The 49,498-nt window shown below is 70.1% G+C and carries 34 protein-coding genes and 1 pseudogene; 12 read left to right on the plus strand and 23 right to left on the minus strand.

Annotated elements, in window-relative coordinates:
• A partial coding sequence (gene ltrA, locus ACIBI9_RS63930; RefSeq protein ID WP_397238265.1) for a group II intron reverse transcriptase/maturase occupies nucleotides 1-1,418 on the plus strand: 1,418 nt, incomplete at its 5' end.
• 292 nt (nucleotides 1,419-1,710) lie between these two features.
• Here ltrA and ACIBI9_RS63935 read toward each other — a convergent pair.
• Nucleotides 1,711-1,857 carry a hypothetical protein gene (locus ACIBI9_RS63935; RefSeq protein ID WP_397238267.1) on the minus strand — a complete coding sequence of 49 codons (147 nt, stop codon included), beginning with the start codon at nucleotides 1,855-1,857 and terminating at the stop codon, nucleotides 1,711-1,713.
• Between the two features lie 475 nt (nucleotides 1,858-2,332).
• Here ACIBI9_RS63935 and ACIBI9_RS63940 point away from each other — a divergent pair, with 475 nt between their 5' ends.
• Entirely contained in the window at nucleotides 2,333-2,842 is a 510-nt protein-coding gene (locus ACIBI9_RS63940; protein WP_397238269.1) for a recombinase family protein, read from the plus strand.
• Here ACIBI9_RS63940 and fxsT read toward each other — a convergent pair.
• Both fxsT and ACIBI9_RS63950 read right to left on the minus strand, forming a co-directional pair.
• Nucleotides 2,791-4,995 (minus strand): FxSxx-COOH system tetratricopeptide repeat protein, encoded by a 2,205-nt coding sequence (fxsT, locus tag ACIBI9_RS63945; RefSeq protein WP_397238271.1) that lies wholly within the window; start codon nucleotides 4,993-4,995, stop codon nucleotides 2,791-2,793. The genes ACIBI9_RS63940 and fxsT overlap by 52 nt on opposite strands.
• Nucleotides 4,985-5,119 (minus strand): hypothetical protein, encoded by a 135-nt coding sequence (locus ACIBI9_RS63950; protein ID WP_397238273.1) that lies wholly within the window; start codon nucleotides 5,117-5,119, stop codon nucleotides 4,985-4,987. The genes fxsT and ACIBI9_RS63950 overlap by 11 nt, the downstream gene beginning before the upstream one ends.
• A gap of 1,263 nt (nucleotides 5,120-6,382) precedes the next feature.
• On the opposite strand from ACIBI9_RS63950, the gene ACIBI9_RS63955 reads away from it, so the two are divergent.
• The 5 genes from ACIBI9_RS63955 (at nucleotide 6,383) to ACIBI9_RS63975 (ending at nucleotide 9,151) form a co-directional block, all read left to right on the plus strand.
• Nucleotides 6,383-6,664 carry a hypothetical protein gene (locus ACIBI9_RS63955; RefSeq protein ID WP_397238275.1) on the plus strand — a complete coding sequence of 94 codons (282 nt, stop codon included), beginning with the start codon at nucleotides 6,383-6,385 and terminating at the stop codon, nucleotides 6,662-6,664.
• Between the two features lie 94 nt (nucleotides 6,665-6,758).
• The gene (locus tag ACIBI9_RS63960) at nucleotides 6,759-7,343 is read left to right on the plus strand and encodes an LGFP repeat-containing protein (RefSeq protein ID WP_397238277.1); all 585 of its coding nucleotides are present in this window, start codon (nucleotides 6,759-6,761) and stop codon (nucleotides 7,341-7,343) included.
• Between the two features lie 63 nt (nucleotides 7,344-7,406).
• Nucleotides 7,407-8,084 carry a LuxR C-terminal-related transcriptional regulator gene (locus ACIBI9_RS63965; protein ID WP_397238279.1) on the plus strand — a complete coding sequence of 226 codons (678 nt, stop codon included), beginning with the start codon at nucleotides 7,407-7,409 and terminating at the stop codon, nucleotides 8,082-8,084.
• Entirely contained in the window at nucleotides 8,059-8,742 is a 684-nt protein-coding gene (locus ACIBI9_RS63970; protein ID WP_397238281.1) for a response regulator, read from the plus strand. Before ACIBI9_RS63965 ends, ACIBI9_RS63970 begins: the two co-directional genes overlap by 26 nt.
• 52 nt (nucleotides 8,743-8,794) lie before the next feature.
• Nucleotides 8,795-9,151 carry a response regulator transcription factor gene (locus ACIBI9_RS63975; protein WP_364856166.1) on the plus strand — a complete coding sequence of 119 codons (357 nt, stop codon included), beginning with the start codon at nucleotides 8,795-8,797 and terminating at the stop codon, nucleotides 9,149-9,151.
• Between the two features lie 17 nt (nucleotides 9,152-9,168).
• Here the strand turns inward: ACIBI9_RS63975 and ACIBI9_RS63980 are convergent, their stop codons facing one another.
• From ACIBI9_RS63980 to ACIBI9_RS64005, 6 genes are read right to left on the minus strand one after another with little or no spacing between them, the layout of a single operon-like run.
• On the minus strand, nucleotides 9,169-10,620 hold the full coding sequence (locus ACIBI9_RS63980; protein ID WP_397238283.1) for a phytoene desaturase family protein: 1,452 nt from the start codon (nucleotides 10,618-10,620) through the stop codon (nucleotides 9,169-9,171).
• Complete coding sequence (locus ACIBI9_RS63985) at nucleotides 10,613-12,658, minus strand: histidine kinase (protein WP_397238285.1); 2,046 nt, start codon at nucleotides 12,656-12,658, stop codon at nucleotides 10,613-10,615. The genes ACIBI9_RS63980 and ACIBI9_RS63985 overlap by 8 nt, the downstream gene beginning before the upstream one ends.
• Nucleotides 12,659-12,661: 3 nt before the next feature.
• A complete protein-coding gene (locus ACIBI9_RS63990; RefSeq protein ID WP_397238287.1) occupies nucleotides 12,662-15,088 on the minus strand; it encodes an ABC transporter permease in 2,427 nt (808 codons plus the stop codon).
• Between the two features lie 4 nt (nucleotides 15,089-15,092).
• Nucleotides 15,093-17,453 carry an ABC transporter permease gene (locus tag ACIBI9_RS63995; RefSeq protein ID WP_397238289.1) on the minus strand — a complete coding sequence of 787 codons (2,361 nt, stop codon included), beginning with the start codon at nucleotides 17,451-17,453 and terminating at the stop codon, nucleotides 15,093-15,095.
• Nucleotides 17,450-18,160 (minus strand): ABC transporter ATP-binding protein, encoded by a 711-nt coding sequence (locus ACIBI9_RS64000; protein ID WP_397238291.1) that lies wholly within the window; start codon nucleotides 18,158-18,160, stop codon nucleotides 17,450-17,452. The genes ACIBI9_RS63995 and ACIBI9_RS64000 overlap by 4 nt, the downstream gene beginning before the upstream one ends.
• Nucleotide 18,161: 1 nt before the next feature.
• Nucleotides 18,162-19,463: an adenylate/guanylate cyclase domain-containing protein gene (locus ACIBI9_RS64005; protein WP_397238293.1), complete on the minus strand. Its 1,302-nt coding sequence runs from the start codon at nucleotides 19,461-19,463 to the stop codon at nucleotides 18,162-18,164.
• 132 nt (nucleotides 19,464-19,595) lie between these two features.
• On the opposite strand from ACIBI9_RS64005, the gene ACIBI9_RS64010 reads away from it, so the two are divergent.
• Complete coding sequence (locus ACIBI9_RS64010; RefSeq protein ID WP_397238295.1) at nucleotides 19,596-20,600, plus strand: cyclic nucleotide-binding domain-containing protein; 1,005 nt, start codon at nucleotides 19,596-19,598, stop codon at nucleotides 20,598-20,600.
• Entirely contained in the window at nucleotides 20,597-21,379 is a 783-nt protein-coding gene (locus tag ACIBI9_RS64015; RefSeq protein WP_397238297.1) for an MBL fold metallo-hydrolase, read from the plus strand. The genes ACIBI9_RS64010 and ACIBI9_RS64015 overlap by 4 nt, the downstream gene beginning before the upstream one ends.
• Nucleotides 21,380-21,645: 266 nt before the next feature.
• Here ACIBI9_RS64015 and ACIBI9_RS64020 read toward each other — a convergent pair whose 3' ends face one another.
• From ACIBI9_RS64020 to ACIBI9_RS64055, 8 genes are all read right to left on the minus strand, one after another.
• Nucleotides 21,646-23,757, minus strand: coding sequence for a hypothetical protein (locus ACIBI9_RS64020; protein ID WP_397238299.1), 2,112 nt, complete (start codon nucleotides 23,755-23,757; stop codon nucleotides 21,646-21,648).
• Entirely contained in the window at nucleotides 23,754-26,882 is a 3,129-nt protein-coding gene (locus tag ACIBI9_RS64025) for an FtsX-like permease family protein (protein ID WP_397238301.1), read from the minus strand. Before ACIBI9_RS64025 ends, ACIBI9_RS64020 begins: the two co-directional genes overlap by 4 nt.
• A 58-nt stretch (nucleotides 26,883-26,940) precedes the next feature.
• Complete coding sequence (locus tag ACIBI9_RS64030) at nucleotides 26,941-27,657, minus strand: ABC transporter ATP-binding protein (protein ID WP_397238303.1); 717 nt, start codon at nucleotides 27,655-27,657, stop codon at nucleotides 26,941-26,943.
• Between the two features lie 20 nt (nucleotides 27,658-27,677).
• Nucleotides 27,678-28,610, minus strand: coding sequence for an ABC transporter ATP-binding protein (locus ACIBI9_RS64035; protein WP_397238305.1), 933 nt, complete (start codon nucleotides 28,608-28,610; stop codon nucleotides 27,678-27,680).
• A gap of 91 nt (nucleotides 28,611-28,701) precedes the next feature.
• Nucleotides 28,702-29,007, minus strand: a complete 306-nt coding sequence (locus ACIBI9_RS64040) for a transposase (protein WP_397238327.1) — start codon at nucleotides 29,005-29,007, stop codon at nucleotides 28,702-28,704.
• 54 nt (nucleotides 29,008-29,061) lie between these two features.
• Nucleotides 29,062-30,498 (minus strand): RICIN domain-containing protein, encoded by a 1,437-nt coding sequence (locus ACIBI9_RS64045; protein ID WP_397238307.1) that lies wholly within the window; start codon nucleotides 30,496-30,498, stop codon nucleotides 29,062-29,064.
• Nucleotides 30,499-30,737: 239 nt separating this feature from the next.
• Nucleotides 30,738-32,186, minus strand: a complete 1,449-nt coding sequence (locus tag ACIBI9_RS64050; protein ID WP_397238309.1) for a glycoside hydrolase family 43 protein — start codon at nucleotides 32,184-32,186, stop codon at nucleotides 30,738-30,740.
• A 24-nt stretch (nucleotides 32,187-32,210) separates the two neighbouring features.
• Nucleotides 32,211-32,378, minus strand: a complete 168-nt coding sequence (locus tag ACIBI9_RS64055) for an RICIN domain-containing protein (protein ID WP_397238329.1) — start codon at nucleotides 32,376-32,378, stop codon at nucleotides 32,211-32,213.
• A gap of 739 nt (nucleotides 32,379-33,117) precedes the next feature.
• Here ACIBI9_RS64055 and ACIBI9_RS64060 point away from each other — a divergent pair.
• Complete coding sequence (locus tag ACIBI9_RS64060; protein WP_397238311.1) at nucleotides 33,118-33,513, plus strand: hypothetical protein; 396 nt, start codon at nucleotides 33,118-33,120, stop codon at nucleotides 33,511-33,513.
• 97 nt (nucleotides 33,514-33,610) lie between these two features.
• Here ACIBI9_RS64060 and ACIBI9_RS64065 read toward each other — a convergent pair whose 3' ends face one another.
• Complete coding sequence (locus tag ACIBI9_RS64065) at nucleotides 33,611-34,429, minus strand: GNAT family N-acetyltransferase (RefSeq protein WP_397238313.1); 819 nt, start codon at nucleotides 34,427-34,429, stop codon at nucleotides 33,611-33,613.
• A 238-nt stretch (nucleotides 34,430-34,667) separates the two neighbouring features.
• Nucleotides 34,668-35,714: an aldo/keto reductase gene (locus tag ACIBI9_RS64070; protein ID WP_397238315.1), complete on the minus strand. Its 1,047-nt coding sequence runs from the start codon at nucleotides 35,712-35,714 to the stop codon at nucleotides 34,668-34,670.
• 104 nt (nucleotides 35,715-35,818) lie between these two features.
• Here ACIBI9_RS64070 and ACIBI9_RS64075 point away from each other — a divergent pair.
• Nucleotides 35,819-35,998 (plus strand): annotated as a pseudogene (locus ACIBI9_RS64075) (CHAT domain-containing protein); the annotation flags it as partial.
• Nucleotides 35,999-36,516: 518 nt separating this feature from the next.
• On the opposite strand, the gene ACIBI9_RS64080 reads toward ACIBI9_RS64075, so the two are convergent.
• The 3 genes from ACIBI9_RS64080 to ACIBI9_RS64090 form a co-directional block, all read right to left on the minus strand.
• On the minus strand, nucleotides 36,517-36,690 hold the full coding sequence (locus tag ACIBI9_RS64080; RefSeq protein WP_397238317.1) for a hypothetical protein: 174 nt from the start codon (nucleotides 36,688-36,690) through the stop codon (nucleotides 36,517-36,519).
• 288 nt (nucleotides 36,691-36,978) lie between these two features.
• Nucleotides 36,979-37,287 (minus strand): integrase core domain-containing protein, encoded by a 309-nt coding sequence (locus tag ACIBI9_RS64085; protein ID WP_397238319.1) that lies wholly within the window; start codon nucleotides 37,285-37,287, stop codon nucleotides 36,979-36,981.
• Nucleotides 37,288-38,270: 983 nt separating this feature from the next.
• Nucleotides 38,271-39,263 (minus strand): tyrosine-type recombinase/integrase, encoded by a 993-nt coding sequence (locus tag ACIBI9_RS64090; RefSeq protein ID WP_397238321.1) that lies wholly within the window; start codon nucleotides 39,261-39,263, stop codon nucleotides 38,271-38,273.
• Nucleotides 39,264-39,627: 364 nt separating this feature from the next.
• Between ACIBI9_RS64090 and ACIBI9_RS64095 the strand changes: the two genes are divergently transcribed.
• Nucleotides 39,628-45,660, plus strand: coding sequence for an RHS repeat-associated core domain-containing protein (locus tag ACIBI9_RS64095; RefSeq protein ID WP_397238323.1), 6,033 nt, complete (start codon nucleotides 39,628-39,630; stop codon nucleotides 45,658-45,660).
• A 400-nt stretch (nucleotides 45,661-46,060) separates the two neighbouring features.
• Here ACIBI9_RS64095 and ACIBI9_RS64100 read toward each other — a convergent pair whose 3' ends face one another.
• On the minus strand, nucleotides 46,061-49,144 hold the full coding sequence (locus ACIBI9_RS64100) for a Tn3 family transposase (protein ID WP_397238325.1): 3,084 nt from the start codon (nucleotides 49,142-49,144) through the stop codon (nucleotides 46,061-46,063).
• Nucleotides 49,145-49,498: the final 354 nt, after the last annotated feature.

Consider the following 49,498-nt stretch of genomic DNA (forward strand, 5'->3'; position numbering starts at 1 on the left):
TGGCGGTACGGAGGATGCAGATCAAGTTGCACCGGTGGGCGGTCGAAGCCCCTAACCGCCGCTTCGGTGACCTGTTCAACCTCGTCTATGACCCGGCGTTCTTGATGCACGCGTGGGAGCGCGTGTCCTCCAACGCCGGAGGACGAACTCCGGGAAGCGACCGGGTCACAACGTCCCAGGTCGAGACCCGGATCGGGGTCGAGGCGTTCCTGGCGCAGATTCGCACCTGGCTGAAGTCGGGCGAGTACGAGCCTGCCGAGGTGCGGCAGGTGATGATTCCCAAAGCGGGCGGCAAGCTGCGCAAGCTGGGCATCCCCACCATCGCCGACCGAGTGGTCCAGGCCAGCCTCAAGGCGGTGCTGGAGCCCATCTTCGAGGCGGACTTTCGGCCGTCCTCGTATGGGTTTCGCCCTAACCGGCGAGCGCACGACGCCGTCGCCGAGATTCACCATGTGTCCTCGGGCTCCAACAAGTACCACTGGATCCTGGAGGCCGACATCCACGCCTGTTTCGATGAGATCGATCACACGGCGTTGATGACCCGGCTGCGGGCAAGGATCTCCGACAAGCGCGTGAATACGCTGGTGAAGGCGTTCCTGAAGTCCGGGGTCATGACGACCATCGGAGATTGGGAAGCGACACCGGCCGGAACACCCCAGGGCGGCGTCCTGTCCCCGCTGCTGGCCAACATCGCCTTATCCGCGCTGGACGAGCACTTCGACCAGCAATGGCAACAGGAGATGCGGACCGACAAGCGGCGGGCCCGGCGCAGAAGGAACGGCCTGGGCAACTGGCGGCTCATCCGATACGCCGACGACTTCGTGGTGGTCGTATCGGGCGAACGCCACCATGCCGAGGCTCTGCGCCAGGAGGTAACAGGCCTGCTCGCCCCGCTGGGGTTGCGGCTGTCACCAGCCAAGACCCGCGTCGTCCATATCGATGAGGGCTTCGACTTCCTCGGCTTCCACATCAGAAGGCAGCGCAAACGAGGAACGCAGAAGTACTACGTCTACACCAAACCGTCCAAGAGAGCGATCCAAGCGATCAAGGACAAGGTGAAAGACCGAACACGCAGGGCCTACCAGGACATGCGCCGGGATGAGCTGTTGATCAGCTTGAACCGGATGCTGCGCGGATGGGCGAACTACTTCCGGCACGGAGTGTCCAAGGCGATCTTCGGCGCGATCGATAACCACGCGTGGCATCGCATCGTCGGCTGGATCTTCCACAAGCACTCCCGGGTCAGCTGGCAACAGCTACGCCGCCGGTTCTGCCTACCCGGTACCTGGAAACTGGCCTGCAACGGCGTCGAGTTCACCGGCGCGTCCAGCGTCAAAGTGAGCCGCTACCGCTATCGCGGAGCCAAGATTCCGACGCCGTGGACACCGCGACCGGCAACCGCCGTTGCTGGCGGTTGACCCCGGGCAAGACACGTGGAGAGCCCGGTGCATGGAGACGTGCACGTCGGGTTCGGCGGGCGGGTCGGGGAAACGGGCTGATCGCAAGGTCAGCACCGCGCTCCGACCCGACCCAACCACGCCCCAAACCGGGTTGATCTTGTGTCGTGACCTGCCCCGTTGATGCTGGACGGTCATGGCGCGCGCCCCGATTGTGACGTGCCACAGTTGATGTCGCTGTTTCTGTCGCGCTCCTGGCGAATCGATCAACGACTCGCCGCCAGGACGTCAACTGGTCACCTCACACGTACGCCTACACGCGAGCCAGAACCTTCACGCCCTTGCCGATGACGTAGAGCCGGTTGCCCAGCGATGCGGCGGCGAGTGCGGTGTTGGTGGTGCCGCCTCCCTGGACTTCGGGCCAGCCGTCGAACGGGTGGCCGTCAGCGGCGGAGTTCACCGTAGACGTGGTTGTCCCCCATTTGTTCCTCCCCAGTTTGGTTCTTAGTAGGGGGTGGGAGCGGTGGTGTTGCCGCTAGGCGGACCAGGCCAGTGCGTTGCGAATGTTGGGCAGGCGCCAGGAGCAGTGCGGTATGGGATGCCTCGGATTTCGCCCAGTGACAAGCGGAGAGAATTCGATCTCGCCAGGGTCTGCGGCAACTCGCCGGCCCTGGCCTCGGCGGCCTCGGCTTGCTGCCGGGCACTGCGCTCAGCGGCCTGGGCGACAGTGAGCTGAGCACGCGCGTCGCCGAGCTGGTCACGGACGGCGGCGAGGTCCGCATGATCGTCAGCAGCGTGGTCAGGGTGTCGCGCACCAGGTCGGCGTGGCCTTCGTCGGCCAGGCCGGGCAAGGCGGTGTCCATACGCTCTGCCTTACCGCCAGGGCCGCTGGGCCGGCGCGCCATGCCTTCCTCACCGCAGGCGACACCCTCGTCGTGCCCTCCCTGGACCGCTACGGCCGCTCTCTGGCCGACCTCATCACCATGGTCGGCGAGCTGCGCAAGCGCGAGATCGGCTTCACCTCGCTGCACGAGAACCTCGACACCACCACTCCGGGCGGGCGTCTGATCTTCCATGTCTTCGCCGCGTTGGCCGAGTTCATCCGCGAGCTCATCGTCGCCGGCACCCGCGACGGCCTGGCCGCCGTCAAAGCGCGCGGCCGCACCGAGGACCGCCCCACCGTCGTCGCCCCCGAGCTGCTGCGCGCCGCCCGCGACATGCTGCCCAACCCCGACAACTCGATCACCTCGATCGCCAACCTGCTCAACACGTCAGCCCAGGCACGCTCTACAACCACCTCCCTGACCTACGGCAGCTCCGCGAACACGGCCGACGCGAACTCACCGGCGAGCAGCAGCCGCCGACGTAGGATCCTCCACACCCGTGCCACGGCCTACTCACACGCCGCCGCCAGGTTGGCCTGCACAACCTTCGTCACCGGATGATCTGGACCCAGCACCCGCTCGCAGTCGGCCAGCGTCTGTTCGTACAGGGGGATGGCCCGGCCCAGATCCCCCGCCAACCCGTAGGCGTAGGCGAGGTGGTTAAGGGAGTCCAGAGTGTCGGGGTGGTCGGCGCCCAGCACCCGCTCGCGGTCGGCCAGCGTCTGTTCGTACAGGGGGATGGCCCGGCCCAGATCTCCCGCCGCCTGATAGGCGCCCGCGAGGTTGCTGCGGGATTTCAGGGCGGAGGGGTGGTCGGCGCCCAGCACCCGCTCCCGATCGGCCAGCGTCGCCTCCAACAGCGGGACAGCCCGGCCCAGATCCCCCGCCAATGCGTAGGCGGCGCCGAGGTTGCTGCGGAAGGTCAGGGTGGCAGGATGGTCGGCGCCCAGCACCTGCTCGCAGGCGGTCAGTGTCGCCTCGTACAGGGGGATGGCCCGGCCCAGATCCCCCGCCGCCTGATAGGCGTAGGCGAGGTTGCTGCGGGATTTCAAGGTGGAGGGGTGGTCGACACCCAGCACCCGCTCACAGTCGGTCAGTGTCGCCTCGTACAGGGGGATGGCCCGGCCCAGATCCCCCGCCGCCTGATAGGTGGCGGCGAGGTTGTTGCGGGAGGACAGAGTGTCGGGGTGGTCGGCGCCCAGCACCCGCTCGCGGTCGGCCAGCGTGGCCTCGTACACGGGGATGGCCCGGCCCAGATCCCCCGCCGCGTAGTGGACGGCGGCGAGGTTGTTGCGGGAGGTCAGGGTGTCGGGGTGGTCGGCGCCCAGCACCCGCTCATACACCGTGCGCGCGCGTTCTAAGGATGCGATCGCACGGGCGATGGCCCCCTGATCGTTGAGGAAAAGGCCGGTCAGGTTGAGCAGGCGGGCGATGGTGGCGGTGTCTGCATCTGGGGTTGTGTGACTGACCAGGGCCTCGACGTGCGGCAGCAGGGCCCGCCAAGTCGGCCACCCAGCCGGATCCTCCCACGATACGGGCACGGCATCGTCAAGCAGGCTGGTGGCGTGACCACGGGCGGTGTCGATGTCGGCAGCGCGGCGATGGGGATCGTCCGGGTCGGCAGTACGGGCAACGGCCTGGACCAGCCGATGCACCGTGACCGTCTGGCCGTCGAAGGTGATCATGTTGTAGGCGGCCAGCTCACCCAGCGCGTGCTGCACCTGCGGCGGGCCGACTGCCAGACCGTCCAGCAGGGTGCGGGGGATCGGCTCGGCGCCGTACCAGGCCAGGATGCGCAACAGGTCACCGGCCAGCGGGGTGTCGGCCAGGCGGGCGAGGGTGAGCCGCCAGATGCGGGCGATGGTGCGTTCGGCGGCGGCGCCGCGGGCGGCCCGGTCGTGCATCAACGCCGGATACTCTCGCAACAGCTGCAGGTAGCCGCCCGGGGCTAGCCGGGTCTGGTACAGGTACGCGCCCGCCTGCTCGATCGCCAGCGGCAGGCAGCCCAGCTCCCGCACCAGCTCCGGGGCGCCCTCCAGACCGTCCGCCCTCTGGCCGGGGGTGGCAGTCTGAGTGAGCAGGTCGACCGCGTCGCTCTCGGGCAGCACATCCAGCTGCAGCACCTGGGCACCCAGGCGGTGCCAGCCCTGGCCGAGCCGGCTGGTCACCAGCACCCGCCCGGACAACGTCCGGCCCAGCAGCGGCGCCACATCGGCCGGATCGGTGACATCGTCCAAAACCAGCAGCCACCCGTCATGAGCGGCCAGCCAGGTACACACTCGCTCGGCCAGCACCTCCAGCGGCAGCGCCGCAGCCAGCTCCGGCTCCAGCGCGGCGGCCAGCGCGGCCAGGCCGGCCTGCACCGCGGTCGGGCTGTCGGCGGTGATCCACCACACCGGATTACAGACCGTGGCCTGGGCGCGGGCGTAGCGGGCGGCCAGGGTGGACTTGCCCACCCCGCCCAGCCCGTGCACCGCGGCCACCACCACCTCGCCACCGCGCTCCAGCGCCGCCTCCAGCGCGGCCAACTCCTCGTCGCGCCCGACGAACAGCCCGACGTGCGGGAGGTTCACCGTCCGCGGCGAGGCGGCCACCTGCTCAACCGGCCGCGCGGTCGGCACCGTCTCATGGATGATCAGGTCACGCCCGGCCTGATACACCCGGCCGTGCCCGGAGGCGCGGCCCTCTATCGAGGTGCGCGGGTCATCGCTCATGGATGATCTGGTCTCGGCCGGCCTGGTAGACCCGGCCGTGCCCGCTCGCACTCGCCTTCAGCACCAGCGAACCGACCCGCTCCTGATCGGCCGGCTCCAGCGCCGGGGTGAGCACCTCCTCCACCACCTGTTTGATCTCCGCAGCGAGGGGAAGGATCGGCGCGCAGCAGCTGCTGCAGCCGCAGCTGCCTGGACCCAGTCAGGGCCTGCTCAGTGTCGGCGTCGCCGTCCCGGCGGTCCTGGAGCACCTGCTCGCGGACCTCGGCCAGCTCCGCCTCGACGGCCTCTGCCTGCTCGGGGCGGCCCCTGCGCCACAGCGTGACCACACCATCGCGGACCGACTGCCAGGCGTCGGTGGCCATGGCGGTCACCAGCGCGGTGCCCGCGGCTAAAACGATCGGATCCAAGCTGACCCCTCACGGCCGACGTACGGCCTCCACGGTAGAACCGGCCCTGGCCGCCCCACCCCCAGAACCGCAGATAATCACCCGAAGTCACTAAAGCTCGGCGACGCGACCGCATTGCCTACCGCGCCAGGTCGACCAGGACTCATCGAGGGCATCGGGGACGGGCAAGGCCCCGTTACCGCAGATAATGGCTCACTATCTGCGATAGCGAATCCGAGCTCGCCTCGGACTACCTGCTTGCTGTCAAAGTCCGGTCCTCAGTGCCGGAGGCCCTCTCGTCCCCGCTCGGCGGGAGCGGAGTGCAAGCTGGCAATCGCGGCTACGACCTGACCGTGTGCGGGGAGGCTGGCGTGGCGGAACTGGTAGAGCGGGCCTACGGTCCGCAGCAGCCCGAGGCGGTGCATGTCATCTAGAAACGGGATCAACCTGCGAGGTAGGCGGCGTTGGGTCAAGAGGGTGATCATGCAGGCCAACCACGCGTGGTGACGCCCAAATATCAGCCCGCCGACGAACATGCTCATGCCGAGCAGCACCAGTACACCCCAGCGGGGTGGCGGTCACCGAGGCCAGTGCTGGAGCCGATCCCGAGCGGATGGCTGCCAGGGTCGGGTCCCAGTCGTAGCGGGGCTCGGGCGGCAGGCACGTGTGGAGATAAGTAGCCGCGATGGATGGGGTGAGCGCGGTGGGGGCAATGACGGCCGCAGCCGTCACCACGAGCTCGGCCCACGCCCCGGACCGGCGGGAGTGCCGATCCGGGCGGTGCTCGTCTGCCTGATGATCTCCATCCACCGCAGCGGCAAAGCCACCCTCGCCGAAGCCTGGCGGCTGGCCGCCTTCTGCCTGTCCCCGACCGCCCGACAGCATCTGGGACTGGACCCCAACCGGCCACCAGCCGACGATCCGCACGCCTGCCTGGCCGACAACCGGAAATCGGCCGCTTCACCCCCCTCATCACGGGCCTGTACGTCTTCATCTTGCTCATGCCCTCCCTGGCGATGCTCGGGCCGATCGCCGCCGTGCTCGCCATCGGCGGCTGGGGCATCTGCTCCGCCCTGCTGGGCGCCGCCACCCGCCGGCGACTCCTGGAACTGCGGGAGATGGGCGGATCCGTACGAGCGTGCTCCGGCTCGTTCCTTGAGGCATGGCGCCGGACCGAGACGAGGTGGGCCGGTAGCACGTTGTTCGGCTCGATCGTGGTGGGCGGCCCGGCGTGCTCGAAGTCTGGAGCGGCGAGCGGTAATCGCAAGAGGGATAACCCTTAGACCGTCGCCGGGTTTGCCACGATGTGGCGGACCTGCTGCGGGGCGCATGGTTGAGCCATCGGAAACGAGATCACAACCTCTCCAGGAGCTCACCATGAACCGCTCGACCCGCACCCTGGCCGCCGCCGTCACCTTCGCCGCCACCGTGGCCTCCGGGCTCGCCGCCGCCGCTCCCGCACAGGCCGGCACGTGCGCGATCCAGCCGTACGGGCTGATCGGCGACTACTGGCGCTCGCTGGGCGCCGGGAACGGCCCTCTCGGCTGCCCCACCGGCAAGGAGTACAGCCTGCCCAACCAGAACGGGCGCAAGCAGCGCTTCGAAGGCGGCCAGGTGGCCTTCTCCCCGGACCAGGGCACGAACATGATCGTCGCGGCGTACGAGTCGAACGGCAAGGCGGTGTTCCGCTGGGGGCCGACGAGCCCGTTCAACTACGACTACTGGCGCATCCACTGGACGGCCAGCCCCAACATCGGCCTGATCGGCTTCCCCGGCCACGACGTCACCGTGCGCACCTCCTCCCGCACCGCGGGCAAGATCACCGGCTACCCTCCGGCCGGGGTGACCAACAGCGCGGGCTACCACGCGACGTACACCTTCTGGATCCAGGGCTGCGACGACAAGCTCACCGGCGACACCTGCCGTCAGGGGTACACCATCCCCGTGTCCGTCAACGCGTGAGGTTCGGTCGCGAGGTCCGGCAGCCCTGGGCGGCCGGGCCTTCGTGCTGTCAGACTCGATCGCATGCGGGTAGTGATCTGTGATGATTCGGCCCTCTTCCGAAGAGGGTTGGCGCTGCTGCTCGGCGCGGTGGGAGTCGAGGTGGCGGCCCAGGCGCGTGACGTCACGGAGCTGTGGGCGGAGCTGGGCGCGCATCGGGTGGACGCGGCGATCCTCGACGTGCGGATGCCGCCGACGTTCACCGACGAGGGCCTGGCCGCGGCGATCGAGGTGCGGGAGCGGTACCCGGAGCTGGGCGTGCTCGTGCTGTCGACGTACGCGGAGGGCGCCTACGCCGCCCGCCTGCTCGACGCGAGCCCGCGCGGGGTCGGCTATCTGCTCAAGGACCGGGTGGACGACGCCGCGGCGCTGCGTTCCGCGCTGGAGCGGGTGGCCTCCGGCGGCGCGGTGGTCGACCCGGAGATCGTGGGCATTCTGCTGCAGCAGCGTCACGAGGAGACGACGCTGGGCAGGCTCACCGACCGCGAGCGCGACGTGCTTCGGCTCATGGCGGAGGGCAGGTCCAACGCGGCCATCGCCCGTACGCTGTTCCTGGGCACCAAGACGGTCGAGGCGCACATCGCCGCGGTGCTGACCAAGCTCGGCCTGAGCCCGGCGGCCGAGGACAACCGGCGGGTGCTCGCGGTGCTCACCTGGCTGCGCATGGAGGGCGCCGATGTCCGTGCGAATCGTGATCGCTGAGGACTCCCTGCTGGTCAGAGAGGGCGTCCGCCGGCTGCTCGACCTGCAGGAGGACTTCCGGGTCGTGGCGGCCTGCGCGGACCTGCCCGAGCTGCTGTCCGCCGTGGACGAGCACGGCCCCGACGTCGTGGTGACCGACATCAGGATGCCGCCCGGCTTCGCCGACGAAGGGATCGCCGCCGCGATCCGGCTGCGGAGCAGTCACCCCGGGGTGGGCGTGGTGGTGCTGTCGCAGTATGCCGAGCCCGCCTACGCCACGCCGCTGCTGGCGGGCGGCAGTGCCGGACGGGCGTACCTGCTGAAGGAGCGGGTCAGCGACCCTCGGTCGCTGGTCGAGGCGGTGCGGGCGGTGGCGGCAGGCGGCTCGGTCATCGACCCGGCCGTCGTGGAGGCCCTGGTGGCCGACTCGATCCACGCGCGCTCCTCACCGCTGGCGACGCTGACCGGCCGCGAGCGCGACGTGCTGGCCCACATCGCGCAGGGCAAGAGCAACGCCGCGGTCGGGGCCGCGCTGTTCCTCACGGAGCGGGCCGTGGAGAAGCACATCAACGCGCTCTTCGCCAAGCTGGGGCTGGGCCCCGAGCCCGACACGAACCGGCGGGTGATGGCGGTGCTGCTCTACCTGTCCGCGCGGTCGGGGGATGCTAGCACCCGCTGACTGTAGTGGTCCCTCCCTTGGGAGGCAGGCCGGAAAGGAGGACGCTGGAGACATGACAGGGGTCGACGTCCTCATCGTTGACGACCAGGCGACCTTCCGCTCGGTGGCCAGGACGCTCGTCCGGCTGCTGCCAGGCTGGCGCGTGGTCGGCGAGGCCACGACCGGCGAGGAGGCCTACGACCAGGCGGCGCTCGAGCGGCCCACGATGATCCTGATGGACATCAACCTGCCGGGCATCAGCGGGATCGAGGCCACCCGGAGGATCCTGGCGCGGGCGCCGGAGACGAAGATCGTTCTGCTGTCGACGTACGCGGCCGACGACCTGCCTCCCGACGCGCGCACGTGCGGCGCGCTCACGTACATCCGCAAGGACGACCTCACCCCCGCGGCCCTGCGCGCCCTCTCCTGACCTGCCCTGCTGAGCGGTCAGTCGCGGCGCAGGGCCAGCCGGGCCGCCTGCAGGCCGCCCATGCCGTGCACGCCCCCGCCGGGTGGCGTGCTCGACGAGCAGATGTACAGCCCGGGAACCGGCGTGGCCCACGGGTGCGGTGAGTAGCGGGGACGGCGGGCGAACTGCGCGAGCGACGCCTCGCCGCCGCCGATGTCCCCGCCGACCAGGTTGGCGTTGCGGGCCTGGAGCGCGGCGGGGCCGAGGGCGTGGCGGGCGAGCACGAGGTCGCGGAAGCCGGGCGCGAAACGTTCGATCTGTGCCTCGATGGCGTCCGTCATGTCCCGGGCGGAGCCGTTGGGCACGTGGCAGTAGGCCCACAGCACGTGCCGCCCCTCGGGCGCGCGCGTGGGGTCGGCCACGGTCGGCTGCGTGAGCAGCACGTACGGCCGGGCCGGGTGCCGCCCGGCGGCCACCTCGGCCTCGCTCAGCATGATCTCCTCAAGCGTTCCGCCCAGGTGGACGGTCCCCGCCAGGCCGACGGACGGGTCACGCCACGGCACCGGGCCCGACAGCGCCCAGTCGAGCTTGAAGACGCCGGGGCCGTAGCGGAAACGGGACAGACGGCGCCGGTAGCGGGGCGGCAGCCGGTCGCCCGCGACGTCCAGGACCTGGCGCGGCGTGAGGTCGAGCAGCACCGACCTGGCTGGTGGCAGCTCCTTCAGGTCCTGTACGGGGTGCCCGCTGACGACCTCGCCGCCGTTCGCCACGAGCCTGGCGACCAGCGCGTCGGCCACCGTCTGGGAGCCGCCTGCGGCCATCGGCCAGCCGACGTGGTGTGCCAGGACGGCCAGCAGCAGCCCGTACCCGGAGGTGATCGGGGAGCGCAGGTCGAGCATGGAGTGCGCGGCCATGCCCGCGAGCACGGCCCGTCCGCGTTCGGTGCGGAAGAGCGTACGACCGAGCACGGCCGCGGGCAGGGCGGCCGCGGCGCCGAACCTGGCCGCGGCCAGCGGCGCGCGCGGCGGTGACAGCGGCGCGAGAAACGTGTCCACGAGCGGGTCGCCGGCGCGGACGGCGGCGCCGACGGTGGCCCGCCAGGCCGCCGCGTCCTTGCCCAGTTCCCGGGCCGTCCGCTCCAGGTCGCGGTGGACGACCACGGCGGGCTGCCCGTCCAGCGGATGGGCCGCCGCGACGGGCGCGTGCGCCCACTCGACACCTGCCCGCCCGGTGCCCGGGTCGGCGCCAGGCCGGTCGAGGTGCAGGCCGCGGAAGGCCGGGCTGGCGACGGCCAGGGCGAGGACCGTGGCGCACACGTCGTGGCGGAAGCCGGGCAGGGTGAGCTCCTCGGTACGCAGGCCGCCGCCGAAGCGGCCCGCCGCCTCCAGAAGGAGCACGCGACGCCCGGCCTCCGCCAGTGTCACGGCCGCGACCAGGCCGTTCGGCCCCGAACCGACCACCACCGCGTCGAACCCATCAGCCCTACTCACCGCCGTCTCCCACCGCCCGCGACACGGCGGGCCCAGAAACGGGCGTGTCGGGGATGGGGATGTCGCCGCGCACGGCCGTGCCCGCGCCCGGCGCGGACTCCACGCGCAACACGCCGCCGATCGCGCCCAGCCGGTCTGCCATGTTCACGAATCCGTGGCCCTCGTTCCCGTGGGCGTCGAAGCCGACGCCGTCGTCGATCACCGCGAAGCTGAGCCTGCCCTTCTCCGCCTGGATGCTCACCTCGATGGTGGCGCCCGCTCCCGCGTACTTGCCCGCGTTCTGGACGGCCTCCAGGCAGCAGAAGTACACGGCGGCCTCGACCTGCTCCGGGTAACGCCGCGGCAGCTCCACGTTGACCTGGTACGGCAGCGCGACCCGCCGGGTGACCGAGCGCAGCGCCTCGCCGAGGCCGTGGTTGCGCAGCAGCGGCGGGTAGATGCCGTGCGCGAGCTCGCGGAAGGCGGCGTTGGCGTTCTGCACGTCGGTACGCAGCTCTTCGAGCAGTTCGGCGGCCATCCCTGGGTCGTCCTTGATGATCTCCCTGACCAGGCCGAGCTTCACCGACAGCGCGACCAGGTGCTGCTGGGCGCCGTCGTGCAGGTCACGCTCGATGGCCCGGCGCGAGGCGTCGGCGGCGGTGACGATGCGCAGGCGGGACGCCTGGAGCTCCTCGTTGCGCTGGCGCAGCTCCTCCAGGGACGCCTGCAGGGCGTTGTCCAGCCGCATGTTGTGCAGGGCCAGGCCGACCTGGCGGGCCAGCTCGATCAGCACCCGGTCGTCCTCGTCGGTGAACTCGACGCCCTCGGGCGGCCGCCGTACGACGAGCAGGCCGAGCAGCTCACCGAGGTGGGCGGCGGGCGCGACCCGGATGAGGGAGCCGGCGGGATACCCGTCGAGCAGGGCGGGCAGCCATACCGTCAGCCAGGCGTTGCCGCCGATCCTGGTGCGGCCCACGACGAGGCGTTCGCTGTCGTTGAGCGTGATCTGCGCCTCGGGGCGCTCGGGGACGCTGGACGTGAGGTGCAGCAGCCCCGCCGTCCCCACCCACACCTCCGCGCCCTGGGGGCCGAGGGTGGCGCGCAGCGACTCGACGAGCTGCAGCAGCAGCTCGTCGAAGGGCACCGCGCGGCTCATCCGCGCGCCGAACGAGGCCAGGGCCTCCTCGGGGGTACGGCCGCGCCGGCCCAGCATGGACTGGCCGACCGAGACGAGCCGGAAGCGCAGCGGCAGCGCGAGCACGACGGCGATCAGCGCGGCCATCACGCTCGCGAGCAGCACGTCGTGCTCGGCGCCCACCGGCTCGTGGCCGAGGCCGATCACGACGACCAGATAGACGGCGACCACGAGCAGGCCCAACCCGGCGACGACCACCGCCTCGACCAGGGCCCGCTCGGCGAGCCTGGACACGGCCGGGATCTGGGCCAGCATCAGGCCGGCGGGCAGCACCACCATGGCGGCCAGCAGCCACGGCAGCAGCGTGCCGTCGCCGGGCATGCCGAGCAGCAGGTTCAGCGCGATCAGGACGGCGTCCGCGGCGGCGGTCACCACGGCCGCGGCCCCCACCCACTGCAGCACGCGGCGGTGGGTGGCGGGGGCGCGCGGGCAGCGGACCAGCACGCCGATCAGCGCCGCCGTCCCCGCCGCGGCGATCCACGCGATGACCCCGCCCGTCGTGACCGGCAGCCAGATCGCCCACGCGGCGGCGACGGCCAGGCCGGCGGTGGCGGTGATGCGGCGCGGCCACGACCCGATCAGGCCCTCGGGCAGGCTGAGGGCGCACACCAGCCAGGCCACCACCGCCACCGGCGCGACCCGGGGCCACACGGTGGCGGCGATCTGCGCGGCCAGGACCAGCCCGGCCGTGCGCGCGAGCAGCGGCCGGTCGGCGAAGAGCGCCGCGGCGGCGGCCCCCGCCCAGGCCACGCCGAGCACGACGGAGGCGACCGCGTACGCGTCGAGTCCGGTGCCCGCGGCGACGGCCGCCGCGACGGTCCCGAGCGCCAGCGTGCCGATCGGCGGGACGAGGGTGTGGGTCATGGCTCACTCCGCCCGCAGGACGTGACCGATGCGCAACTGGCCGGCCATCCTGCCCGGCCAGGCCGCGAGGAGGTTGGCCAGCAGCAGCGTCAGCGGGCCGACCAGGAGCAGCGCCCAGACGGCGACCGGCGGCACGTACGCCAGCGGCATGATGTCGGCGACCACGCGCCACAGCGTGCGCCCGACCGCGAGCCCGAGCGGGACGCCGAAGGCCAGCCCGGCCGACGCGAGCAGCGTGGCCTGGGTGACGACGGCCCACCTGGCCTGCCAGCGGGTCATGCCCAGCGCCCGAAGCACGGCGACCTCGTGACGCCTGCGCCGCACCGCGGTGGCCAGTGCGTGGCCGACCGCGCCGAGGGCCAGCAGGGCGAGGAAGCCCGCCAGCAGCAGGGGCAGAGCCTGCACGTCGCGGATCTGCCGTACCTGCTGGATCTCCAGCGGGTCGGTGAACGCCACGCCGGGCCGTCCCGCGGCCTTGGCGGCCACGGCCGTCAGCCTGGCCCTGACCTTCTCCAGATCGGCCCCCGGCCGCAGTGCGACCTCGGCGACGTGGAACTTGAAGGGATAGTGGGCGCCGCCGAACAGCGCGTCGTACCCGGCCGGGGTGACCCAGGCGCCGTCGCTGTAGTCGTTGTGCGGGCCCATCGGCAGGAACGAGATGCCGGTGACGGTGAGCCGGGTCGTCTTCTGCCCGCCGCCGAGCGTCACCCGGTCGCCGACCTTGACGCCGAACTGCGAGGCGCTGACCGGCGCGAGCGCGATCTCCTCCGCCGACGACGGCAGGCGCCCGTCGAGCATGAGCACGTCGATGGGGCGGCCGACCGGACGGAACGTGTACGCGGTGACGGACACTCCTGGCTCGCCTGCGGCGCCTGCCGGTGGCGACTCGGCGACCGCAATCTTGCCGTCGTTCACGCCGATGACGTCGGGGTCCTTGGCCACCTCCGCCAGCACCTTGTCGACCGGGACGAACTCCTGGCCGTTCAACCCGAGGAACGTTTCGAGCTGGTATGCCTGGCCGAACCTGATCGGATGTTCGGCGGCGTCGTTGACCCCGGCGGAGAAGGTGAACGCGGCCAGCACGCCGAACACCCCGGCGATTGCGCCGAACAGCGCGGGCCGTACCGGGACGGCGCCGCGGCCCCGGCCGGGTTCCAGCGCGAACCTCGCCCCGACGACGAACGGCACCGGCAGGCCCGCCCGGCTCGCGGCCATTGCCACGGCCGAGCGCCGGCCGCTGTGCTCGCCGGTGCGCCGGAGCAGCGCCGCGGCGGCGGCGGTGCCCGCGAGGACCAGCAGCGGGATGAACAGCCAGCCGCCGCCGAGGACCAGCCAGTCGATGTCGAACCCGGGCTCGGGCTCGTACAAGGCGGCGGCGCCGATGGGCATCCAGATCGAGGCGACCGCGGCGGCCACGACCGCGAGCGTGCTCCCGGCGAGCGCGGCGAGGAACGGGCCGGCGGACGCGGCCCCGACGGCCTGCCGTGGCGTCATTCCGACCGCCCGCAGCAACCGCAGGTCCACCATGGTCGCCGCCGTGTAGCGGGCGATCGACTGGCCGACGAGCACGATGGCGGCGGCCAGCGCGGCCAGGCCGAAGGCCAGCAGCGAGGCGGCTTCGAAGTGATTCAGGTTGCGGGCCGGTGTCACCCACTTCAGCTCCCAGTCCCAGATGTCGATGTCGCTGCGCTTACTGACCACGGCCAGGTCGCGGCGGAACGCCTCCAGGCCCGCCCTGCCGTCCTTCAGCCGTACCATCGCGTTGACGTAGCCGTTGGGGCCGAGGATGTTCTCCTTGTACGCGGCGTACAGGCCCGGCGTGGGCACGACGACTCCCCTGTCGCCGACGATCTTGTCGGAGAACCAGGGCGACCGGATGACGCCGACGATCGTCGCCGGGACGCGGGGGCCCTTCATGGGCTCGGTCGCGGGGTCGTAGTCGTCGCTGGACGCCTGTTCCCCGGACATCAGCTCCAGCGTGAGCCTGTCGCCGACCTTCTTGTGATAGGCCGTCAGGAACTGGGAGGTGACCATCACCTCGTCCGCCCTGGCGGGGTCGGCCATGCGTCCTTCGATGACCACGGGCCGCTCGATGGTGTTCAGGACGTTGCCGTCGGCGGGCGGGAAGGCGGAGATCTGGGCGGAGTTGGGGATGCCCGCGACGCCGAACCCGGACACCGGGAACTGCGTCAGCGTCTCCACCTCGGGCAGCGCCGCCACGGCCGCCCAGTCGAAGCCGGGTTGGTTGGGCAGCACGACGATGGTGAGCGGCAGGGTGCGCGCGGCCAGCCGGTCGATCGCGGTGTCGCCGCGCCGCGCCCCGGCCAGCGAGGCCAGCACGGTGCCGCCGGCGAACGCCACCAGGAGGGCCAGGACGAGCAGCGACCGCCAGCGGCGGCGCAGCTCCAGGCGGAGCCAGGTCGATATCACGCGATCACTCCGTACGCAGGACGTGGCCGACGTTCACCCGGGCGGCCTGCCGTCCCGGCCAGACGGCCAGCAGGTTGACGCCGAGGAGAGCGGCGGGGCCGATGAGCAGCAACGCGGGCAGCGCATCGGGGGGCTGGTAGAACAGCGGCGTCTGGTCGGCCACGATCCGCCAGAGCGTACGGCCGAGCGCCAGTCCCAGGGGCACCCCGAAGGCCAGCCCGATCATCGCGAGCAGCGTGGCCTGGGTGACGACCACGACCCTGGTCTGGGCCCTGGTCATGCCGAGGGCCCGCAGCACCGCCAGCTCGTGCCGCCTGCGCCGTACGGCGGTGGCCAGCGCGTGCCCGACGGCGCCGGCGGCGAGCGCGATGAGGAACGTGCCGAGCAGGGCGGGCAGCACCAGCAGGTTCCGCACCTCGGTGGACTCCTCGGGCGGCTGACCCGGCTCGGCGACGATCTTCCCGGCGCCGGGAAGCGCGCCGATCGACTCCCGGAAGCGGCCGGTGAACTGCTGCAGGTCCGTGCCGGGGCGCACCGAGACGACGGCGAGATGGTATTTGGACGTGTCGCCGAAGGACCTGCGGAAGCCCTCGCGGGTGAGCCAGCCGCCGTCGTCGTAGTTGTTGTGCGAACCGGCGATGACGAATCCCACGCCGGTGACCTTGAGCGTGACACCCGACAGCGTGACCGTGCCGCCGACGTCCACGCCCAGCTCTTTCGCCGAGGTCACCGCGAGCGCCACCTCGTCGGGGCGTTCGGGCAGCCGTCCCCTGTCCAGAACGGCCGGGAAGTCCGTGCCTTCCGGGCGGGAGTACACGGTCACCGACGTCCGCGGGGAGTTCAGCACGCCCACGTACGTCTCCATGACGTGGGTGACGTCCGGGTCCTTCGCGAGGGCGGCCAGGACGGGTCCTGCCTGGCCGAACTCGGTGCCGCCCTCGCCCAGGTAGGCCATGATCCGGTGCGTCATGCCGAACCGCTCGGGGTGGCCGGCCGCGTCGGAGACCCCGGCGGAGAAGGTGAAGGCGGCCAGCACGCCGAGCACGCCGACGACCGAGCCGAGCAGCGCCGGCCGTACGGGGACGCGGCCGTTGCCGTGGCCGGGCTCCAGGGCGAAGCGCGCCCCGACGAGCAGGGGCAGCGGCAGCCCGGCCCGCGCGGCGGCGAGCGCCACGGCCGAGCGCCTGACGGGTGCGTCGTCCCGTCCGGCGCGGCGCGCGAACCAGCCGCTCGCGAGGGCTCCCGCGAGCACCAGCAGCGGCACGGCGGCGCAACCGGCCAGCAGGACCGGCCAGTCGAGGTCGAATCCCGGCGACGGCTCGTACAGGGCGGCCATGCCGACCGGCATCCAGGGCGAGGCCGCCGCCGCGCCGGCGGCCCCGAGGAGCGTGCCGGCCACGGAGACGAGCGTGGGCGCGGCCACGGCCAGGGCGAGCGCCTGCCTCGGGGTGAGGCCGGAGGCCCGCAGGGCCTGCAGGTCGCCGAGCCCGGCCGCGACGTATCTGGAGACGGACTGGCCGACGAGCACGAGCGCCGCCACCAGCACGGCCAGGGCGAAGGCCAGCAGCGCCCCGCTCTCGAAGCGCACGACCTTCCTGGCGTGCGCGGCGTCGTCCTCCAGGTTCATCAGCTCGATGTCGCTCCTGCCGGTCACTTTCGCCAGCCCGGCCTGGAAGCTCGCCAGGTCCGCGTCGCCGCGCTTGAGCCGGACCAGGGCGTTCACGATGCCGTACGTCTTGTGGGTGCCGATGAAGTTCGCCGGATGGTCGCCGAACAGGGCGGGCGACACCAGGACCTCGCCCTGCCCACTGAGCTTGTCGCCGTACCAGGGGCCGCGGGCGACGCCGACGACGCGGGCGGGGATGACCGGGCCGTGCGGGTCGCCGTCGAAGTCGGGGGCCTCGGCCTCGCCGGGGGTCATCAGGCGCAGTGTGATCCGGTCGCCGACGTCCAGGGGGGACAGGGCGGTGACGGCCACCTCGTCGGCCCTGGCCGGGTCGGGCAGGCGGCCCTCCAGCACGACGGGTTTCTCGATGGTCCGGTAGGTCTCGGGGCCGCGTGGCGGCAGGTAGCCGTAGTAGTCCGGCAGCTCCTCGACGAAGAAGGGGGCGACGGCGATCTCGCCCACCGCGGCGACCTCGGGCAGCGCGCGCACCAGGTCCCAGTCGAAGTCCGGGTCGTTCGGGAGGGCGGCGACCGTGGCGGGCAGCGTACGCGCCAGCAGGCGGTCCACCGTGGCGGCGCCGCGGCGGGCGCCCGCCACCGAGGCGAGCACCATGCCTGCGGCCAGCGCCACCAGCAGGCCGAGCACCGCCAGCGACCTCCACCGGCGGCGTAACTCCAGCTGCAGCCAGAGCCGCGTCACGAGACCCTGCCGTCGCGCATCAGCACTGTCCGGCCGGCGCCGGCCGCGACGTCGGCGGAGTGCGTGACCATGACGATGGTCTGCCCGTCCTCGTGCAGGCGGCGGAACAGCTCCAGCACCTCCAGGCCGCCCTCGCTGTCCAGCGCGCCGGTCGGCTCGTCGGCCAGCAGCAGCGTCGGCTCGTTGACCAGGGCCCTGGCGATGGCCAGGCGCTGGCGCTGGCCGCCGGAGAGCACCGCGGGCACCTGCTGGGCGCGGTCGCCGAGACCCAGCAGGTCGAGCAGGTCACGGGCGCGGCTCTCCGCGGCCCGCCGCTTCCGGCCGGCCAGCACGCCCGGCATGACCAGGTTGTCCAGCGACGAGACGCCGTCGAGCAGGTTGAAGAACTGGAACACGAAGCCGATGTGGTGGCGGCGGAAACGGGCCAGCCAGTCCTCGTCGCGGCCGTCGATCCGCTCCCCCGCGACCTCGATGCCGCCCTCGTCCACGGTGTCGAGGCCGGCGATCACGTTCAGCAGGGTCGACTTGCCGCATCCCGACGGGCCCATCACCGCCACGAACTCACCCTGCTGGATGTCGAGGTCGACGCCGCGCAGCGCGCGGACGGGCGCGAGCTCGGCGGCGAAGGTCCTGCGGGCCCCGCGGATGCGTACGGCGGGCGCGGTGGCGAGGTCGCCGACCGGGACGTCGGTCTCCAAGGAGGACATATCAGTTCCCCTCCAGGTGGTAAGCGTTCACGGGATTGGCGCGGCCCTTGACGGTCCGCGGGCCGAGCGGGCGCCAGGACCAGCCGTCGCCGCCGGCGCGCACAGTCGACTCCGCGGCCACGGTGCCGGCCGGCCGGGCGAGGTCCTGCATGCGCTGCGCGAGGTTCACGGTGTCTCCGACGAGGGTGTACTCCACTCGTTCATCGCTTCCGAGTAGGGCCGCCGCTACGTCGCCCGTTGACAGGCCGATCCCGAGATCGAACGGAGCCAGACCGCGCGGGGACCATTCGGCGTCCAGCTCGCGCTGGCGGGCGTGCATGTCGCAGGCGGCGCGCACCGCCTGCCCGGCGTGACCGTCCGACGGGTCGGGGGCGCCGAAGACCGCCATGACGGCGTCCCCGACGTACTGCATGACGGTGCCCCCGGCGCCGACGACGGCCGCGTTCATGGCCCGCCGGTGCGCGTTGAGCTGGACGGCGAGCACGGCCGGGTCGGTGGCCTCGGCGATGCCGGAGTAGCCGCGGACGTCCGACATCAGGACGGTGACGTCCAGCCGCTCCGTCCTGCCGAACGCGCCGCGGTCTCGGCGCAGTTTGTCGGCCAGGCCGTTCGGCAGCAGCCTGGACAGCGTCTCGCCCTGCTCCTCGCGGCGCAGGATCGCGGTGTGCAGCATCCGCAGCCGCCGCAGCGCGCCCTGCCGACCGGCGGAGGCGCCCTTGGCCAGGTCGAGGAAGAGCTGCTCGACGGCGGCGTTGACGGACTCGGGCGGGCGGCCGAGCGACACCGCGATGGCCTTGACCGGGCGGCCCTCGGCCACCTGCCGCAGCAGCTCCTCCTCCGGAGGCGACAGCTCGCCCTCGTCGCGGGCGGGCTCGATCAGCTCCCGTACGAGCGAGGGGTCGATCAGCGACCCGCCGGCGGCCACCTCCTTGATGGCCCTGCCGAGCAGTCCTGCGTCGCCGACCCGGTCCTTCAGCAGGTACGCGTATCCGGCGGCGCCCCCTTCGAGCAGCCTGATGGCGTATTCGGGATCGTCGTACTGGCTGAGCACCACGACCCCGGTGCCCGGCAGCCGCTTGCGTACCTCGCGGGCCGCCTCGATGCCCTCGTCCTGGAAGGTGGGAGGCATCCTGATGTCGGTGACGATCACCTGGGGGCGCAGCCGTACAGCGCGCTCGACGAGCTCGTCGTAGTCGGCGGCGAGGCCGGCCACGTCGAGAGCGGCGTCACGCAGCAGAAGGGCGCGCACGCCTTCGCGGACGATCAGATTGTCGTCCGCGAGCACCACCGTGATGCGATCCACAAGGTGGATTAGACAATGGCGCGTTCCCTTGCGGCCAGGGTGTCAGGACGACGGGTTGGGGGTGCTGGCACCCCCTCGATTCCGCAGGGTGCCGCCCTCGCCCGTCGGGCGGCGCGCGCGCAGGGTGTGGTCATGAGAATCGAATCGCACGTGACTTCGCTCTCGTGGATCCCGTCGGAGGCGGTCAAGGGGTACACCAAGCCCGCGTTCACGATGGGCATCACGCACTACGACGACCCGCCGCCCGACGTCGTCGGCGACCTCGAGGCGCTGCGCGCGGCGGGTGGCTTCAGGTTCGCCAACCGGCTGACGGCGTGGGCCGAGTTCGACGGCGACCGGCTCGTCCGCTACGGCAGCGGCGGTGGCCTGATCATGGGCTCCACCACGGTGCGGCTGGGTCCGCTCGGGGTGACGTTCGCCGCCTTCAGCCTGCCCGACCTGCGGCCGGAGCCCGAGACGGGAGACGGCTGGGTGCGCTTCACGCAGAGCGCGGGCGGCAGGACCGCGCTGCCGTTCCCGCGCCGCGTCTCCCGCCCTCCCTACCTGCGGCTGCAGTCGCCGCTGGTGTGGACGACGCTGTCGCTGACGCTGCACGCCGACGGCCGGGCCGAACTGTCTCTCGACGGCGCGAGCCCCTTCCCCCGACACTGGGTGTACGGCGCGGACGAGAGGCTCACGCTCAAGGCGGGCGTGACCGACTTCGCCAGGTGGGCCGCCCAGCAGGGCCCCGAGCACACGCCGTGGGGGACGGAGGACTCCCTCGTCCTGGTCACCGCGGCCGAGACCGCGCTGGAGCGGGAGATGTCCTCCATGATCATGCGCGGCGGCGTCAGGCCACGGATCCGCTCGCTGAAGGAAGGTGAGGTGCTGATGCGCCAGGGCGACCCGGGCTCGTCGCTGTTCCTGCTGCTCGACGGCGTCATCGGCATAGACGTGGATGGCCGGCCGCTGCCCGAGCTGGGCCCCGGCGCGATCCTCGGCGAGCGCGCAGTCCTGGAGGGAGGTCGGCGCACGGCCACGCTCACCGCGCTCACCCCCATCCGGGTGGCCGAGGCCCCGGCTGACCTCATCGCCATCGAGGCCCTGTTCCGCCTGGCCGAAGGCCACCACCGCGAAGATCTCTCGGAGGTTCGGTGAGGGTCGCTCTCCTCGGCGTGCGAGGCTCGACGCCGGCTCCCGGCGCGGGCTTCGTCAGATACGGCGGCCACACGAGCTGTGTCGCCGTACTGCCCGACGACTCCGACGTGCCCCGCCTGGTCCTCGACGCGGGCACGGGCCTGCGCGGGCTGCCCGCGCTGCTGGCCGGGCGGGCCTACGAAGGCTCGATCATCCTGACCCACCTGCACTGGGACCACGTGCAGGGTCTGCCCTTCTGCCCTCCGCTCGACCACCCGGACTCACGGGTGGACCTGTACCTGCCCGCCCCCGATCCGCTGGCCGTGCTGACCCGGCTCATGTCGCCTCCCTACTTCCCCATCACCCCTGCCGGGCTGCACGGCCGCTGGCGGTTCCTGTGCTCGGCCGGCGGCCCGATGGAGGGGTACGAGGTGCGGGTGGCCGAGATCGTGCACAAGGGCGGCACGGCCCATGGGATCCGGGTCGAGGGCGGCGGGAGGTCGCTGGCGTACCTGCCCGACCACAGTCCCCAGCTCGGCAGCCCGGCGGCCGAAGACCTGGCCGCCGGGGTGGACGTGCTCCTGCACGACGGTCAGTTCCGCCCGGCCGAACAGGCGCTCGCCGACGCCTACGGCCACGCCACGGTCCCCGACGCGCTGGCGTTCGCGGCCCGCTGCGGCGCCCGCCGCCTGGTGCTCACCCACCATGCCCCGAGCCGTACGGACGACGAACTGGACATCCTGGCCAAGGAGTACCGCGAGGTGGAGTTCGCCCGCGAGGGCGACATTCTCACGATCTGACACGGCAGCCCAGGCCGGTCCCCCGAGGCCGGGGTGGTGAGGTGGGCCCTGCGATGACTTTTGAAGCGGTACACGGTGAGCCGAGTTCGGTCAGCGCTTCCGGACGGTCGAGCTGGGCGAGGGCGTCGAAGCTGATCCACGCGTCCTGGTCCCGCGCCAGGGTCCAGCGCTGGTCCTCACCCCATCCGTGGGCGGCCGGCCCGGCGTCCAACGCGTGCTCCAGACGGGCCACCTGCCGCTCGTCCAACCGGCAGGACTCGAACAACTCAGCTGTCGCCCGCGCGGAGCACCTCGCTCAACCGTCGGCGACGGCGTAGCGCCGACTCGACGGGCACCACGACGGCGACCGCCACCAGGAACACGACCGCCACCAGACCGAGCCCCCACCACGGCAGCGCCAGGACCGGATCGGCGCGGGTGAGCAGGTGCAGGGCGAGCGAGCCGAACGTCAGGCGGGCGAGCAGCACCCCGAGTAGCGGACCGCCCACAGCGGCGACCACCACCACCGGCAGCAGTTCTCCCGCGGCGACCCAGTGGGCCTCGCGGGGCCGCAGCCCGAGGGTGCGCAGCCGGGTCAGGGTCTGCCACCGCTCCGGCGCGCCGGCCGCCGCGCCGAGAGCGAGTCCCAGCAGGCCCAGGGCCGGCAGGGTCACGGCCGAGACCCACGCCAACCGCAGCAGCCCCGAGGCCAGCGGCCCATCCGCAGTCCCGTGGCCGACAGCGGCACCAAGGGTGAGCGCGTACGAGGCCAAGGCCGCGGAGGTCACGAGCACCAGCAGTGGTAGCACCCGGGCCGAGGCCGCCGCCGCCCTCGCGGCCCCGAACACCGCCAGCGGCCGCCGCGACCGCAGGAGCCGTTTGAGCACGAAGCGCGTCCCGAGGGGCAGCGCCCGCGCCAGCACGAGCGCGCCTGCGAGCGCGCCGAGGGCTGGCGTGCTCGCGGGCAGCACCCCGCCACCGATTCCACGCTGGTACAGAGCGACGATGGCGCCGGCCGCGGCCGCCAGCGCCCCGGTCTCAAGAGCGGCCCGCCGCAGTCGTACGGTGTTGCGCAGCCACCGCCGCGCACTCCGGTTCGCCGGGACGCGGCGATCCCGGATGGCGCGGGCGGCGGCGAGCGTGCCGAACGCCGGTCCGGCGGCGACGGCGGTGACCACCACGGGAGCCATCCACTCCCAGGAGATCCCCGGCGCGACGGCCCGGGCCAGGCCGAGCCCGGCCGCCGCGGCCAGCAGCGCCATCACGGCGGACTCGAGCAGCAGCTCGCCACCGATCACCGGCAGCGACATCCCTCGCTGCCGGGCGGCGGCCAGGGCAGGGGCGCGGCGGTGTACCAGCAGGTCGGCGGCGAGCAGCAGGACCAGGGCCGCGACGGCGAGCAGGGCGGTGAGCAGGATGGACGCTTGCGCGGACGCGGCGCCCACCTGGGAGCTCACGTCCCGCAACACCCCGTCGAGCCGCGTCTCCCACTTCAGCGAGCCGTCCCGGGCGCCGGAGGAGCCGGAGGCCGCCTTGAGCGCGACCACCTTCGCGGCAATCGAGGGGACCGCGTCCCAGGTGAGCCGGGTGGGGTCGGGCGTGAACCAGACGGTACGCCGCAACTCGTCCTGGCCGAAGGCGAGCCGGGCGTCGGGCAGCGAGTCGCGTGACAGGAGCCCGGCGAACCGGGTGGTGCCCGCGCCGTCCGCGCCGGCGACGGGACCCAGCAGCGCGGGGAGGAGCCGCCAGGCGGGATCGGCGCTGTCACGAGGCCGGAAGATGCCGCTGACCTGGACCGTCTTGACGTTCCCCTGGTCGTCGGCCAGCGGGATGCGGGCGCCGGGACGGAGCTGGAGAGCGGCGGCGTCCGCCTCCGACAGGCCCACCTGCACCGGCCACGGCGGCGCGCCGTAGGGAACCTCCGCCGTCTCGGAGGCGGTGGGCCGGGGCGGGCCGCCCACGATCCAGGTCACGTCGGGCCCGCCGCCGCGGGCCAAATAGGCGAGCTGGAACGTACGCAGCACGCTGCCATCGGTGATCTTGAGGGTGGGGCTGGTGACAGTGGAGACGGGTGGACGCAGGGAGGCGCGCAGGCCGGGGCCGAGTTCGTCCGTCGCCCTGGCTCGGAAGTCGTCGACGTCCTCGGCGAGGCGGGGATGCCGGACGCGGCTGCCGCCCGGCCCGTCGTCGGCTTCCATGCGGGCGTGGACCTGGAGGTCGCTGCCGGTCCTGCGTACCGCGTCCCGTACGGCGGCGTCGGCGGTCGCGGACAACATCGGCGGCATCGCGCCGGCAAGCAGCGTGACGACCGCCACCACGACGGCGGCCAGGAGCAACGGCCCGGCGTCCGCGCGGGCGCGGCCGACGACGCTGGGCCAGTGCGGTGCCGGGATCCTCACGACGCCACCCGCAGGTAGGCGGCATCGGCACGCCGGGCCTGGACGACGACCACCGCGCTCACGGCCAGCGCGCACCCGGCCAGCAGCCCGGCGAGCAGGACGGCCTCGGCAGCCCACGGCCAGACGGGCAGAACCTCGGGAACGGGCGCGGCGCCGGTGTCGGAGCGGACGAGCAGAGGCGCGACGACGTGGGTGGCCAGCGCGCCGACGACCGCGCCCGCCGCGAGCAGCGGCAGCAGGATGCCGACGTGCTGGCCGAGCAGCACGGTACGGATCTCTCGCCGGGTCATCCCCAGACCCCGCAGGCGCGCCACCTCGATCGCGCGGGCCCGCAGATCGAACGTCACGTGCAGGACGATCCCGGCGATCATCATCAGCACCGCGGCCGGTACGAGCAGCCGGAGCACGGCCGGCAGCCCGGCCCGCAGCGGGCCGCCGGTGAGCCGGGCGGTCTCGGACGCGCGCGTGGTGACGCTGCCGAGGCGGAGATCGGCCGCACCGCCTTTGGTGGGATGCCCGACCCACCACGCGTCCACGGGCACGTCGAAGTTGCCGCTGACGGCGAGCGCGCGGGAGAGGGCGTCGAAGTCGGCCAGGATGGCCGCGGCGCCCGGAGCGGACGGTACGGCCGGCAGCACCTCGGCCACGCTGACCTGTACGGGGGTGAGGCCGACGGTGAGGTCGAGCCGGGAGCCGCGCCGGGCGCCCACCTCGTCGGCGATGCGGGCGGAGACGGCGACGGGTACCGGTCCCGGGGCCGGGAAAGCGGTGGCGACCAGGTTCCTGGCGGCGTCCGGCGGGCCCTTCAGCGCGACGGTCGTCGTCATCCTCAGCTCGGTGCCCGCGGAGGTGCCGGTCAGGGCGACGGCCGGATCGCCGAGCTGCCCCGGGGCCGGCCCGGCTGAGGTGGCGGTCCAGGGCAACGCCCCAGAGGCTGTTCCCGGCACGGTGAGCGTCACGGCGACGCGGCTGTCCCCCGCCGGGAAATCCGCCAGGGCATCGGAGTGGCCGGTGCCCACGTTCCCCGTCGCGATCGCGAACGGGAGGGACACCGCGACCAGCCGGAGCCCTTCGGCCGTCGCGCAGTCCGGCAGCGGATGCGCTTTGCCGTCGAGCGGGATGGGTTCACCGGTGCAAGGGTTACGCAGCCCCGTCGCATCCTGGAACAGCAGCCGGGGCGTCACGGTGAGCGGCGTCGTACCGGTCGCGTTCCCAACCAGGGAGAGCCCGGCTCCGGCCGGGACGGGAAGACCGGCGGCGCGGGTCGGCGGCGCGAGGCCGGCGCCCACAGCGTTCCAGGTGCGACCGTCGTTCAGCCGCCCGCGCAGCAGCGCCTCGGCACGAGTGGTGTCCACGGCGATCAGCCGTGGCGGGTCACCGGCGCCACCGAGCCACTGCCCGACCGCGATGCCCCGATCGGTGGCCGGGCTCACCTCTCCCCCGGTGGCCGTGCCGACCACCGCGCCCTGCCCTGCGGTGGGCGGTGCGGTGAGGGTGAGCGCGAGATCGGTGCCGACGGACAGATCGGCCTGGTCCTGCTGGGAACGCTGCCACGTGGCGTCGAACCCGACCCCGTACGTAGCCGCCGCGCAGCCCAGCCCGATCAGCAGTCCCGCCGCGACCGCCTGCGGCCTGCGGGCGGCTTCGAACGCGGCCAGCGGAACCACCAGCCCGCGAGCCCGCCGAGCCAGCCGTTCCACAGCGCGCAACGCGGGCCACACCAGCCGCAACGCCACCGCGGATCCGGCGATGAGCAGCAGCGCGGGAGCGAGCACCCGTACGGCGTCGACGGGAGACCCCGAACCGGTCGGCTGATCGCGCAACTGCCACCAGCCGACGGCGGCGAGCGCCACGAGCAGCAGGTCGGCGCCGGACCGGGCGAGCAGCTCCCGCCGACCGCGGACACCTCCGGAGGAGGTCCGCAGCGAGGGCACGACGAGCACCACCGCCAGCGCCAGCGCACCGCCGACGACGGACAGCACCTGTACGGCGTTCACGCCGGGAGCCATGGCCAGCCCGGCCTCGGCCATGGGCGGCAGCTGGGTCAGCCCGGCGTGCAGGGCGGACGAGGCCGGGATCGCGACCGCGGTGGCGAGCAGGGCGAGCGCGCCGGCCTCGACGAGCGCGGCGACGGCGAGCTGACCGCGGCCGACGCCCAGCGCGGACAGCAGGGCGGTCTCGTCGCTGCGCACACCGGCGCTGAGCCGACCGGCGAGGGCGAGGGCGGTCGTGGTCAGGACGAGGCCGATGGCGGCGACGGCGAGCACGGCGGCCGTGGTGACCCGCTGCTGATCGTGAGCGGCGAGCAGGGTCGAGGGCAACCGGGAGGCGACGCGCTGGATCCGTACCCGGTCGCCGAGCGTCTGCCCCAGTCGGCGGTCGGCGCCGAGCACGGCCCGGGTGACGGTGTCGAGGTCGCGGCCGACGGGGGCGGACAGGTCGGGGTGGGCGGTGATCTCCAGCCGGTCGAGGGTGGAGCCGCCGCCGAGCAGGTCGGCGAGGTCGACGATGAACGGCCCGTACGCGTGAACCGGCTGTGCGGAGCGGCCGTCGCGATAGGCCAGGTCGTACCCCGCGGCGGCGAGGGGGTCACGGTCCCAGCCGGTGCCCGGCGGCGGGCGTACGACGCCGACCACGCTCACCTCGACCCCCTGGTCGGGATCGTCGGCCAACTCCACGCCGAGGCGGATCCGGCTGCCGACATTCAGGCCGAGCTGCCGCGCGGTGCTCTCCAGGACAACGGCCTCCGCCGGCGCGGCACCCGCCCGCGGCAGGCGTCCGGCAGCCAGTTGGGTGCGGGCCGACAGATCCTCCACCCCCGACAGGTACGCCACAGCCGGAACACCGACGCTGGGGAGCGACCGCATCACGGACGACGCGCGCGCGGCCGTCGTCGCCGCGAACGGAGCGAGGGCCGAGGTCAGCACGCCGCGGGTGTCGTCGGCGACGGATCTCGCGTGCTCGCCCCGGATGGTGACGGTGTAGGCGGTGACGTCGATCTGGTCGGAGGTGGCGCGGGAGGCGGCGGTCTCCAGCGCCTCCTCGGCGGTACGGGTGAGCAGGAGGGCGCAGGCCCCCAGCAGCGTGGGGCCGACCACGGCGACGGCCAGGAGGACTGCCAGCAATGGCCATTGCGCACGGGCTCGCCGGGCGACCAGCCTCAGCACGGACAGCACTGACTGATCACGAATCGCCCCGACCGTTCGAGCGCCCGTCGAACTGCCCATCAGGCCGCGTGCCGGAATGCTCGTCGAGACGCCCATCGTTGATGCGGATCACCCGATCCGCCAGCGCGAGCATCGTCGGATCATGCGTGGAGACCAGCGCCGTCACCCCCTCGGACTCCACCACCCCGCGCAGCAGCGCCATCACCGACAGACCGGTCTCGGCGTCCAACTGCCCGGTCGGCTCGTCCGCGATCAGCAGCCGGGGCGAGGCGGCCAGCGCCCGGGCGATCGCCACCCGCTGCTGCTGCCCGCCGGACAGCTCACCGGGAAGCTGTTCGGCGTGGGCGGCCAGTCCGACCAGCTCCAGCAGCAGCGCGACCCGCCGCTCGCGCTCCGCCGACGGTGTGCGGGCCAGCCGGAGCGGGGCGCCCACGTTCTCCGCAGCCGACAACACCGGGATCAGGCCGAAGGTCTGGAAGACGTACGAGACCTTCTCCCGCCGTAGCAGGGACAGGCCGTCCTCGTCGAGGGCGGTGACGTCCGTGCCGTCGACGAGGACCGTACCGGAGTCCGGGCGGTCCAGGCCGCCGATGACGTTGAGCAGCGTGGTCTTGCCGGAGCCGGACCGCCCGACGAGGGCGGTCATGGTGCCGGCCGCGAGCTCGAACGTCACGTCCCGCAACGCGTGCACGGCGGTCGCCCCGCTGCCGTACCGGCGATGAACGCCACGCACCCTGACCAGCGGCCCGCCGTTCATCCGGCCCCGCCGCCGTCGGGACGGATCGCGACGTGATCGGCCTCCAGCACCAGCCGGACCCGTCGCGTCAACGCCAGCGCCTCCCGGTAGTCGCGCGGCACCTGAATCCGCCCCGCCCGGTCCATCACCGCGTACTCCTCGGCGATCACCTGCGGGTCGCCGTCATCTCCGGTGGCGGTACGCCGCAACACTTCGCTGCTCGTGCGCCCGTCGCGAATCGCCACCGTCCGCTCCACCTGCCCACTGACCGCGGGGTCGTGGGTCACGATGACGACGGTGACGCCCAGCCGCCGGTTGATCTCCCGCAACAGCCCGAACACCGCGGCCGACGTGGCGCTGTCCAGCTCCCCGGTCGGCTCATCGGCCAGCAACACCCTGGGCTCGTTGGCCAGGGCCACCGCGATGGCCACCCGCATCTGCTGCCCGCCGGACAGCTGCGCGGGCCGTCGCTCGGCGCACTCGGCGACGCCGAGCAGGTCCAGTAACTCGGCAGTACGGCTGCGGCGTACCCGGCGGGGAGCGCGGGCCGCCGTCATCGGCAGGTCGACCATCTGCCGCGCGGTCAGGTACGGGATGAGGTTGGCGGCCGTCTGTTGGCGTACGAATCCCACGGTGTGCCGCCGATACCGGACCCGATCGGCTCGCGACATGTCCAGCAGATTCCACCGATCGACCCGCACCCGCCCGGCGGTGGGAGCGTCGACCCCGGCCAAGATGGACAACAACGTCGACTTTCCCGACCCGGACGCTCCGACGACGGCCACCATCTCCCCGCTGTCCACGACCAGGTCCAGCCCCTGCAGTGCCTGCACCTCGACCGACCCGGACTGGTAGATCCGCACCAGGCTCTCGCACACGATCAGCGCGTCCCGCCCGAACTCCGGCGCCTTCGCAGGAGGCTGCGGCAGGGACAACGGCGTGATGGACATCCCCCTCCTCAACCGCGGCACCGCTCTGATCTATGGCCAAACTCTATAGTCCACGCAAACCGGACCCCAAGATCCTTTCACACCGCGGATCTCACCGTGCGCTCGCCTCCGTGGAGAACTCCTCGATGCCGAGCACCCGCAGCAGCTCCAGCCGTTCACGGGTATCGGCGTCCGCCGGGGTGAGCACCAGCAGTTGCTGACCTTGGTCGGGAGTGACCACGGTCTCGCAGTCCATCGTCAGTCGGCACACCTGCTGGGGGTCGAAGCTGCCCGCCACGTCGCGCGGCACCCGCACCTCCACCGGGCCGACGTTGGTCACCACAGTCTTGGTGCGGCTGCCGTCGCGGCTGTTCCGCTGTTCTTCCCGGTCAGTCGTGCCGGTCGTAGCCGAGGTGATCGATGATCTCGCCTTCCAGCGGGGGCTCCAGCACCCGCCACCGCGGGTCCGCGGTCACGTCGAGACGGCCGTGCGCGACCACTGCTGATTGGTGCCGGTGTTGCACGGATACTGCTTGAGGATCACGCCGTCCGCGGTCGATGCGGACGGTACGTCCACGCATTTGCTGCTGTGTCGTGCCCGGAGCTGGAAGTAGCTGCCGTTGGCGACCATCTGGAACTGCTGGTTGGTGCCGGTGCCGCAGGTGTACTGGATGAGCTCGGCACCGTCGGCGGTTGAAGCGCTCACCACATCAAGGCACTTTCCGCTGTGGCGGCTGATGATGCGCCAGTAGCCGCTGCCGGCGTCCTGGAACTGCCACTGCTGCCACGCGTTGCCGCCGTACGTGTACTGGCCGACGCGCGCACCGTTGTCGGTGTTCGGTTGCTGGACGTCCATGGCCTTGCCGCTGTGGCGCGCGTTTATCGTGTAGACCGTCGGCGGAGGGGTGGGGCCGCCGATGGTGTCGCCCCAGCCATATCGGATCCGGTCGGCGCCGGAGGCGTTGCGGACGGTCAAGTTGAGATTGGTGCCGCTGCCGCTCAGGGCGTACATCGAGTAGTAGTCGTAGCCGAGGCTTTCGGTCGGCTTGCCGCCGAGAGCGGGCCAGTAGGTGCCGCCCATTTGGTTGTCGCGCATGACCTGGGCCATGGCGCGGATATGGCGCACGAAGTTGTCGGTGCTGTTGGCGTCGCCGTAGTTGAGGCCGGTAGACATCGGCGCGCCGAACTCGGTCGCGACCGCACGGGAGGCGCAGTTACCCAGACGCGTCTGAATGTGGGTTCGGAAGGCGTCGTAGGTCATCGCGCTGTAGAAGAAGGCGTAATGGTGGAAGGACAGCAGCGTGGAGTTGAAGCGGCTGTCGTTGCAGACGTCGCGCAGGTCCTGGCTGTAGCCGGTGCCACCGATGAGCACCCGTCCGGGCACTGCCGAGGTGTGGTAGCTGAGCCAGTTCGCTGCGACGTTGCGCCAGTCCGCCGAGGTGTAGCCGTGCGGCTCGTTCATCGGCTCGAAGTAGACGTTGCTGTTCGAGCCGTACGTGTTGGTCACGCTGGACCACATCGTGTTCCATGCGGCGAGGTTCGTGATCTTGCCGCCGGAGGCGGCGCCGTCCTCCCAATAGGCGAGGATGACCTTGAAGCCACGGGCGGTGGCGGCGTCAATGGCTCCGCGGTAGGCGTTCCACCAGGTCGTGTTGGCCACAGTGTGAGTGTTGATAGGCAGCCGGACGGTGTTGACCCCCATGGTGGAGGCCATGTCGTCGTAGAGGGCGTTGGCCTTGGCCCGTACTGTCGCGTTGCTGTCGGACTGGCTCAGGCCCTGCACGACGAGCGTACCGGTGCTGAAGTTGTCACCTAGCACGGCCCAGTTCATACCTCGGAATTGGCTGGTGGCGGCATTGGCCGGCGGCGCGGGGATGACGAGGCTTGCCACTGCGGCGAGCGCGGTCACCACAAGAGGGACCAGCGACCGGCGCAACGACCGGGTGCTCCGCGACGGTCCTGACGAGTAAGCGTCAGACGCCTTGGTCGGTGTCATGAAATTCCCATCACTAGATCTGACCTGGGTCTGTGAAGATCATGTTGCTGACGTACGTCCGAGCCGCATCGTGCTGCTCCAGGAGCAGGGCCGGCGGCTCCCCGGCCCGGGCCGCACCGATCGCTGTGCGAGGCTCCCTGCCACCGGAGGAATCAGCTGGTGATCCGGAAGGTGGCGTCCGCCCGGCCGGTGGCCGTGCTGATCGGATCCAGGCGAAGCAGGTAGTTGGAATGGCGGATGTACCGGTCAGGGAAGTTGTATGACTGGAACGACGCCGCCGAGGAGTCGGCCAGGCCCGCCACCCGGCGGAAGGTCGCGTCCCCGCGGAACGTGGCGGTGCCGTCATACTTGGCCAGAACGAAGTCGTAGTCGTAGTGCCGCAGGTACCAGCCGGGGAAGTTCGACGACTCCAGCGACACGCCCGCCGGATCGGCCAGGCCCGGCACGATACGCCACTGCGAGTCGGCGAGCGGGCTCACGTTCGGGTCGATACGGACATCGAAGTTGGTGTGTCGCAGGTAGCGGTCGGGGAAGTTGACCGACTGCAGGCGCAGGGTGCCGGCCGAGGCGGGTCCGCCCCACTTGGCCTGCAGCGCGGTGAGCTGCGCCTGGGTGATGCCAATGATCGAACCGTGCCGTTTGCGGTTGGCGCCGAGCGCGTATTCCGAGGCGGCGCGGACGCGGTAGCCGCTGGGAGCGGCGAGATTGGTCGTGGTCAGCGGAAGGTAGCCGCGGCCGGCGGCGTACTGGTCGACCCACAGGCCCCACTCGTCGCGGCCGTTGTACTGGTGCAGGATCGGGCCCTCGACCTGCGCGCCCGTGTAGCCGAGGTGGGAGATGTCGCCGAGCCGGGTCCAGCCGGTGAGGATCTGGTTGCTGCCCTCGATCGTGATCTGACCGTCGCCGGACGCGCGGATGTAGCGGTAGCCGCCAACGCTGCCGGGGATCTCCAGGATCTGCGTGTCGATGATGCCCTGGGTGCCCGGCCGGTCGATGTAGAGTTGCGCGGCGGTGAACGTGCGGAAGTCGCGGGTGCGGGAGTAGTAGATGCGGGCTTTGTCGACGCCGTTCCGCGGCGAGATCGTCGCCCAGTAGACGACGTAGTCGCCGCTCGCCGGGTCGTAGATCGCCTCGGGCGCCCACGCGCAGCCGGCGTCGGGGATGGTCCCGGCGACGTTCACCAGGCGCGGCGCCGACCAGGTGACGAGGTCAGGTGACTCCCATACGACGAGCGAGGTGCTGCCATCGTGCTGGGCGACGTCCCAGCCCTTGCCGGCGGCGATACGCAGGTCGGTGGCGATCAGATAGAACCGGTCGCCGGACGGCGCACGGACGATGGCGGGGTCGCGGACGCCGAGTTCGCCGATGCTGGAGGTAAGCACCGGCAACGAACTGTTGAGATCGGTCCAGTGCAGGCCGTCGGTGCTGGTGGCGAAGTAGATCTGCTCGCCGTTGGCGCTCTCGCCGGTGAAGTGCGCCATCAGATAGGCGGTGTAGGGGGCGGCGGCCTTGGCGGGGCGTTCGAGAACGGTGAGGCCGAGGGCGAGCAGCAGGGCGCCGGCCAGGCCGATCAGCGCCGTTCGCCGTAAGAGGTGTGTCATGGTCGCTCCGAAGGTGCGGTGGGGTCAGGAGGAGGTGCGGGTCCACTGCTGGTCAGTGCGGCTGCCGCAGGTGTACTGCTGGATGTCGGCTCCGTCGGCGGTCGAGGCGCCGGACACGTTCTGGCATTTGCCGCTGTGCCGGGCCGTGGTCCGGTACGACGGCGTGGCGCCTGAGCCCGTGATCAGGCCGATGGCGCTGCGAGTGCCGGCTCAGCCTCATGCTCGTCGCGGACGGGAACGTGATCGGCAGCCGCACGTACTGCGAGCCGTTCACGCGGCCGCCCCGCGCGCGCCCGCCGGTCGCCCATGTAGAGACTTGTCGTCGAGGTGCCCTGCACCGGCAGGATGTAGGCGGGCGCGTCGCCTACGTTGGTCCACCCGGTCCACGGGCCGGAGACGCCGGCGGACGTGGCGTACCTCGCTTGATCGGGGCTCCATCCGGTGGCCGCGCCGGAGCCGACCACCAGGTGGAGGGCGTAGCCGTCGCCGGACTGGTTCGGACGCTGAGGCCGGCGGTGCGGCCGTGCCGACGGCGACCGAGCTCAACAGGGACACGGGACCACCCTCCGGAATCCGCGGCAGAAACATTTGTTAGCGTTAACAAAAAGCTGTGAATCCCACCAAGAGCCTGAGAAAGGATCCCCCTGTGGGAATTGGGGCGACCGGATTGCGCGCGACGTTTGAGGCGTCTTGCCGCAGAGCGTTTACGCAACCATCTGACTTGTCAAGAGGCGGCCGAGAAAAGGGGGAATACGCTTTCCGTGCGCCGGCGCTTTGCCGTCGGCATTGATCACCTGTCACCCACATCGACGTATCGCTCAGCCACGCTTATAACAGGGACGATAGGGGGACAGAGACCAGCAGATAAACATCCGCTGCTTCTCGCGGCGATCCTCTCGCCCCGTTTACAGCGCAGGCTCAGGGCGATCGGTTGCGCACCGTCTGCGCGCTGACCACGACGGACAAGACGCAGGCCGCCGAAGGGATCGACGGGCCTGTCCGGGTTCGGCTGTTCGGCCGTTCAGGTAGCGGCGTCTCCGACTTGGTTCGGCAGGGTGATGAGCCGCATGCCGCGAGCGCGCCAGCCTGTGTCTTCTTCACAGTGGACGCCCTCACGCTGCGCCGGTTGTATGTCTTTTCCGTGGAGCGCTGGGAGTCCGGCGACACGGGCGAAAGCCGCTGCGCGTCTGGTCCGCGCGATGGGGGTGACGTTCACCCCGGAGCAAACGGAGCAAACGGAGCAAACGGAGCAAACGGTCGGATGAAGGTCATGGTCGACTCAGTGCGGCGGTGGCCGTCGAACGCCGCGATGGCGGGCAGTTCCTGACCCATCCCGGCCAGGTCGGTCAGGTAGACGTGCCGGCCGGAGGCCGGACGGCGCGGGTCCGCGTGTTCGCCCGGGCGGCGGCCGACCTGATGGCCGGTCAGCCCATCGAGATGAGGATGGGCGCGACGTATCGCCCGCGGTCGCCCGGGTGGCGGTGGGCGCCGTAGACCATCGTCGGCAGGGCCGCGGGTCCTTCGGTGGGCCCCAGCCCAGTGAGCCACGGGCGCAGGCCCGGGTAGGCGTCCAGCAGGTCGATCCGCACGTCGCGGTCGGCGCCGTGGGCGGCGGCCAGGATGAGCTCGCGGGCGGCTTCCTCCGAGGGCGCGACGACGGGGCCGATGACACGGTGGGGGCCGGCGTTCCAGGCCACGGCGAAGCCGCCGTCGGTGACGATCGTGCGCTCGGCCGTGGCCAGCAGGGCGGTCAGCGCCTTGCTCCGGTCGGCCCCGGTGACCTCGGCGTCCAAGTCGAGGAGCGCGGCGTGGTCGTCCGGTGTCGCCACACGGACTCCGGACGACCCCGCCGCCCCCTCCATCGGGCCCATAGTGATCGTCAGGCTGCCCGTGGGCCGAAAGCCCAGCCGCTCGTAGACGGGGCGCCCGAACCGGGTCGCGGTCAGCTCCACGATGCGGTCGCCGGCGGCCTCCAGGGCGTGCTCCATCAGCCGCGTGCCGAGCCCCTGCCTGCCGTACCTGCTGGCGACCAACATCATGCCGACGTCGGCCAGCGAGTCGCCGTAGCGGGTCACCACGACGCATCCGGCCAGGCCGTCGCCGTCGGCCGCGTCGACGGCGTAGACCTCACCCGTCTCGAACATCAGCCGCCATTTGGCCTCGTCGGTGGACCACTCGCGATCGCTTTCGAGCCGCTGGCACAGGGGCAGTTCCTCGGGACCGAGAAGTCGAATATCACTCACAGGCGAGAACCTACTCTGCCGGCCACCCCGGCACAGCCCCGGAGTACCAGAGCCTGTACAGAGTCGAGATCACAGGGATGGCCTGCGCTCCGGTCTGCGGTTCTGGCAGGCCCTCGCCATGGCGCGCCAAGACCTCACCGACGAGGGGTGGTCCATGATCGAGCCTCACTCGGTAACCGCGAGAACGGCCCGATCGGCCCAAGCCCGGCGTCGGCGGGCGTACGTACTTACAACCTGTCTACAGGTGCGGTCCGAGCAGGCTCAGGTCGGCGGGCGAGAGCCGGTCGGAAGCGGTCGCCGCCTGATGCCAGTACGGGTAGAGCAGCGGCTGGCGGCTGACCTCGTCCAGCCGGGCGCGCTGCTCGGCCGTCAGCTTCAGGTCGGCGGCGGCCAGGTTGTCGGCCAGTTGCTCGCTGGTGCGCGCGCCCACCACCAGCGACGTGATCGCGGGCCGCCCCAGCAACCAGGCCAGCGCCACCTGCGCCGCCGACACCCCGTGCTCCCCGGCGATGTCGACCAGCACCTCGACGGTGTCGTACAACTGCTCTTGATCGCGTACGGGAGGCTCGTTCCACTCGGTGAGCTGGCGGCCCTCGGAAGGCTGGGCGTCCCGGCGGTAGCGGCCGGACAGCAGGCCGCCGGCCAGCGGGCTCCACACCAGCACGCCGAGGCCCTGGTCGATCGCGGCCGGGATCAGCTCGTACTCGGAGTCGCGGGCCTGGAGGGAGTAGTAGATCTGCTGGCTGACGAAGCGCGGCAGGCCGAGCCTGTCGGCGGCGCCCAGGGCCTTCATGAGCTGCCAGCCGGTGTAGTTGGAGACGCCGACGTACCGGACCTTGCCGGCGGTCACCAGGTGATCGAGCGCCGCCAGGGTCTCCTCGACGGGGGTGCGGCCGTCCCATTCGTGCACCTGGTACAGGTCGATGTGGTCGGTACCCAGGCGGCGCAGGCTCGCCTCCGCCCCGGTGATGACGTGGTGGCGCGACAGCCCGGCGTCGTTGGGACCGTCACCCATCGGCATGCGTACCTTGGTGGCCAGCAGCAGGTCGTCACGGCGGCCCTGGATCGCCTTGCCGACGATCTCCTCAGACAGGCCGGTGGAGTACACGTCGGCGGTGTCGATGAGATTGACACCGGCGTCCACGCACATGTCGATCTGCTTGCGCGCCTCCTCCACCCCGGTGTCGCCGACGTAGGCGAACTTGCCCCCGCCGCCGAACGTCATCGTGCCCATGGTGAGCACCGATACCCGCAGCCCCGATCGTCCCAGCTCGCGATATTCCATCCCGTCATCATTCCAATCGGCGAGCGGCACCGCCAGGACGCCCGCCCCCGTTCCGTGACCTGGAGCCCCCACACTGATCGCCGGCTAGAGCCGGTGGTTTCGTCTTCGCGGGCGCCCCAGGCGTACTGGGTGCGGCACGGATGGTCGACGACCTGTCCGCCTCACTGCTGACCAAGCGTTTCCACCGCGAGATCGCGGGTGGCAAGGCAGCCGGAGATGCGCTTCGCCGGGCAGCAAGGCCGGGATCGGCGCTGCGTGGAACGCAGCCACATCGACCGCGATGAGAACGCCGTCGTCGTCATCAACAAGCGCGACACCGTCCGCGTCCCGCCGCGATGGTCGCCATCCTGCTCCTCAGGCCAGGCACACGCATCGCTTACGGCGCCGTACAACTCCTCGGCGACTCCAGCACCGCGGTGTGCTGGGTCGGCGAACAAGGGGGCCGCCTGTACGCCGCCAGCCAGCCTCGGCCCCAGCCGTGGCGCAGGGCTGCTCCATCGCCAGGCCTGGCTTGTCACCCGCCCCGAGGAACGCCTCGCCATCGCCCGCGCCATGTGCGGCATGCGGTTCCCCGGCGAAGACGTCACCATGACCATGCGACAACTCCGCGGACGAGAAGGGGCCCGCGTTCGCAAGCAATATCAGCAGCACTCCGACGCACCGGGGTCGCCTGGACCGGCCGTGCCTACCGGGCCGGCGATCCCTTCGCCGCCGGCGACCACCTCAACCGCCTGCTGTCGGCCGCCAACACCGCCTTGTACGGCATCTGCCACGCCGTCATCATCGGCCTCGGCGCCGGCCATCACAGCCGATGGGGGATGGTGAGCCGCAGGTGTGACCCGCTCAGCCGCGCCTCGTCGATCTCCCTGCCGGTGAGCCGTCCGACCAGGGTCAATGCCGAGGTGACGCAGGTGGCCAGGGACGGATGGTAGCCGTTCAGCGACCATTCATAAAAGCCGCCGAACGCCTCCGGCAACGGCTGCTCCGTTCTCCTCCGTCCAAGCCGACCATTCCTCGAAGGCCGGCCATTCCGGCGGAAGCTCCGGATCCGTCATCCAGCTCGTGTCGTCGATATCGAACATCGGGCCCTCCGCCAGCGGGTCGAGCGCGGCCGGGGCCCTGCCGGACCGCTCACCGGGAACGGTGACGCTGAACCTGGTGGTGTGGTAGCCGTCCGAGACGTACGTGAGACCACGCACGCCGTTCAGCCCCCTGTCCGGTGCCAAAACTCGCTCGTAGCACTGGCCTGCGGTTTCGCACGTCGTCAAGCAGCTCTGCGATACTCATGGATCAGGCCGCAGACGGCGCTTCGTCGCTCTATTCGAGCTGTGAGATCGACCACCTCGGCTGGATCGTGAAGGGGCTGACGTAGTGACAGCGCCGGATGCGGACGGTGCGCGTTGTAGTGGCGCTCGTACTCGGCCATGACCTGTCGCAGGTGCCGCTCACCGTGGACCAGAAGGTGATCGAGGCATTCGCGCCGAAGAGTGCCGACAAACCGCTCGGCGAACGCGTTCGCCCGCGGCGAGCGCGGCGGAATCTTGAGGGCGTGCACGTCCGCGCCGGCAAGCACCTCGTCAAATCCTCCGCCGAACTTGCCATCCCTGTTCCGGATCAGGAACCGGAACCCGTCGGCTCGTTCGCCCAGTTCCCATCACCAGATTGCGCGCCTGCTGTGCCGTCCAGGCACCCGTCGGATGAGCTGTGACACCGAGGATACGCACGCGCCGCGTTTCGATCTCCATGACGAACAATACGTACAGGCGTTTGAGGAACACCGTATCGACGTGGAGAAAGTCACACGCCAGGATGCCGGAAGCGTGAGAGCTGAGGAACTGGCGCCAGGTCGGTGAAGCCCGGCGCGGCGCGGGCCCAAACCCTGCCGCCGCCAGGACCCGGCGGACCGGCCCCTCCCCCACCCGGTATCCAAGACCGAGGAGTTCCCCCCTGGATGCGTCGATGCCCCCAACATGATTTCTCCCGTGCCAACCGGACGATCAGATCGCGGATCTCTTCGGATATTGGGGGTCGGCCCTGCTCGGCGGGGTAGATAGATCCACCTCTTCTTGACCAGCCTGCGGTGCCAGGCGAGCAGGGCGACGCAGCACCGCGACCTCATGCCGCAACACCAAGATCTCCATCTCTTTGGCAGCGCTGCCCCGAGTGAGCAGCACAGCCAGCCAAACACCCTGACCACCAGCAGATACAGGAGCCGAAACAGCGCGAGAGCCAAGCCTAGAAGACCAGGTCAGAGCCCTCTACATCAGTTCTGGCAACCGGACACGTGCTCAGCGCAACGGCGCTGAGCAGCGGACGGATGTGCTGCGTACCAGGTCTCGGTACTTGTCGTGGTCGTACGGTTAGCACTTTGCCGCCGGCTCGTCCTTGGCTCACTTCGGACGAGCCGGTCTGCGACTCCCTTGTCACGGTCGAGTCCACGCTGACCAGGTCAAGATCTGCCTGCGCAGCTTGGCTGGATCACGGGTCCAGCCGAGATACGGGAAAAACCGGCCATGAGTCGATCTTGATGCTCGTTTCCGCAGGCAGGCGTATGGGTTAGCGGTCGACCGTGATCAGTTTGAGGGCGTCTTCCTTGTCCTTGTCGGAGGGCAAGCTGTAGCGGCGGGTGGTCTCCAGGCGGGCGTGGCCAAGGATCTCGGCGACCAGGACGAGGTCGGTCCTGCCGCGGACCAGGGTGGTGGCGAGCGTATGGCGAAGGACGTGCGCGGTGGTGGGGTCGTCCAGGCCGGCCGTGTGGGCGATCTCGGCGATGATGCCAGCGGCGGCGCGGGCGGTCAGCCGGCCGCCCTTGAAGTTGAGGAACAAGGCGCGGTTGTCGTCGGCGTGGGGCCAGTTGGGGCGCTCGTCGAGCCAGAGTTGCAGCTCGTGACGAAGTTTGGGGTGAATGTCGACTTCGCGGAACTTGCCGCCCTTGCCGTACAGGCGCAGCCTGCCCTTGCGGGCCGACAGCCGCACGTCGTCGACGTCGAGGCGGACGACTTCGCTGATGCGGGCGCCAGCGTAGTAGGGGATCAACGCGATGCAGCGGTCGCGGGGGGACAGGTGTGCCTCGACGGCGCGCAGCCAGCGGATGCGGGCGCGTTCCTCCAGCGCGCGAGGCGCGCTCTTGGGGAGGTCTTCGCGGGTGACGCTGGCCTTGCCCAGGCCCAGGCGGGTGTAGAAGTCGTCCAGCGCGGTGAGGGCGGAGTTGACGTAGACGCGACTGCGCTTGGCGGGGCCATCGCGTAGCAGCCACATCCGGTAGTCGCGAACGGCCCAGTCGCGAGCCCGGGAGTGGGCGAGGGGATCCGCCGTGTAGCTGGCTGCGTGGTCGGCCAGCCAGGCCAGGAACATGCGCACCCGGGAACGGTAGGTGCGCCGGGTCTCGGCCGACAGCGGTGCGTGCTCGAGCGCGGCGGCATACTCGCCCAGGACGGTGTCGTAGGCGGGCGGGAGCCGGGTGGGGCGGGCGCCCGCACCGCGCTTCGTAATCTCGGAACCGGATCCAGGTTCCTGAGGCAACCCAGGTTGCGCAATCTCGGAAGTCACCGTGGGAGTCTACTTCCGAGATTGCGCCAATCTCGGAAGTACGGCGAATCTGGCTTGGCGAAGATCGCTCTCTGTGAGGAAGAAGCGACAAACATGCATCTATCACCATATTTCACCCTCAGGTAACATCAGGTCGCTTTACTTCTTCTTTACCTCAGGAGGTCAGGTGGGTTTCTTACCCAGGGCTAGCTCTCGCATGCCCGTACGCGGGCGTGCGAGATTCCGTGCTGCCGTCACCACAGTCACCGTGGGAGCGCTCCTCATCGGTACGGCTCACGTCGCAGAGGCCGCTCCGGGGCCAACATCAACGCCCCGGACGACGGACACGAGTAAACCGCAGCCGGTCACGGAGCGCCCTGATCGAGTGTCGGCCGCGTTAGCGGCACGGCAGCAGGGCAGCCGGGTGCTGGTGTCGGGCGAGACGACGGAGACGACGCTCACCTACGCCAACTCTGATGGCACGACCACGCTGGAGGCCTCCAGCGGCCCTGTTAGGGTCAAGCAGGGTGAGAACTGGGCCCCGATCGACAGCTCCCTGGTGGCCGCCGACGGGGTGCTGAAGCCAAAGGCGACGCTGGCCAACGTGACCTTCTCTGCGGGTGGTGGTGACAAGCCGCTGGCTGTGCTGGAACGTTCAGACAAGCAGTCCTACGCCCTCACCTGGCCCACCGCATTGCCCGCTCCGAAGGTCGAGGGCAACAAGGCCACTTACGTCGACGCCGCAGGCCCTGGGGCCGACCTTGTCCTCACTGCCCTGCCTTCCGGGTTCCGCCACGACGTGGTGCTGCGTCAACGCCCCACCGGTCCAGTGGAGTACAAGATCCCTGTTGATGCGGAGGGTCTGACGCTCGCCAAGACTGATCACGGCAGCTTGAAGCTGATCGACAGCAAGGGCAAGAGTGTCGCCACGGCACCTGAGCCGGTCATGTACGACGCCTCGACCGGACAGCCCGCCGTCAAGCGCGGAACGATCGACACCGAAATCAAGGCTGATGGGGACCAGCAGGTGCTTGTCCTCAGGCCCGACGCGGAGTTCCTTGCCGACCCGGACACCGCCTATCCGGTGACGGTGGATCCGACCACCACGCTGCCGGTACTGGCCGACATGACGGTGTTCTCCAACGGCGGGTTCAACCAGAGCCTCAACGTCGGCACCAGTGACAGCGGCAGCACCCGGACTTTCAGCCGTGGGTTACTGAAGTTCGATACCGGCGCACTGACGGGTCAAGTGGTCACCGACGCGCGGCTTGAGCTGCAAAGCAGCGGGGGCTGGGGATGCGTGACGGGACAGACCGTCAAGGCCCAGCGCATCACCAGCGCGTGGAGCGAGCGCAGTCCGAGCTGGTCGATCACGGCGACCTCCGACGGCGAACAGCCCGCGCGTGAGCCCGGTACTTGCACATCGCCCGGGAGCGTCCCATCGGGAACATGGACCTGGAACCTCACCGATATCGCCCGTGCCTGGGCCGGCGGCGCCTCCTCGAACGGCGTCATGCTGCGGTTGGCCACCGAAAGCCCGACCCCCTTCGTGGACCAGTACGACCGCAGCTTCGACACCTCTGAAGACGCCGGAACCGGTGGCATTCCGCCCAAGCTGGTCATCACCTTCGGCTCGACACCGTTCACCGGCCAGTTGAGAACAGCACCTGTGACCACCGGACTCGACGGCCTGGTGTACACCAACACCACATCCCCCACCCTCGTCGCCGACGTGCAAGACCCCGATGGCGGGCTGATCCGGGCCGAGTACGAGGTCGAGCACGACCCCGATGCCAACCAGGGCACCGGGCTGGTGTGGTCGGGCAACGTGGACGGCGTGGCCTCGGGCACCGAAGCGAAGATCACCATTCCTGCCGGGAAACTGACCGACGGGCAGAAACTGCGCTGGAGAGCCCGCGCATTCGACGGCACCAGCTACTCCGCCTGGTCCGCCTGGCAGAAAGTGGCGATCGACGCAACCGCCCCGCCAGCCCCCACGATCAGCTGCGATGTGAGCCCCGATACGTGGTACCCGCGGGTCGGCGACGACCAGCAGGCAAAGTCCTGCACCATCAGCGGCCTCAAAGGCAACAACGCCTACCTGTGGAGCCTGGACGACCCAGCGGCCTTCAACATCGTTCAGCTCTCGAGAGTCGACTCCGAGAACAACGACAACCAGTCGCTGGCGATCCCCACGGTGAACGACGGATGGCACACACTGTATGTGAAGATCCGCGACAACGCGCACAACACCTCAGCCGTCACGTCCTACAGCTTCGGCATCGGCCACGGCGGATTCGTCAGCCCCAAGCCGTCCGCAGTCGTCCAACGCCAGGTGACCCTGTCGACCGCGGCGGCCAACAGCCGGACCACGGTGCGGTACGAGTACCTGGACCTGGGCATGTTCAAGCCCATCCCCGCCACTGACGTCACTCCCGCAGGCTCATCGACTCCAATCGGGAACTGGCCGCAAACGCGGACCGACACCACCAAGAACTTCGCCGGCCTGACCTGGGACGTCCTCAAGACCGTCCAAGGCACCGGCAGGAGATCCATCGAGGGCGGCTGGGAGATCCGCGCCTGTTTCGGCGGCGCGGGACAGACCGAAGCCTGCACCAAGCCCGCTGTCATCACCGTGCAGCAATCGGCGTTCAACCCCTCCCAAGCCACGGCGGAGCTCGGCCCGGGCAAGCTAGCCCTCCAGACCGGGGACTACGCGGTGGAGTACACCGACGCGAGCCTCTTCGGCATCGCCGTCTCACGCACGCACACCACGCTGATCACGGACTCCACCGACCCGCTGCACGAGCCCGGGCCGGTGAATGAATGGAACATATTCGGCCCCGACTGGCGTGCAGGTTTTCCCTCCGTCCCTTCGACCATCGCCGCCTTCGAACCGCTCGACGACGGATCGCAAAACACCCTGACCTTCACCACGGCCGATGGGTCGACGCTGACCTATCTCCGCAACGGTGAGGTCTTCGCCGGAGTCGGCGATGCCGCTGACGGCTCGCGCGCCACGGTGAACCTCGCAGAAGAACAGCTGACCGTGACCGAGGCGAATGGCGCGAAGACCACCTACACGCGGCTCAACGGCCGTTGGGTCGTCGCCCGGACCCAAGGCGCCGCAGAAGAGTCCACAGTGCTGTACTTCCGCGACATCCAGGGCCGCATCACCCGGATTCTCGCTCCGACGGCAAAGGACATCACCTGTGACACGCTTCAGCCCGGATGCCGCGCGCTTGAGCTGTCCTACGCGCCAGCGACGACGGCGACCGGCGTGGCTTCAGGATGGGGCGACTTCAAGGACCAGGTGAAATCGGTGTCGTTCACCGCGTTCGACCCAGAGTCGAATGTGATGAAGACGACCGTGCTCGCCTCTTATGCCTATGACTCGACCGGGCACCTGCGGCAGGTGACAGATCCGCGCACCAACCTGACCACGGTCTACTACTACACCGGCGAGGGCAGGATCTCGCAGATCACCCCGCCCGGGCTTGCGCCCTGGCGGATGGACTACGACAACCGCGGCCGTCTCGCTCATGTCCAACGCGAGGGCGGCGACGTGGACCCGACCCAGGCCGTCGCCTACGACGTGCCGATCAGCGGCACCGGCGCCCCGATTGATGTGAGCGCAGCGCAGACCGTCAGGTGGGGTCAGGCGACTGACCTGCCCGTGGCCGGCGCGGGCCTTTTCCCCGCCTCACACGTCCCCGCCCGTGGGGCGAACGGAGCCTATACGCCTGCGGCAAGTGATTGGGAGTACACCGGCCTGGTCTACACCGACGTCAACGGCCGCCCAGTCAACACCGCGAGCTACGGCGCCGGGGCGTGGCAAATTTCCGCCAGCCGGTATGACGACAAGGGCAATGCGGTATGGGAGCTCTCCCCAGAGAATCGTGCCCAGGCGCTCACGCCTACCGGAGGCACCGACCCGTACGTGGCCGGACGCGGCGATTCGGCAGAGCGGGCCAACCTGCTGGCCACGGTCAGCACCTACAACGCCGACAGCGACCCACTGACAGTGACGGAGCCGGCCCGGCAGGTGCAACTGGCTGACGGCAGCCTGGCCTCCGCGCGCAAGCACACATCCACAACCTACGACGAGGGCAAGCCCTCCGCCTCGACCGTGTACCACCTGGCCACCACGACCAAGACCGAGCCCATCGTGCTGGACGGCAGCGCCACCCCCGCGGCGGCGGACGTGCGTACGATCCAGACCGGCTACGACCCGATCACGTCCGGGGACACGTCGGGCTGGAATCTGCGCCAGCCGACCAGCACCACCACGGTCATGCCCGGCCAGACCAACATCGTCAAGAAGACTCGCTACGATGCGGCGGGGCGGGAAATCGAGCGTCGGCAGCCAGCTTCAACCAGCAACGATGCTGGATCGACCGCGACCGCCTACTACACCGCGGGAGCGCATCCGACGGTGACCGCGTGCGGCGACAAGCCGCAATGGGCGGGCTCGGCCTGCCGGCGCGCCCCCGTGTCGCAGCCGACCGGCAAGCCGCTACCGGTCGCCACGATCGCCTACGGCTACTACGGCGATGCCACCAGTACCGTGGAAACGGTCGGTACGACGGTACGCACGACCACCACGACCTACGACACTGCCGGACGCCCGTTCAAGACCAAGGTGGAGGTGACCCCCGCCAGCGAGGGCGGCACTCCGGTACCTGAGAGCACCATCTCCTACGACCCCGCCACCGGTCTTCGCACCGGCGTCACAGCCGCGACCCTCACGCTCACCAATGGTTATGACGCCTTCGGACGCCTGGCTTCCACCACCGATGCCGACGGCAACACCACCACCATCGGCTACACCCTCGACGGGCAACTGGCTTCCACCATCGATGCCAAGGGCAGCATCACCTACGCCTACGACGGCACCGATGCCGCCGGCCGCGCCGAACGCCGAGGACTGCCCACCGCCATCACCGCCGAGCGGGTGGGAACCTTCACCGCCGCCTACACCGGCGACAGCAAACTCGCCGTACAGGGCTACCCAAACGGGCTGACCGCGACCCACAACTACGACAGCACGGGATTCCACAACAGTGTCGTCTACGCCAAGGGCTCCACACCCTGGCTCGCCTACCACGACACCAGCGACATCAGCGGCAAGGTGGTCCATTCCGGCGACAACCTGGGCAGCACCCAGCGTTATACCTACGATGGCGCCGGACGCCTCACGAAGAGCATGGACGCCACCGACAGTTCCTGCACCACGCGCCAGTACACGCTGGACCTCAACAGCAACCGCAAAAGCCTTGATGCCTTTCCCGGCGATGCCGACGGTAACTGTTCCACCAGCACCACGCCGGTCACCAAGGCCAGCAGCTTCGACACGGCCGACCGCATCACCGACACCGGATACGTCTACGACACCTTCGGCCGCACCACCACCGTGCCCACCGCGGACGTCACCGGCGGAGCCGATCTGACCATCGGCTACCACGCCAACGACATGGTCGCCGCCCTAACCCAGAGCGGTACGACCAAGACCTACGGCCTCGACCCCCGCGGCCGGATCCGCACCATCAACACCACCACGCAAACGGGCAGTTTCGGCACGATCGTCAACCACTACACCGGCGGCACCGACAGCCCCTCCTGGATCACCGAGGCCGACGGCAACTGGACCCGCAACATCACCGCCTTCGCCGGCTTGGCGGCCGTCGAACGCAGCAACGGCGGCACCCAACTCTCGCTTACCAACCTGCACGGGGACGTCGTCGCCACCTGCGACAACAACCAGAACGCCGGCGTCTCCGCCTATTTCGGTTACACCGAATACGGGCCGCGAAAGACCGGCAGCAGCGACCCGGGACGATATGGCTGGCTCGGCGCACATCAACGCTCCAGCGGCGACAGCCTCGCCGGCCTTATGCTCATGGGAGCACGCCTTTACAACCCGACAACGGGACGCTTCCTCCAGACCGACCCCGTCCTGGGAGGCAGCGACAATCCCTACGAATACGCCAGCCAAGACCCGATCAACAACCTCGATCTCGACGGCCATAAGAAGACAAAGAAGTGGGGTAAAGTAAAGGGGAAGAAGGGAAATCAAAACGGAATTATATGCGGTATCATCGAAGATTGGTACGGAAAGAAGAATTACTGTAATATCTATCTGAGCAGAGAGAATGCAGAGAAGCTGATCGCCCTCCTGGACGGCCTGTCCGCCGCCGCAGGCCTTTGTGCTAGTACCTCGACGGTAGTGGCGCTGGCTGCGGGACCAGGCGCGCCCGTACCGGCGGCAATCGCTGCAGCGTGCGCCCAGGGTGGAGCACTCGCAACACTAGGCAAATGGGCTCTCCAGACGGCATTGGATAGCACCGATGACAAAGGCATAAAAATAGTCTTTGGTGACGTGAACGGCGTACCATTCGGCTACATCACTCATCAGTAGAGATCCTTACGTGAAACTAAACCGGAAGCTAAGGTATACGATATTAGCGATCAATATAGTCGGACTGGCTATGATCGTCGCTTCTATCGTCATGTGGGTATCCACCGGGACCAACTCCAGCGTCATGGTCCAACTACCGCTGACTGGCGGGGTGATTATTGTGTCGCTAACCTCGGCGGTAACGCTGGTTGCGGTCGTCCGGAATGACCGGAATTCACGTCGTCGCTGATCTTGGCGAATCATACATGGTCGAGCCGAGCCATCTCGGCTCGACCACCAGGCCGAAGGCGTTTCCGTGGACGCGTTCGAGACCTTCTTCGGCGGCCCGAGGGCATCGCCGTGGCGCGATCGTAATGTCGGTCAGGGAGCCAGCAGGGCCGCAACGAACAGAGGAGGCAGGTCACGCCACATCAGCCTCCTCACCCAGATCAAGGTGGACGTCCATGTCCTCCAGCGGCGTGTTCAGGTCGTAGACGTAGTCGCCGAAGCGGCGCACGTTGTCTTCCTGGTAGGGGGACATGATGGCCACGTCGGCGCGATGCACCGCCCGCCCCTCGCGGCGCAGCTGGTTGAGCACCAACGACATGTCCAGGGTGGTCTGGTACATGATCAGGTCAGCGACCAGGGTGTTGAACTTGATCGCTTTCTCCTGCTCCTCTGGGTCGTTCTCGGCGATTACGCCGTTGTTGCCGAACCCGATCCACTTGGCGAAGTTGTTGTAGGACTCGACCATGTTGGTGGCCCGGGTGATGTTCTCCCGCAGCGAGGCGTCCGAGATGTAACGCAACAAGACCATCGTGCGGACCACTCGCCCCAGTTCCCGGAAGGCGCGGTAGATCTTGTTGCGCTTGGAGTCGTGCCGCAGCCGCCGCAGCAGCGTGATCGACGACAACTCGCCCTCGCGGATCGAGATCGCCACCTTCATCAGATCCTGCCAGTGCTCCTCGATCAGCTGCCAGTTGATCGCCTCGCCGAACAGCGCGTCGATGTGCGCGTATCGGGCTCCGGCCTCGGGGCGGTGGAAGGTAAGGTCCCGGAAGTTGCGGATTCGCGGCAGCAGCTCGAACCCGAACAAATGCGCTAAACCGAAGACGGGGAACGACTGTCCTTGGGTATCGGCATGGATCTCCTTGGGGGCCGCCTCGCTCTCCTGTTCCAGCAGCCCCTCGATGATGTAGACCGCCTCCCACACCCCACACGGCACAAATCTTGAAAAGAGCGCGATGTAGTTGTCGGCGATGTGGTGGTACGCGACGGCGCCGTAGCCTCCGTACCGGATGTGGAACTCGGCGATCAGATTGTCCACGTAGATGTCGTACTTGGTGCCATCGGCGGCCACAGCGTTGCCCTCGCCCCACAGCCGGGGCAGATCCAGGCGCAGGTAGGCGTTGACGACATCGGCGATCGCCTTGTTCAGGCTGGCCAGCGTCACGTGCTTGCGCACGGAGTAGGACAGCTCGTGCGCGCTGATGTGCCCGCCCAGGTGCCGGGCGGCCTGGGCGGCGCCCAGGTTGCAGCCGTAGGCGAAGGCGACCAGCAGGTAGCGCTCCAGCGGGTCGGCCAGCTTGGTGTCCGAGCCCGACAGCGGCCCGAAGTGGCGGAACCAGCGCAGGTGCCGGGTGGTCCGGGTCAAGATCTCCAATAGCGAGCGTTCCGGTAGCCGGTCTTTGACCGCCGTGGCCAGCTCCAGCGCGCCGGCGCTGTGCCCGGCGGACTTGCGCGCCTTGAGCGTGGGCCGGCCCTGCTCGTCGATGGCCAGGTCGGTGTTGTCGGCGTAGCCGGCATCGACGGCCGCGGCCACCTGTTTCATCCGGGTCTTCAACTGTGCGACGAAGCCCGCCGCGGTGTCGGGCAAGCCGGTCTCGGCGCAGTAGGTGGCCAGGTGCGGCTGGCACGCCTCCCAGCTGAGCAGCTGCGATTGCCAGTTGGCGTAGGCCTCGGAGCCGACCGCCGCCACATCTCCGCGCACCAACTCGTCGGCCAGACAGGAGAAGACGCAGATTTCGAAGTGCCGGCGCACCAGCTTGCCGGGGCGGCGCTTGTCGGTGACCACCTTCTGCCAGGTCTCCGGCGCGAAGGAGACGTCCACCTTCTTGCGTACCTTCACCGTGGAGATCTCGCCGGTCGTCTCATCGACGACCTCCTGCTCGGCCAGGTACTCATCGCTGATCAGCTCGGAAGTGCGGGTGGCGTGGGCGCGCACGAACTCCAGCGCGTCCAGCAGTTTGCGGTCGGTGGTGGCCGGCTCCAGCACCAGCACGCCAGCCAGGCGCAGCAGCAGGGCGCGGTGTGAGCGGTAGAAGCGGTCCAGGAGCGGCAGGTAGTTGTCGCCGTGGTAGGCGGCCAGCGCCTCGTGCTCGGCCATCAGGCCGGCCAGGCCGCCGTTGGCCTCGATCGTCTCCAGCATCGCCCGGCCGGTCTCGTGCCGCCGCCGCACTGCTGTCCACGGATTGGGCGCGCTCCGGGCCGTCACGTCGACGTCCTTGGCCGCGCTCAGCAGATCGCCGAGCACCGCGAGCATGCGCTCGTTGCGCTGGCGCTGCTCGGCGCGGATGGTCTCGAGCAGTTCGCGGGCCTTGGCGTGCATGGTGTTCATCCGCTTGCACAGCATGGTCACCAGGTCATCGCGGGCCCGCACCCGGGCCTGGTGCAGCAGGCACGCCTCCAGTACGATCCGCTTGACCTCGCCGTAGTCGCGCATCTCGGCGGCGTCCAGCGCCCGCGCCTCGGCCGCAAAGTGCGCGATCTTGGAAGCCGGGACGCCCTTCAGCCAGGCGTCGCTGGCCCCGGCACTACCGTCCAGCCAGGTTAGATGGTCCAACTGCTGGCGCAGCTTGGTCACCGTGGCCCGGGGCGCGCTCTTCTTGGCCCGATCATGGCCGCTGCGGCCGGTGGCCGGATCCACCTGCAGCATCCGTAGCATCCGCGCGTGATCGTCAAAGCCCATCCGGCCATACGCCAAGGTGAAGATGGCGCCGTTGACCTCGGCCCGGACCTGCGAGGCCAGGTCGTCCAGGGTGGAGAAGGCCGGGAACTCACAGCTGTTCTTGGCCAGCTCCTCCAACGCCACGTTGATCAGGTCGGCGGGGTGGTCCTTGGTCCTGGCCGCCAACCGGATCGCCTGCTCGGCCAGCTTTCGCGCGCCCACCTGATCCCCGTCCAGCCCCAGCCGGTCGCGCACCAGGGCCTTGTGGTTGCGGCCCGTACGCTCGGCCACGCCCGCCATGCCGAGGTGCTCGGGCAAGCCCAGCTCATCCCGGACGTGCGTGATCATCTGCGCCGGGATCTCCGCCAGCCGCGGGAAACGGCCCAGCCTCTGACAGCACTTCAGCCACACCATCAGCGACAGCCGATTCTCATCGGTGTCGGTCATCTCCCGCGCCCAGTCCATCTCCTCCAGGCTCGGCGTGTACGCCTCGCGCAGCTCCCGCTCGGAGATGGTCCGCTTGAACCTCGGATACGCAGTCTTGTCGATCGACGCCATCAGGCACACAGCTTTCGCAGCAGCCCCGATCGCCACAGAACAGGCGACACTGTAGCCGAGCGAACACAAACCGCGAGAGTGAACAAACGAAAACAGGGACCGGCCCAGCGGAACGTGCGCCAGAGAAGCCAACTTCCGAGATCACGCAAGCCCCCACGAAGAACTCGTCTCAGCAGCGAGCCTCCTTGCCGAACCAGGTCCCGGAGAGCCTCCCCTTACCCCAATGAAGATCGACTCATGGCCGGTTTTACCCGTATCTCGGAACCGCCGCATATCGCATCAGATGCGAACTGACGACACCTCGTGCCCCAGCGACTTGAACTCGATAGAGGACCTGCTGCGTGCACGCTTTCG

The sequence above is a fragment of the Nonomuraea sp. NPDC050451 genome (assembly GCF_044458585.1).

Bases quoted from the DNA above. Each gene is read 5' to 3' on its own strand.
- ACIBI9_RS63975 (WP_364856166.1), top strand. From the start codon at position 8,795: ATGACAGGGGTCGACGTCCTCATCGTTGACGACCAGGCGACCTTCCGC.
- ACIBI9_RS63985 (WP_397238285.1), bottom strand. From the start codon at position 12,658: ATGACCCACACCCTCGTCCCGCCGATCGGCACGCTGGCGCTCGGGACC.
- ACIBI9_RS64050 (WP_397238309.1), bottom strand. From the start codon at position 32,186: ATGACACACCTCTTACGGCGAACGGCGCTGATCGGCCTGGCCGGCGCC.
- ACIBI9_RS64000 (WP_397238291.1), bottom strand. From the start codon at position 18,160: ATGTCCTCCTTGGAGACCGACGTCCCGGTCGGCGACCTCGCCACCGCG.
- ACIBI9_RS64070 (WP_397238315.1), bottom strand. From the start codon at position 35,714: ATGGAATATCGCGAGCTGGGACGATCGGGGCTGCGGGTATCGGTGCTC.
- ACIBI9_RS63960 (WP_397238277.1), top strand. From the start codon at position 6,759: ATGAACCGCTCGACCCGCACCCTGGCCGCCGCCGTCACCTTCGCCGCC.
- ACIBI9_RS63965 (WP_397238279.1), top strand. From the start codon at position 7,407: ATGCGGGTAGTGATCTGTGATGATTCGGCCCTCTTCCGAAGAGGGTTG.
- ACIBI9_RS63970 (WP_397238281.1), top strand. From the start codon at position 8,059: ATGTCCGTGCGAATCGTGATCGCTGAGGACTCCCTGCTGGTCAGAGAG.
- fxsT (WP_397238271.1), bottom strand. From the start codon at position 4,995: ATGAGCGATGACCCGCGCACCTCGATAGAGGGCCGCGCCTCCGGGCAC.
- ACIBI9_RS64010 (WP_397238295.1), top strand. From the start codon at position 19,596: ATGAGAATCGAATCGCACGTGACTTCGCTCTCGTGGATCCCGTCGGAG.
- ACIBI9_RS63955 (WP_397238275.1), top strand. From the start codon at position 6,383: ATGCCCTCCCTGGCGATGCTCGGGCCGATCGCCGCCGTGCTCGCCATC.
- ACIBI9_RS64100 (WP_397238325.1), bottom strand. From the start codon at position 49,144: ATGGCGTCGATCGACAAGACTGCGTATCCGAGGTTCAAGCGGACCATC.
- ACIBI9_RS64035 (WP_397238305.1), bottom strand. From the start codon at position 28,610: ATGTCCATCACGCCGTTGTCCCTGCCGCAGCCTCCTGCGAAGGCGCCG.